Genomic DNA, 56,858 nt, shown 5'->3' on the forward strand with positions numbered 1-56,858 from the left:
CGCCCAGCCCTGGAATGGTGCGATGTTCGCCCAGTTGAAGCGCGACGCCAGCGCCGATCCTTCATCGACTACGGCTACCGGCACCGCGACTTACCTGGGCGCCGCCCTGTGGACAAGTTCCGAGCCGTACAAGAAAGTGTCCATGAAGGACATGGACAAGGCGCCGCTGAAAGAAACCGTCACAGGCGGTTGGGTTGCCTGGTTGCAGCACTACTTCGTGACCGCATGGATTCCGGCCAAGGGCGAAAACAACGTCGTCCAGACCCGTAAAGACAGCAAAGGCAACTACATCATCGGCTACACCGGCCCATCGATGAGTGTTGCGCCGGGTGCCAAGGCCGAGACCAGCGCTGTTCTGTACGCCGGTCCGAAAAGCCAGGCTGTGTTGAAAGAGTTGTCCCCAGGTCTGGAACTGACGGTCGACTATGGCATTCTGTGGTTCATCGCCCAACCGATTTTCTGGTTGCTGCAACACATCCACGCCATTGTGGGTAACTGGGGCTGGTCGATCATCTTCCTGACCATGCTGATCAAAGGGATCTTCTTCCCGCTGTCGGCTGCCAGCTACAAATCCATGGCGCGCATGCGGGCAGTGGCACCGAAACTGGCCGCGCTGAAAGAGCAACATGGCGATGACCGGCAGAAAATGTCGCAAGCCATGATGGAACTGTACAAGAAAGAGAAGATCAATCCGCTGGGTGGTTGCTTGCCAATCCTCGTGCAGATGCCGGTTTTCCTCTCGCTGTACTGGGTTCTGCTGGAAAGCGTTGAAATGCGTCAGGCGCCGTTCATGCTGTGGATTACTGACCTGTCGATCAAGGATCCGTTCTTCATTCTGCCGATCATCATGGGCGCAACCATGTTCATCCAGCAGCAGTTGAACCCGACTCCTCCGGATCCGATGCAGGCCAAGGTGATGAAGCTGATGCCAATCATCTTCACCTTCTTCTTCCTGTGGTTCCCGGCCGGTCTGGTGCTGTACTGGGTTGTAAACAACGTGCTGTCCATCGCACAACAGTGGTACATCACACGTAAAATCGAAGCGGCCGCTAAAGCAGCTGCCTGATTTACACTGTGGATAACCACTCAAAACGCCCCCTAGTGGGGCGTTTTGCTATCTGTCACTTTTGTCTGGATACCGGTTTATGAGCGTTCCTCGCGAAACCATCGCAGCCGTCGCCACCGCTCAAGGTCGCGGCGGTGTAGGCATCGTGCGTATTTCCGGGCCGTTGGCCAGCGTTGCGGCCAAGGCCTTCAGCGGTCGCGAGCTCAAGCCGCGATTTGCCCACTACGGTCCGTTTTTCAGTGAAAACGACGAGGTGCTGGACCAGGGCATTGCCTTGTATTTCCCCGGCCCGAACTCGTTCACAGGCGAAGATGTGCTGGAGCTGCAAGGCCATGGCGGTCCGATTGTTCTGGATATGTTGCTCAAGCGCTGCCTGGAACTGGGTTGCCGTCTCGCCCGGCCGGGGGAATTCAGTGAGCGCGCCTTCCTCAACGACAAACTGGACCTCGCCCAGGCCGAAGCCATTGCCGACCTGATTGAAGCCAGTTCTGCCCAGGCTGCGCGAAACGCGTTGCGCTCCCTGCAAGGTGCTTTCTCGTCACGTGTGCATAACCTCACCGAGCAATTGATCGGCTTGCGCATCTATGTCGAAGCGGCCATCGATTTTCCGGAAGAGGAAATCGACTTCCTCGCCGATGGCCACGTCCTGAGCATGCTCGACAAGGTGCGCGACGAGTTATCCACCGTCATGCGCGAAGCCGGGCAGGGCGCCTTGCTGCGTGACGGTATGACCGTGGTCATTGCCGGTCGTCCGAATGCCGGTAAATCCAGCCTGCTCAATGCCCTGGCCGGGCGTGAAGCGGCGATCGTGACCGAAATTGCCGGCACCACCCGTGACGTGCTTCGCGAACATATCCACATCGATGGCATGCCGCTGCACGTCGTGGATACCGCCGGTCTGCGCGATACCGATGATCATGTGGAAAAAATCGGCGTCGAGCGTGCCTTGAAAGCTATCGGCGAAGCCGATCGGGTACTGTTGGTGGTTGATGCCACTGCACCGGAAGCCCTCGATCCTTTCGCACTCTGGCCGGAGTTTCTCGAAATCCGACCCGATCCCGCGAAAGTCACCCTGATCCGCAACAAAGCCGATCTTACGGGCGAAGCCATTGCGCTGGAGGTCAGCCAGGACGGCCATGTCACCATCAGCCTGAGCGCCAAGTCGGGTGGTGTCGGGCTGGAGCTGCTGCGTGATCACCTCAAGGCCTGCATGGGCTATGAACAAACGTCCGAAAGCAGCTTCAGCGCTCGCCGGCGACACCTTGAGGCGCTACGTCATGCCAGTGCGGCCCTCGAGCATGGCCGTGCCCAATTGACCCTGGCCGGTGCTGGCGAGTTGTTGGCCGAGGATTTGCGCCAGGCTCAGCAGTCGCTGGGTGAAATCACCGGTGCTTTCAGTTCCGATGACCTGCTGGGGCGGATTTTTTCCAGTTTCTGTATCGGTAAGTAGCCCTCCTGTTATTCACAGACAGGCCATTCGTGCCTGTCTGTTCTCTCCTTTTCTGAAAAAAACTTCCAGTGCCGAGCGGACTTCGTCTGCTTGAGCGGAATTCCTGCACCCGAATTTCGAGCGAACGGCACTTTTCTGTGGATTAAGCCCTGTGAATAACCGCGGCTAAGGTCAGTTGATAACAGGGCTCGAAAACTGGACATAACCGCCTCTGTGGATAACCACCCCTTTCATCCACAGGCTTAAACCGGTTATCCAAGGGCCTCATTGGCACATGAACACAGGGTTTTGAATCTCTGTACACATTGAAAATAAAGGGCTGTATCAATCTATCCACAGAAAGGTAGGTGCATAGAAATAAACATAAAAACAAAGATTTAATAAATTTCTTTCTTTTTAATTTCTATAACTCCGACTTTTCCACAGCTGGTTAAATTTTGTGCAAAGGGTTCTTTAGGAAGGGCGAAGTCCCTATACTTGTCGACCAGGTCCAAAAACCTGAGCTCAAACTATTCCTGAATTACCTACTTAAGCAGGCACGAGGTGCGTGGTGGATTTCCCTTCCCGTTTTGAAGTGATCGTCATCGGCGGCGGTCATGCCGGTACCGAGGCAGCACTGGCCTCAGCACGTATGGGGGTTAAAACCCTATTGCTGACGCATAACGTGGAAACCCTCGGTGCCATGAGTTGCAATCCGGCCATTGGCGGGATCGGCAAAAGCCACCTGGTCAAGGAAATCGACGCCCTCGGCGGCGCGATGGCCATGGCTACCGATAAAGGCGGTATCCAGTTTCGCGTGTTGAACAGCCGCAAAGGCCCGGCCGTGCGAGCAACCCGCGCGCAGGCAGACCGGGTTCTGTACAAGGCAGCTGTCCGCGAAATCCTGGAGAACCAGCCGAACCTGTGGATATTTCAACAGGCCGCTGACGATCTGATCGTCGAGCAGGAACAAGTCCGTGGTGTTGTCACCCAAATGGGCCTGCGTTTCTTCGCTGATTCCGTGGTGTTGACCACTGGTACGTTCCTCGGTGGACTTATCCACATCGGTTTGCAGAATTTTTCCGGCGGTCGCGCCGGTGATCCGCCATCGATCGCGCTGGCTCACCGTCTGCGTGAACTGCCATTGCGCGTGGGTCGTTTGAAAACCGGTACTCCGCCACGTATCGACGGTCGGTCTGTGGATTTCTCGGTGATGTCCGAGCAACCGGGTGATACGCCTATCCCGGTGATGTCGTTCATGGGGTCAAAAGAGCAGCATCCGAAGCAAGTCAGCTGCTGGATTACCCACACGAATGCGCGCACCCACGAAATCATTGCCGCGAACCTCGACCGTTCGCCGATGTATTCCGCTGCCGGTGAGATCGAAGGGATCGGCCCGCGTTATTGCCCGTCGATCGAAGACAAGATCCATCGCTTCGCCGACAAGGAAAGCCATCAGGTGTTTATCGAACCGGAAGGTTTGACCACCCATGAGCTGTATCCGAACGGGATATCCACAAGCTTGCCGTTCGACGTGCAATTGCAGATCGTGCAATCGATCCGCGGCATGGAAAACGCGCACATCGTGCGTCCGGGCTACGCGATCGAGTACGACTACTTCGATCCACGCGATTTGAAATACAGCCTGGAGACCAAAGTCATCGGCGGCTTGTTCTTCGCCGGGCAAATCAACGGCACAACCGGTTACGAAGAAGCCGGTGCCCAGGGTTTGCTCGCCGGGACCAACGCTGCACTGCGTGCGCAAGGCAAAGAGGCCTGGTGCCCGCGTCGCGACGAGGCCTATATCGGCGTGTTGGTCGACGACCTGATCACCCTCGGTACCCAAGAGCCGTACCGCATGTTCACTTCCCGTGCCGAGTACCGCCTGATTCTGCGCGAGGACAACGCCGACCTGCGTTTGACCGAAAAAGGTCGCGAACTGGGTCTGGTGGATGACGTGCGCTGGGCGGCTTTCTGCAAGAAACGCGAAAGCATCGAACTGGAAGAGCAGCGCCTGAAAAGTACCTGGGTACGCCCGGGTACCGAACAGGGCGATGCGATTGCCGAAAAATTCGGCACACCGCTGACTCACGAATACAACCTGCTCAATCTCTTGAGCCGTCCGGAAATCGACTACGCTGGTCTGATCGAAGTGACCGGTGGCGGGGCAGACGATCCACAGGTCGCCGAACAGGTCGAAATCAAGACCAAATACGCCGGTTACATCGATCGTCAACAGGATGAAATCGCCCGCTTGCGCGCCAGCGAAGACACCAAACTGCCTGTGGATATCGATTACACGAATATTTCCGGTCTCTCCAAGGAGATCCAGAGCAAGCTCGGCGCGACCCGTCCAGAAACCTTGGGCCAGGCCTCGCGTATACCGGGCGTTACGCCGGCAGCCATTTCGCTGTTGATGATTCATTTGAAAAAACGCGGCGCGGGCCGTCAGTTGGAGCAAAGCGCTTGAGTTCGTTGGTCACTCCGCAACACGCAGAAGAGTTATCCACAGGTGCTCGCCAGCTCGGTGTCACGCTGACAGAAACCCAGCACGCGCAGCTGCTGGGTTATCTGTCCCTGTTGATAAAATGGAACAAGGCTTACAACCTGACCGCGGTACGCGATCCGGACGAGATGGTCTCCCGCCACTTGCTCGATAGTTTGAGCGTGATGTCGTTCGTCGAAAACGGCCGGTGGCTGGACGTTGGCAGCGGCGGTGGTATGCCGGGCATTCCGTTGGCCATCCTGTTTCCAGAGTCGCAAGTGACTTGCCTGGACAGCAACGGCAAGAAAACCCGCTTCCTGACCCAGGTCAAACTCGAACTCAAACTGGATAACCTGCAAGTTATCCACAGTCGCGTCGAAGCCTTCCAGCCTGCACAGCCCTTCAACGGAATCATTTCCCGGGCGTTCAGCAGCATGGAGAACTTCAGTAACTGGACGCGCCACCTCGGCGATAGCGAAACACGCTGGCTGGCAATGAAGGGCGTTCATCCGGCCGATGAGCTGGTAGCATTGCCGGCAGACTTCCACCTCGATAGCGAACACGCCCTGGCCGTACCTGGTTGCCAAGGCCAACGCCATCTGCTGATACTGCGCCGCACGGCATGATTGGGAACACAAGCAAGAATGGCTAAGGTATTCGCGATTGCGAACCAAAAGGGTGGCGTGGGCAAAACCACCACCTGCATCAACCTCGCAGCATCCCTGGTCGCGACCAAGCGCCGGGTGCTGTTGATCGATCTTGATCCACAGGGCAACGCCACCATGGGTAGCGGTGTGGATAAACATGGCCTGGAAAACTCGGTCTACGACCTGCTGATCGGAGAATGTGATCTGGCCCAGGCCATGCACTTCTCCGAACACGGTGGTTACCAGCTGTTGCCGGCCAACCGCGATCTCACCGCGGCCGAAGTGGTGCTGCTGGAAATGCAGATGAAGGAAAGCCGTCTGCGCAGCGCGCTGGCGCCGATCCGGGAAAACTACGATTACATCCTGATCGACTGCCCGCCGTCGCTGTCGATGCTGACCTTGAACGCACTGGTTGCCGCTGACGGGGTCATTATCCCCATGCAGTGCGAGTACTTCGCACTCGAAGGCTTGAGCGACCTTGTGGATAACATCAAGCGTATCTCTGAACTGCTGAACCCGAATCTCAAGGTCGAAGGCCTGCTGCGTACGATGTACGACCCACGCCTGAGCCTGATGAACGATGTCTCGGCGCAGCTCAAGGAACACTTCGGCGAGCAGCTCTACGACACCGTCATTCCGCGCAATATCCGTCTGGCCGAAGCGCCAAGCTACGGCATGCCGGCGCTGGCGTACGACAAAGCTTCGCGAGGCGCCGTTGCCTACCTGGCATTGGCGGGCGAAATGGTTCGTCGTCAACGCAAAAACTCACGCATCGCCGCTGCTCAGGCAACTTAAGGAATCCCCATGGCCGTCAAGAAACGAGGTCTCGGACGTGGACTGGATGCTCTGTTGAGTGGTCCGACTGTCAGCTCGCTGGAAGAACAAGCGGCGCAAGCCGATCAGCGTGAGCTGCAACATCTCCCCCTGGATCTGCTCCAGCGCGGCAAGTACCAGCCGCGTCGTGACATGGATCCGCAGGCGCTCGAAGAGCTGGCGCAATCGATCAAGGCCCAGGGCGTCATGCAGCCCATCGTGGTTCGCCCGATCGGCAGCGGCCGCTTTGAAATCATTGCCGGCGAACGCCGCTGGCGCGCCAGCCAGCAGGCCGGGCAGGAAACCATCCCGGCGATGGTTCGCGATGTACCCGATGAAACCGCGATCGCCATCGCGCTGATCGAGAACATTCAGCGCGAAGACCTGAACCCGATTGAAGAAGCGGTGGCCCTGCAGCGGTTGCAGCAGGAGTTCCAGCTGACCCAGCAACAGGTGGCCGAGGCTGTGGGCAAGTCCCGGGTGACCGTGGCCAACCTGTTGCGCCTGATTTCCTTGCCGGAAGTCATCAAGACCATGTTGTCCCACGGCGACCTGGAAATGGGTCATGCCCGTGCTTTGCTCGGTTTGCCGGAAATTCAACAGGTTGAAGGGGCGCGACATGTTGTCGCACGCGGTCTGACCGTGCGCCAAACCGAGGCACTGGTTCGCCAGTGGTTGAGTGGTAAACCGGAGCCTGTGGAAGCGGCAAAACCGGACCCGGATATCGCCCGTCTCGAACAGCGCCTGGCCGAGCGCCTAGGCTCTGCGGTGCAGATCCGCCACGGTAAGAAGGGTAAAGGGCAGTTGGTGATTGGCTACAACTCACTGGATGAGCTTCAAGGCGTACTTGCACATATCCGCTGAAACATTTCCTCATGTAGCGCGCAGTCGGAAATCACTACCTGGCAGTTGAATAGGGGCAGAACCGCCCCTATACTCTGCGCGCATTTTGTCGGCACAAATTATGCCAAGTTATTGAATTTCGGCAGCCGACCATTGGGGAGTAAAAGTGATGGAAACCCGCACGCCAAACCGCCTGCCCTTCCATCGCCTGGCAGTTTTTCCGGTGTTAATGGCTCAATTTGTCGTGTTGCTGATCGCCGCTTTGGCGCTCTGGTACCGATATGGAGTCGTTGCCGGGTACTCGGGACTCTGCGGAGGCCTGATAGCCTTGCTACCCAATATTTATTTCGCTCACAGGGCATTTCGGTTTTCCGGCGCCCGAGCAGCCCAGTCCATCGTCCGGTCTTTTTATGCCGGCGAGGCAGGCAAACTGATTTTGACGGCAGTGCTGTTTGCACTGGTGTTTGCAGGTGTGAAGCCACTGGCGCCGATTGCAGTATTCGGTGCCTTCGTGCTGACTCAGTCGGTCAGCTGGTTCGCTCCCCTGCTGATGAGAACAAGACTTTCGAGACCTTAGGGCGTTTGAGGCAACCATGGCAGAAACAACCGCTTCGGGCTATATCCAGCACCACTTGCAGAACCTGACCTTCGGTCAGCACCCTACCGGCGGCTGGGGCTTTGCCCACACCGCAGCAGAAGCCAAAGAAATGGGTTTCTGGGCTTTCCACGTCGATACTCTCGGCTGGTCGGTCGCATTGGGTCTGATCTTCGTTCTTCTTTTCCGCATGGCGGCCAAGAAAGCGACTTCCGGTCAGCCTGGTGCTTTGCAGAACTTCGTTGAAGTATTGGTCGAATTCGTCGATGGCAGCGTGAAAGACAGCTTCCATGGCCGTAGCCCGGTGATTGCACCGCTGGCACTGACCATCTTCGTCTGGGTGTTCCTGATGAACGCCGTCGACCTGGTACCGGTCGACTGGATTCCTCAGCTGGCCATCCTGATCTCCGGCGATGCACACATCCCGTTCCGCGCCGTGTCGACCACCGACCCGAACGCGACTCTGGCCATGGCCTTCACGGTGTTCGCGCTGATCATTTTCTACAGCATCAAGATCAAGGGCCTCGGCGGCTTCATCGGCGAGCTGACCCTGCACCCGTTCGGCAGCAAGAACATCTTCGTTCAGGCGCTGCTGATCCCGGTGAACTTCCTGCTGGAATTCGTGACCCTGATCGCCAAGCCGATCTCCCTGGCTCTGCGTCTGTTCGGCAACATGTACGCCGGCGAGCTGGTCTTCATTCTGATTGCTGTGATGTTCGGCAGCGGTCTGCTCTGGCTTAGTGGCCTGGGCGTTGTTCTGCAGTGGGCGTGGGCTGTGTTCCACATCCTGATCATCACCCTGCAGGCGTTCATCTTCATGATGTTGACCATCGTCTACCTGTCGATGGCGCACGAAGAAAACCATTAAGGCCAGTCTCGACTAGTCTGATGTCCTTCCCGGTAAAACGGGAAGGTGCTCCTTACGGGGCATCTGAAACGATTTGTTTTACCGCTTTAATCTAAAAAACCTAAACCATACGACGTAAAAGTCGGGAGGAAAGATGGAAACTGTAGTTGGTCTAACCGCTATCGCTGTTGCACTGTTGATCGGCCTGGGCGCACTGGGTACCGCAATTGGTTTCGGCCTGCTGGGCGGCAAGTTCCTGGAAGGCGCAGCGCGTCAGCCAGAAATGGTTCCAATGCTGCAAGTTAAAATGTTCATCGTTGCCGGTCTGCTCGACGCCGTAACCATGATCGGTGTTGGTATCGCTCTGTTCTTCACCTTTGCGAACCCGTTCGTTGGTCAAATCGCTGGCTAATTACTCGGATCTTCCGGGTAATTTGGTGTGATGGACAACGTAACTGCGAGGTGTTGGCGTGAACATTAATGCGACCCTGATTGGCCAGTCCGTTGCGTTCCTGATTTTTGTACTGTTCTGCATGAAGTTCGTATGGCCTCCGGTCATTGCGGCACTGCACGAACGTCAAAAGAAGATCGCTGATGGTCTGGACGCTGCCAGCCGTGCAGCTCGCGACCTGGAGTTGGCCCAAGAAAAAGCGGGTCACCAACTGCGCGAAGCGAAAGCTCAGGCAGCTGAAATCATCGAGCAAGCCAAGAAACGCGGTAACCAGATTGTCGAAGAGGCTGTTGAAAAGGCCCGTGTCGACGCTGACCGTGTGAAGGTTCAGGCTCAGGCCGAGATCGAACAGGAACTGAACAGTGTCAAAGACGCGCTGCGTGCCCAAGTGGGCTTGCTGGCAGTCGGCGGCGCCGAGAAGATCCTGGGTGCCACAATCGATCAAAACGCGCACGCAGAGCTGGTTAACCAACTGGCTGCTGAAATCTAAGCGAGGGCGATCATGGCAGAACTGACCACGTTGGCCCGACCTTACGCTAAGGCGGCCTTCGAGCACGCTCAGGCCCACCAGCAACTGGCCAATTGGTCAGCCATGCTCGGCCTGGCTGCAGCGGTGTCGGAAGACGACACCATGCAGCGCGTGCTCAAGGCCCCGCGACTGACGAGCGCAGAAAAGGCCGCCACGTTTATTGACGTGTGCGGCGACAAGTTTGATGCCAAGGCACAGAACTTCATCCACGTCGTTGCCGAAAACGACCGTCTCCCGCTGTTGCCGGAGATCGCCGCTCTGTTCGACCTGTACAAGGCCGAACAAGAGAAATCGGTAGACGTTGAAGTCACCAGTGCTTTCGCATTGAACCAAGAACAGCAAGACAAACTCGCCAAGGTTCTCAGTGCACGACTCAACCGGGAAGTGCGCCTGCAAGTTGCGGAGGACGCTGCCCTTATTGGTGGTGTCGTCATCCGCGCCGGCGACCTGGTTATCGATGGCTCGATTCGCGGCAAAATCGCGAAACTTGCCGAAGCATTGAAATCTTGAGTTTGAAGGGGCAGCAGAGCAATGCAGCAACTCAATCCTTCCGAAATAAGTGAAATTATCAAGGGCCGCATCGACAAGCTCGATGTGACCTCCCAAGCCCGTAACGAAGGCACTGTCGTCAGCGTATCTGACGGTATCGTGCGGATTCACGGTCTGGCCGACGTAATGTACGGCGAGATGATCGAGTTTCCGGGCGGCGTCTTCGGTATGGCCCTCAACCTGGAGCAAGACTCCGTAGGTGCCGTTGTATTGGGCGCATACCAGTCTCTGGCTGAAGGCATGAGCGCCAAGTGCACTGGCCGCATCCTGGAAGTTCCGGTTGGTAAGGAACTGCTGGGTCGCGTAGTCGACGCACTGGGTAACCCTGTTGACGGCAAAGGTCCACTGGGCAACACCGAGACCGACGCGGTCGAGAAAGTTGCTCCAGGCGTGATCTGGCGTAAGTCGGTAGACCAGCCTGTACAGACTGGCTACAAGGCTGTCGATGCCATGATCCCTGTCGGCCGTGGCCAGCGTGAGCTGATCATCGGTGACCGTCAGATCGGTAAAACCGCTCTGGCGATCGACGCGATCATCAACCAGAAGAACAGCGGCATTTTCTGCGTCTACGTAGCAATCGGTCAGAAACAATCGACCATCGCCAACGTGGTTCGCAAGCTGGAAGAAAACGGCGCCCTGGCCAACACGATCATCGTGGCTGCCAGTGCTTCGGAATCTCCTGCGCTGCAATTCCTGGCACCGTACTCCGGTTGCACCATGGGTGAATTCTTCCGCGACCGCGGTGAAGACGCGCTGATCGTTTATGACGATCTGTCCAAGCAAGCAGTGGCTTACCGCCAGATTTCCCTGCTGCTGCGCCGTCCACCAGGCCGTGAAGCTTACCCAGGCGACGTGTTCTATCTCCACTCCCGTCTGCTGGAGCGCGCATCCCGCGTTTCGGAAGAATACGTAGAGAAGTTCACCAACGGCGCAGTGACCGGCAAAACCGGTTCCCTGACCGCACTGCCGATCATCGAAACCCAGGCTGGCGACGTTTCCGCGTTCGTTCCGACCAACGTGATTTCCATCACCGACGGTCAGATCTTCCTGGAATCGGCCATGTTCAACTCGGGCATCCGTCCTGCAGTGAACGCCGGTGTTTCGGTATCCCGTGTGGGTGGTGCCGCTCAGACCAAGATCATCAAGAAGCTGTCCGGTGGTATCCGTACCGCTCTGGCTCAGTACCGTGAACTGGCGGCATTCGCCCAGTTCGCTTCTGACCTGGACGAAGCGACCCGTAAGCAACTTGAGCATGGTCAGCGCGTTACCGAGCTGATGAAGCAGAAGCAATACGCACCAATGTCGATCGCTGACATGGCGCTGTCGCTGTATGCCGCTGAGCGTGGGTTCCTGACTGACGTTGAAATCGCCAAGATCGGCAGCTTCGAGCAAGCGCTGATTGCTTTCTTCAACCGCGATCACGCCGATTTGATGGCGAAGATCAACGTGAAAGGTGACTTCAATGACGAAATCGACGCTGGCATGAAAGCCGGTATCGAGAAGTTCAAGGCCACCCAAACCTGGTAAGCCGCAGCGGGAGCCGCAAGGCTCCCGCTTGCTAACCTGATAGGTGTTACATGGCAGGCGCAAAAGAGATTCGCAGTAAGATTGCGAGCATCAAAAGCACGCAAAAGATTACCAGCGCCATGGAAAAAGTGGCGGTCAGCAAAATGCGCAAGGCACAAATGCGCATGGCTGCTAGCCGTCCTTATGCGGAGCGTATCCGCCAGGTAATTGGGCATCTGGCCAACGCCAACCCGGAATACCGCCACCCGTTCATGATCGACCGCGAAATCAAGCGTGTTGGTTATGTCGTAGTGAGCAGTGACCGTGGTCTGTGCGGCGGCTTGAACACCAACCTGTTCAAGGCCCTGGTCAAGGACATGGCGGTAAACCGCGAAAACGGCGTCGAGATCGATCTGTGTGTCGTTGGTAGCAAGGGTGCGGCCTTTTTCCGCAACTTCGGCGGTAACGTCGTTGCAGCTATCAGCCACCTGGGTGAAGAGCCGTCGATCAATGATCTGATCGGCAGCGTCAAGGTGATGCTGGATGCCTACCTGGACGGCCGTATTGACCGCCTGTCCGTGGTGTCCAACAAGTTCATCAACACCATGACGCAACAGCCTACCGTGGAGCAGTTGATTCCACTGGTGGCAACCCCGGATCAAGACCTCAAGCACCACTGGGACTATCTCTACGAACCGGATGCCAAGGAGCTGCTCGACGGCTTGATGGTCCGTTACGTGGAGTCGCAGGTCTACCAGGCGGTGGTCGAGAACAACGCGGCTGAACAAGCTGCGCGGATGATCGCGATGAAGAACGCTACCGACAACGCCGGTGATTTGATCAGCGATTTGCAGCTGGTCTACAACAAGGCGCGTCAGGCTGCGATCACCCAAGAGATCTCGGAAATCGTCGGCGGCGCTGCCGCGGTTTAACGGTTCAAATATTCAGAGGATCCAGCTATGAGTAGCGGACGTATCGTTCAAATCATCGGCGCCGTTATCGACGTGGAATTTCCACGCGACAGCGTACCGAGCATCTACAACGCGCTGACAGTACAAAGCGCGGCCGGGACCACTCTGGAAGTTCAGCAGCAGCTGGGCGACGGCGTGGTTCGTACCATTGCGATGGGTTCCACCGAAGGCCTGAAGCGCGGTCTGGAAGTTACCGACTCTGGCGCAGCCATCTCCGTACCGGTCGGTAAAGCGACTCTGGGCCGGATCATGGACGTTCTGGGCAACCCGATCGACGAAGCTGGCCCTATCGCCACTGAAGAGCGTTGGGGCATTCACCGTCCAGCGCCTTCGTTCGCTGAACAAGCAGGCGGCAACGACCTGCTGGAAACCGGCATCAAGGTTATCGACCTAGTTTGCCCGTTCGCCAAAGGCGGTAAAGTCGGTCTGTTCGGTGGTGCCGGTGTAGGCAAAACCGTAAACATGATGGAACTGATCCGTAACATCGCCATCGAGCACAGCGGTTATTCCGTGTTCGCCGGTGTGGGTGAGCGTACTCGTGAGGGTAACGACTTCTACCACGAGATGAAGGACTCCAACGTTCTGGACAAAGTGGCACTGGTTTACGGTCAGATGAACGAGCCGCCGGGTAACCGTCTGCGCGTAGCACTGACCGGCCTGACCATGGCCGAGAAGTTCCGTGACGAAGGTAACGACGTTCTGCTGTTCGTCGACAACATCTATCGTTACACCCTGGCCGGTACTGAAGTATCCGCACTGCTGGGCCGTATGCCTTCGGCAGTAGGTTACCAGCCGACCCTGGCTGAAGAGATGGGCGTTCTGCAAGAACGTATCACTTCGACCAAGGAAGGTTCGATCACTTCGATCCAAGCGGTATACGTACCTGCGGATGACTTGACCGACCCATCGCCAGCGACCACCTTCGCCCACTTGGACGCTACCGTCGTTCTGTCCCGTGACATCGCTTCCCTGGGTATCTACCCAGCGGTCGATCCACTCGACTCGACTTCGCGCCAGCTGGACCCGAACGTAATCGGCCAGGACCACTACGACACCGCTCGCGGCGTTCAGTACGTTCTGCAGCGTTACAAAGAACTGAAGGACATCATTGCGATCCTGGGTATGGACGAGCTGTCGGAAGCCGACAAGCAGTTGGTAAACCGTGCTCGTAAGATCCAGCGCTTCTTGTCGCAGCCGTTCTTCGTGGCTGAAGTCTTCACCGGTGCATCGGGTAAATACGTTTCCCTGAAAGACACCATTGCTGGCTTCAAAGGCATCCTCAACGGTGACTACGACCACCTGCCAGAACAAGCGTTCTACATGGTTGGCGGCATCGAAGAAGCGATCGAGAAAGCCAAGAAACTGTAATCCCGGCGCCCGGCAACGGGCGCTAATTTAGGTTGAGGCAATCAGATGGCTATGACAGTCCATTGCGATATCGTCAGCGCGGAAGGAGAAATCTTTTCCGGTCTGGTCGAGATGGTGATTGCGCACGGTGCACTGGGTGATCTTGGTATCGCTCTGGGTCACGCGCCGCTGATCACTAATCTGAAGCCAGGTCCGATCCGCCTGGTCAAGCAGGGCGGGGAAGAGGAGGTGTATTACATCTCCGGTGGTTTCCTCGAGGTTCAGCCGAACATGGTCAAGGTTCTTGCCGACACCGTGCAACGTGCTGCCGACCTGGATGAAGCCTCCGCTCAGGAAGCCGTTAAGGCAGCCGAGAAGGCCTTGCATGAACGTGGCGCAGAATTCGATTACGGTTCTGCTGCCGCACGTCTGGCCGAGGCTGCAGCTCAGCTGCGCACCGTCCAGCAGATCCGCAAGAAGTTCGGCCACTAAGGCTGCACTTGTTGTGTGATTGATTAAAAAGGGTAGCCTCGGCTACCCTTTTTTCTTTTCCGATTTTTACAACCCGGTCGCAGCCGCTGACCACCCAGGATTGGTAGCCAGTCATGTCTCTTGAAATCGTTATTCTCGCTGCTGGCCAAGGCACGCGTATGCGTTCTGCTTTGCCGAAAGTTTTGCACCCGATTGCCGGCAACTCCATGCTCGGCCATGTTATCCACAGCGCCCGGCAACTTGATCCACAGCGCATTCACGTCGTGATCGGTCATGGTGCCGATGCGGTGCGCGAACGCCTGGCGGCGGATGACCTGAACTTCGTCCTGCAGGACAAACAATTGGGTACCGGCCACGCCGTTGCTCAAGCCGTGCCGTTCATTCAGTCCGACACCGTGCTGGTGCTCTACGGTGATGTGCCGTTGATTGAGGTCGAAACACTGCAGCGCCTGCTCAAGCAGGTGGGTCCAGAGCAATTGGGACTGCTGACCGTCGAACTGGACGATCCGACCGGTTACGGCCGCATCGTTCGTGATGGCGCTGGCAAGGTTGCCGCCATTGTCGAGCAGAAAGATGCCGATGAAGCCCAACGCCAGATCACCGAAGGCAATACCGGCATTCTGGCGCTGCCTTTTGCCCGGCTCGGCGACTGGATGAGCCGTCTCTCCAACAACAACGCCCAGGGCGAGTACTACCTGACCGACATCATTGCCATGGCAGTGAGCGATGGTCTGGTTGTGGCCACCGAGCAACCGCACGACGCCATGGAAGTGCAGGGCGCGAATGACCGCAAGCAGCTTTCCGAACTTGAACGGCATTATCAATTGCGCGCCGGTCGTCGTTTGATGGCTCAAGGTGTGACGCTGCGCGACCCGGCTCGTTTTGATGTTCGTGGCGAAGTGACGGTCGGGCGTGACGTGCTGATCGACATCAACGTGATCCTTGAAGGCAAGGTGGTCATTGAAGATGACGTGGTGATCGGCCCGAACTGCGTGATCAAGGACAGCACCCTGCGCAAAGGCGTGGTCATCAAGGCCAACAGTCATATCGAAGGTGCCATTCTGGGTGAAGGCAGCGATGCCGGCCCGTTTGCGCGTCTGCGTCCAGGTACCGTGCTGGAAGCCCGGGCGCATGTGGGTAACTTCGTCGAGTTGAAAAATGCTCACCTGGGCGAAGGTGCCAAGGCCGGTCATCTGACTTACCTGGGCGATGCCGAAGTCGGGGCGCGCACCAACATTGGTGCCGGCACCATCACTTGCAACTACGACGGCGCCAACAAGTGGAAAACCGTGTTGGGCGAAGATGTGTTCATTGGTTCCAACAACTCGTTGGTAGCGCCTGTGGATATCCTGGCCGGTGCGACCACGGCGGCTGGCTCGACCATTACTTCGACTGTGGATAAATCCCAGTTGGCCATCGGGCGTGCTCGTCAGAAGAACATCGACGGCTGGAAGCGGCCGGAGAAGATCAAGAAGGGCTGAGTTATCCACAACTCCCTTGTAGGAGCGAGCTTGCTCGCGATGGACGTCAATGATGACGAGGTCAGTCTGAATAAAAGCAGCGCCCTTAAGTCCATCGCGAGCGAGCTCGCTCCTACACAGGGTTATCCACAGCTCTTTTTATCGCATGGTGCTTGACGAAGTTTCGCTGATAGGTTTTGATTGCTTCCGCTATCTTTCGAAACGAAACTTACCAGCTCATGTCAAAGCGCAACACACCTCAGCGTCGTCACAACATCCTCGCCTTGCTCAATCAGCAGGGCGAAGTCAGTGTGGATGAGTTGGCCAAGCGCTTCGAAACGTCGGAAGTTACGATTCGCAAGGATCTGGCGGCACTTGAAAGCAATGGCCTGTTGCTGCGTCGTTACGGCGGGGCGATCACCCTGCCTCAGGAACTGGTGGCCGACATTGGTCAGCCGGTTTCCAAATACAAACAAGCCATCGCCCGCGCCGCCGTCGCGCGAATTCGCGAGCATGCGCGCATCATTATCGACAGTGGCAGTACCACCGCTTCCATGATCCCGGAACTCGGACAGCAACCCGGTCTGGTGGTGATGACCAACTCGCTGCATGTCGCCAATGCCCTGAGCGAACTTGAGCACGAACCGGTGCTGTTGATGACCGGTGGCACCTGGGACCCGCATTCCGAGTCCTTTCAGGGGCAGGTTGCCGAGCAGGTACTGCGCTCCTACGACTTCGACCAGCTGTTTATCGGCGCTGATGGCATCGATCTGGTTCGCGGTACAACCACCTTCAACGAACTGCTCGGGCTGAGCCGGGTCATGGCTGAAGTCGCCCGCGAAGTAGTCGTGATGGTGGAGGCCGACAAGATCGGCCGCAAGATTCCAAACCTGGAGCTGCCATGGAGCAGTGTCCATACCATTATTACCGATGAACGCCTGCCCCTTGAGGCTCGCGATCAGATTCAGGCCCGCGGCATCACTTTGATTTGCGCGGCTGTCAGTCAGGAGAAATAGCATGTGTGGAATTGTCGGCGCAGTCGCAGAACGTAACATCACCGCCATCCTCGTCGAAGGCCTGAAACGCCTCGAATACCGTGGGTATGACAGCGCTGGCGTGGCGGTCTACACCAACGATGAAAAACTCGAGCGCGTGCGTCGTCCGGGCAAGGTCAGTGAGCTGGAGCAGGCGTTGACCACCGAGCCGCTGGTCGGTCGCCTGGGCATTGCCCACACGCGCTGGGCCACCCACGGTGCGCCGTGCGAGCGTAATGCCCACCCGCATTTCTCCGGCGACCTGGCGGTGGTGCACAACGGCATCATCGAAAACCACGAAGCCCTGCGTGAACAACTCAAAGCCTTGGGCTATGTGTTCACCTCGGACACCGACACTGAAGTCATCTCCCACCTGCTGAACCACAAACTCAAGGATCTGCGCGATCTGACCGTCGCCCTCAAGGCGACCGTCAAAGAGTTGCACGGTGCTTACGGCCTGGCAGTGATCAGCGCGCAGCAACCGGATCGCCTGGTCGCAGCCCGCAGCGGCAGCCCGCTGGTGATCGGCCTGGGCCTGGGGGAAAACTTCCTGGCATCCGACCAGTTGGCCCTGCGTCAGGTTACTGACCGTTTCATGTATCTGGAAGAAGGCGATATCGCTGAAATCCGCCGCGACAGCGTGCAGATCTGGGACGTTGACGGCAAGGTCGTCGAGCGCGAAGCCGTGCAATATCGCGATGGCGCCGAAGCCGCTGAAAAGGGCGAGTTCCGCCACTTCATGCTCAAGGAAATCCACGAGCAACCGTCCGTGGTGCAGCGCACCCTGGAAGGTCGCCTGAGCCAGAACCAGGTACTGGTACAGGCATTCGGCCCACAGGCTGCCGAACTGTTCGCCAAAGTGCGTAACGTACAGATCGTCGCGTGTGGCACCAGTTACCACGCCGGCATGGTCGCGCGTTACTGGCTCGAAGAGTTGGCCGGCATTCCTTGCCAGGTCGAAGTCGCCAGCGAATTCCGCTACCGCAAGGTGGTGGTGCAGCCGGACACCTTGTTCGTGACCATTTCTCAGTCCGGCGAAACCGCCGACACCCTGGCCGCGCTGCGCAACGCCAAGGAACTGGGCTTCCTGGCCAGCCTTGCGATCTGCAACGTCGGCATCAGCTCGCTGGTGCGCGAATCCGATCTGACCCTGTTGACCCAGGCCGGTCGCGAAATCGGTGTGGCTTCGACCAAAGCCTTCACCACGCAATTGGTTGGCCTGCTGTTGCTGACACTTTCCCTGGGCCAGGTTCGTGGCACCTTGGCCAAAGGTGTCGAAGCGACGTTGGTCGAAGAGTTGCGTCGTTTGCCGACCCGTCTGGGCGAGGCGCTGGCCATGGACGGCACCGTGGAAAAAATCTCCGAGCTGTTCGCCGAGAAACACCACACGCTGTTTCTCGGCCGTGGCGCGCAGTTCCCGGTGGCGATGGAAGGGGCACTCAAGCTCAAGGAAATCTCCTACATCCACGCTGAAGCCTATCCGGCTGGCGAGCTGAAACATGGCCCGTTGGCGCTTGTGGATAACGACATGCCAGTGGTGACCGTGGCGCCGAACAACGAACTGCTGGAGAAGCTGAAGTCCAACCTTCAGGAAGTCCGCGCCCGCGGTGGCCAGTTGATCGTCTTCGCTGACGAGAAGGCCGGCATGACCAACGGTGAAGGCACTCACGTTGTGCACATGCCGCACATCCACGACATCCTGTCGCCGATTCTCTACACCATCCCGCTGCAACTGCTGTCGTACTACGTTGCCGTACTCAAGGGCACCGACGTTGACCAGCCGCGCAACCTGGCGAAGTCGGTCACTGTGGAATAAGTTATCCACAGGTGAAAAACCCCCTTCTCAGGGGGTTTTTCTGTTTCTAGGCGGTCGTAATTCGACGCTCCCGCCGCATGTCCAGCAGATGGACCATGACACAGGCGTACAAGGTCACCAGTATGAACAGGCCCATGCGAATGGCGAAGGCGGTGTAGACGTCCTTGCCCGCCGCACTGTCCTGTACCGATTGGCCGAGCAGAATGATCAGGGTCGCCAGGCTGTTGAGCCAGAAACTCGGTGGCTGTCGGGTCAGGGCCAGGCCGTAGAGTTTTCTGGCCACCAGCAAACTGAACAGCAGCATCCACAGAAAGAACATCCACAGGTTGACGAACAGGCTGAGTGCGCACCAGAAAAGAATCGCCATCAGGCCACCGAGCAGGGTCGAGCCGAGCAACTCCTGGCCGGCGGTGCGGGCGCTGGTCGCGCAGCTTTGTTGACCGAGGCTGACGGCTTTCATGATGATCGGCAGGTAACTGGCCGGGTCGATCATGGCCAGCAGGAAAGTCGGCAGTACCACCAGCGTGGCACGTAGCGCCAGCCAACTGCTTTCGGTTGGAGTAAGGCTCGGGCCGGGTTTGGCCGCAGGGGCGCTGGCGGGGTCGGGAAACAGCCAATGGCTGATGGTCAGCGTGGTGACGGCCAGGAACAGCCCCTTGACCAGGGCCACGATCACCTCAAGCGCCAGGGCGAATTCAGCGGTTCCGGCCGAACTGATCAAGGTCAGGCCCACCACCAGAAACGTCGCCACCAGCGGGTTGCCGCCGCGCAGGCCATAACCGAAGGCCAGGAACAGGCATAGCCCTACCAGCAGTACACCGCTGAACGGGTAGTAACGCAGCAGGGGAATGAGCAGCAGGCCGGTCCCGGTGGTCAGCATAAGGATCAGGATCAGGCCCAGGCTGGCCTTGAACGGCAATGGTCGGTTCATCGCTGCCAGCATCATCAGCGCCAGCATCGGAGAGAGGAACGGGATGGGCAGGGCCAGACCAAAGCTCGCCGCCAGGCACAGCGCCGTGCCGAAGCTCAGGCGCAGGGCGCGCTGAACCCGGGGCGGGCGCTCAATACGCATAGGACATCCAGCTCATCAGGCGCAGAAACAGTCGACCCAGGAAATTCAGCGGGTTACTTTCACTCGGAAATGCCATGACTTCGGCCTGCCCGCCGGACCGGATACCTTGCGGGCCGGTCAACTCACCGGGTTCGAACTCGATGATCACCGGAAAGCGCTGGGCAGGGCGCAACCAATCGCGGCTGTTCTCCACTTTCGGCAGGCTGCCCGGCTGGGTGGTCTGGCCGATATCGACGCCATAGCCGACGCTACGCACATGGCCTTTGAAAATTCTCCCCGGCAGGGAGTCGAGGACGATGGACACCGGCGTCCCGGGCTGGACACTTCCCAGATTGTTTTCGGTCATGTCGGCGCTGATCCACACATCGTGGATGGCGATCAGGGTCATCACCGGCGCACCGGCGGAAGCAAACTGGCCGACGTCGGTGCGCAAATCGGTAATCAGGCCGGCCGAGCGCGCGTGGACCTTCGTATTGCTCAAGTCCAGCTCGGCTTTTTCAAGGTTGCTGGCGGCGCTGAGCAACTGGGCGTTTTCGTCTTCGTTACCGCCCTGTTGTTCGCGCGCACGTTGCACTTCGGCCTTGGCCGCGGCGACCTGGCTGATGGATTCTTCCAGGGTGGCGCGGGATATCTCCAGGCGTCGCAGCGAGATGGTGCCCGGGTCTTCTCTGTACAGGCGTTCAAGCCGCTGGATGTCCTGGCGTGCCTTGAGCTCGTTGGCCTGGGATGCACGCAGTGATGCTTGCTTGGAGTCGACACCGGCGGTGTTGGCGCCCACCTGGCGACGGGTCGACTCAAGGTCGGCGCGAGCGCGATCGACGGCAATCTGGTACTGCTCCGGGTTGACTTCAAACAGCAATTCGCCAGCCTTTACGTCCTGGTTGTTGCGTACATGCACCTTGGTCACCCGGCCGGATACCTCGGCGGCCACCGGTACAATGAAGGCCTGCACCCGTGCCTGTTGCGTGTAGGGGGTGTAACGGTCGGCCATCAGGTACCAGACCAGACTCAGGATGATCAGCAGCACCACCCAGTTGATCGCTTTTTTCGCAGGGTCGGCGGCAGGTGTCGGGGCTTTCTCGGCGGCCGGTTGTTGGCTGTCAGTCATTGGCACTTTCCTTCGGTTCGTCGAGCAGATCGCCCCAATCGGTCCGTTCTTGCATTTGTTTGCGGGTGGCCGGGTCGATCATCGGCTGGTCGCTGTACCAGCCTCCGCCCAGAGCCTTGTATAGGGCGATCAGGCTGTTGACCGCGGTGCCACGGTTGACCAGGTAGATATCCTGTTGGGCAAACAGGGCCCGCTGGGCATCCAGCACGCGCTGGAAATCGGAATAGCCTTCGCGGTATTGGGTATTGGCCAGGGTCACCGAACGTTCGGCGGCCACCGATGCATCGCTGAGGATCCGGTCGCGCTCCAGTGCCTTGATCAAGCCGGTCGCGGCGTCGTCCGCCTCGCGTGCCGCCTGGCGCACGCTGTCCTGGTAGATAACGATCAGTTGCTGCAAGCGCGCATCCTGCACGCGGACGTTGTTGGTGATCCGGCCGTGGTCGAAGATGTCCCAGCGCAAACTGGGGCCGGCCACCATGTCCAGGGTGTTGGATGCACCGCTGAGCGAGCTGGCAGACCAGACGATGCTGCCCAGCAGGCTGATGGAGGGGTACAGGTCAGTCTCGGCCACACCGATCAACGCCGACTGCGCCGCCACTTGCAGCTCGGCAGCACGAACATCGGGGCGCCGCACCAGCAGGTTGGCCGGCACATCCTGCAAGATCGCAGTATCGAGCAGCGGCACTAAGCCGGTGTTGCGATTGAGGTCAGGGATCGAGCCGGGTGGCTGGCCGATCAGGGTGGACAACGCATTGCGCAAGCTCGCCACCTGGCTCTCGAAATCCGGGATGGTACTGAGTGTGCCCAGGTATTGGGTCTTGGCTTGTTGCAGATCAAGTTCGGCTTCGGCCCCGCTGTTGAACAGGCGCTCGGTGATCTCGTAGCTGCGTTTTTGCAATTTGGCGTTACTGCGGGCGATGGCCAGGCGTGCCTCGGCGGTGCGCAAGGCGTAGTAGTTTTGCGCCAGTTGCGCGTGCAACAGCACCAAGGCATTTTCATAGTTGGCCTGGGCGGCAAACCAGGATGCGTCCGCCGACTCGATGGCACGGCTGAAACGCCCCCAGAAATCCAGCTCCCAGCCGATATCGAAACCGGCGCTGTATTGCCAGAAATGCGTGTCCTGAGGGTTGGCGCCGCCCGATTGTCGACGGTTCAAGTACAGGCTGTCGGCGCTGGCCTGCTGCAATTGCGGGTAGCGTCCACTCAGGGCGATACCCAATTGCGCCCGGGACTCCATGACCCGCAGGCCAGCGAGGTGCAGGTCGGCGTTGTGGGCATCGGCTTCGGCCATCAAATGGTCCAGCACCGGGTCGTTGAACACGCGCCACCATTGGCGGCTGTCAGGTTGCGCGTGTTGTTGGCCGGCGACCTCCAGGGCCGGGCTGTTCCAGTGGTCGACCCAGGGCTGGGCCGGCGACTGGAAATCCGGGCCCAGTTGTACACAGCCCCCCAGGACGACGGTGCCACAGAGCAGAAGCCGGCTGATGCGAGCAGGGCGTGGCATCAAGCGCAAACTCCTCAGACAGGACGCTGATCGTTCAACGCCTCGATCTCGGGTGTCTCGTTCATTAGCTCGGCAGACGGTTGGTCCTGGACCCATTGCCAGAACAATTGGTAGCCCACCGCCAGCGCCACCGGCCCGATGAACAAACCGATGAAGCCGCCGCTTACCATGCCGCCCAGGGCGCCAATCAGAATCACCGGCATCGGGACATCGACGCCACGACCCAGCATCAACGGTTTGAGGACGTTGTCGGCCATCCCGGCAATCAGGCTGTAGATGCCAAACACGACGGTGGCCAGGCTGGTCCCTTCGGTGGCGAAGACAAAAGCGATCACCGGAAGGGTAACCAGCAGTACCGGCAATTGCATGATCCCCATCAACAGCGCCACCATGGCCAGTAGCCCGGCACCGGGGACACCCATGAGCACGAAGCCCACGCCGACCAGCAACATCTGAATGAACGCGATGCCCACTACGCCCTGGGCGACCGCGCGGATGGTTGCAGTGCAGAGCACGGTAATGCGTGGCCCACGCTCTGGTCCGGAAAGGCGCGAGGTGATGGCCAGGGCGCTTCTTTCGCCGTTTTCGCCATAGGCCATGAACACGCCGGCAATGATCAGGGCGCCGATGAACAACAGAAAGCCCACGCCAACATCGGCCATTTTGCCCAACAAGGTCAGGCCGACGGACTTGATGTAAGGCATCAGCTTCATGAGCACGCTGCTCATGTCGGTGGCGGCCTGCATCCAGTAGCCATAGAGCGGCTCGCCTATGAGCGGCAGGGAAGCGATTTTTTCGCTGGGGAGCGGAATCTGCAACGTATCGGACTTGAGGACCGCCAGGGTGCCCTGGACCGATTCACTGATCGAGGTGCCCAGCAGGTAGATCGGTACCATCAGCAAAGCCAGGGCGACCACCACGATCAGGGTGGCGGCACGACCGTCCTTGTTGACCAGCTTGCGCTTGATGAGCGCATGCAGTGGATACAGGGTGATGGCCAGAATCATTGCCCAGAGCATCAGGTTGAGGAAGGGGTGGAAGATCTGGAAGCAGAACAGTACCAGCACCGTAATCAACCCGGCGCGAATCAGTACATCGAGCAAACCACCGGACAGTGCTCTAGCGGAAATGTTAGTGCGCAACATTGTCGAACTCCTTGCTGTGTCACACAGGTTAGCCAGGCCGTTGAAGTTCAACTCTTCTCTACTAAGTGAATCCATAAAGCAGGATCGACGGACAGCCGTCAAAGCGTTAAAAACCGATAACGCCTTACTTTAAGTAGAGAAAACTTCAATGAGGTACCTACCAAAAACCCAATAGGTAACAGGTGGTTTGTAGTATAGGAGCAGTCGTATATTCCGCCTGTTTATACAGGCTGGAATCCTGCTGCAGTTGATGGAGTCCGCTGCGAGCCCTTGACTGAAGCGGTTTGGAAGCTGAGCCAATGGCTCCTTTTTCTCTACCGGGCATTTGCCGTTGCAGCGGGTTGATCAGAATAATTGCCAACAGTCGCACCCGTCGCAAGAAAATAATCGTCATTAATTATCAATAATCCCCGGTCCGCTTTTTGAGGTTTGTGACACGCTTGGTTTTTGCGGTGCAGGCGCTACAGTGCAGTAGCCCATTGATTTACCTGATGGTCTGGCGCCCAACTATGTTGTTGAACATTTGCGCTTAACATTCCGGCCTTCGGTTGCGGTTTATCTATCTGAAATGAGGACAGTCCCATGGACCGCTTCCAGGAAATGCAGGTCTTCGCTGCTGTCGCCAAGGAGCAGGGTTTTTCGGCGGCGGCGCGGGGTTTGGGTCTGTCGGCGGCCAGCGTCACCCGAGCGGTCGCGGCGCTGGAGAAGCGAATAGGCACACAACTGCTCACGCGTACGACGCGCAGCGTTTATTTGAGCGAGGCCGGTCAGCGATATCTGGAGGATTGTCGGAGAATTCTCGCCGAGGTGCAGGAAGCCGAGGACTCGGCAGCGGGCAGCCATATCCATCCCCGTGGGCAACTGACCATCACCGCACCGGTCTTGTTTGGCGAGCTGTTTGTCACGCCGTTGATGGTGAATTATCTGACGCAATTCCCCGAGGTGTGCATCAACGCGCTGCTGGTGGACCGGATCGTGAGCGTGGTCGAGGAGGGCGTCGATGTGGCCATCCGCATTGGCGAACTCCCTGACAGCAATCAGCATGCGATCCGTGTGGGGGACGTGCGGCGGGTGATCTGCGCCTCGCCACAGTTTCTCGCCAGCCATGGTCGGCCCCGACATCCCCGGGAACTGGCCCAGGCGCCGATTATTGCGACTTCTGCTATTGGCCAACTCAGGAGTTGGCCATTCATCGAAGACGGCGAAACCTTGAGCGTGCGGGCTGAACCGCGACTGGTGGTGACGGCGAATCAGGCAGCCATCACGGCGGCCAGTTTGGGGTTAGGCTTCACGCGGGTGCTGTCTTATCAAGTCGCGAGCAAGGTGGCTGCCGGAGAGCTGGAAATCATTCTGGCGGACTTCGAACTGCCGCCGTTGCCCATCCATGTGGTCTATCAGGGCGGACGTAAAGCACCGGCCCGGGTGCGCAGTTTTGTTGATTTCGCGGTGAACACGCTGCGCGAGCATCCGGCGCTCAGGCGTTGAGTTATTTCATCCGGTGAAATAATGGATTGCGTTTGCTGGTGATTCTGTTGTTTTGGTCGAGGGTAGAAGATACGACCCATCTCTCCCCTGAACAGCACCACTCACCCGAGGTGTCGACCATGCAAGCGATCAAACTCTACAACTTCCCACGTTCCGGCCACGCTCATCGTGTCGAGTTGATGCTGTCCCTGCTGAAACTGCCGACCGAATTGATCTTCGTTGACCTCGCCCAAGGCGAACACAAGCAACCGGCGTTCCTCGCGCTCAATGCTTTCGGTCAGGTGCCGGTGATTGATGATCAGGGCGTGGTGTTGGCCGATTCCAACGCGATTCTGGTTTACCTGGCGCAAAAGTACGGCAACGGTCGCTGGCTACCGGCTGATCCGGTAGGGGCCGCCAAGGTCCAACGCTGGTTGTCGGTGGCTGCCGGTCCGATTGCCTTCGGCCCTGCCCGGGCAAGATTGATTACTGTGTTCGGCGCGCCTTACAACGCTGCAGAAGTGGTTGCCTATGCCCATACCGTGCTCAAGGTAATCGATCACGAATTGGCCGATACGCCGTATCTGGCTGGCACTGATCCGACGATTGCCGACGTCGCCGCCTACAGCTACATCGCCCATGCGCCTGAGGGTAATGTGTCGCTGGACGAGTACACCAACATTCGTGCCTGGCTGGCCCGCATCGAAGCCTTGCCGGGTTTTGTCGGCATGCCGCGCACCGTCGCCGGCCTGCAAAAAACCGCCTGATGCTGGTGGCCCGGTGTTGCCGGGCCGCCCCGTTCTGCGCCACAGGCGCAAGGGAGCAGCCGTATGGACCGTTCACCCTGGCATGCCGGCGAGAAACAATTGCAGGCGCATGTGGGCGTTGCCGAACGAATGGAGGCGTTCGGTCGTAAGGTGATTCGCAGCGAGATGCCGGACCAGCACCGCACCTTCTATCAACAATTGCCGTTCATGCTGTACGCAGCGGTGGATGCCGACGGTCATCCCTGGGCCAGTGTCCTTGAAGGCCAGCCCGGTTTCGCACATTCGCCAGAACCTGGCTTGCTGCAATTTCGCAGTCTGCCGGCCTTTGATGATCCCGCGCAGTTGAGCGAAGGCTCGGCCATCGGACTGCTGGGCATCGAGTTGCACACCCGCCGCCGCAACCGCATCAATGGGCATGTCAGTGCCATGACCATGGATGGTTTCGCGGTGACGGTGGACCAGTCCTTCGGCAATTGCCCGCAGTACATTCAGTTGCGCCAGTTTCGCTCGGTGCCGCTGACCGATCCTGCGACCCGTGCCGCCCAGCATTTCGGCGAACTGGATGACACGACCAAAGCCATGATCGCCGAGGCGGACACCTTTTTCGTTGCCAGTTATGTGGACGTCGACGGTGAACGCTCGGTGGATGTTTCTCACCGCGGCGGTCAGGCCGGTTTCGTACAGGTGGAAGGCAATCGCCTGACCATTCCGGATTTCGCCGGCAACCTGCATTTCAACACCTTGGGCAACCTGCTGCTCAATCCCCGGGCCGGGTTATTGTTCATCGATTTCAATACCGGTGATTTGCTGCAGCTCAGTGGGCGCACCGAAATCATCCTGGACGGTCCTCAGGTCGAGGCGTTCCAGGGGGCCGAGCGCCTGTGGACAATCGATGTCGAGCAAGTGGTACGTCGTCCGGCTGCCCTGTCGTTGCGCTGGCGCTTCGACGGCGTTTCACCCACCAGTTTGCTCACCGGTACCTGGGAGCAGGCCAAGGCGCGTTTGCAGGCCAAGGCCCTGGGCGATCAGTGGCGGCCGTTGCGGGTGACGCGGATTGAAGCGCAAAGCCACAGCATTCGCTCGCTTTACCTGGAGCCCGCCGACGGAGCGGGGTTGCCACTGTTCCAGGCCGGGCAGCATTTGCCTTTGCGCTTGAACATTGACGGCGATGTGCATATCCGCACGTACAGTTTATCGAGCGCACCGTCCGATGATTTTTTCCGCATCAGCGTGAAGCGTGACGGACGGGTGTCTACGCATTTGCATGAGCAGATTCGTGTCGGCGACCTGTTGGAGGCGCGGGCGCCGCAAGGGCATTTCACCGTGGCGCCCCATGAGCGTCGACCCTTGGTGTTGTTGGCGGCCGGGGTCGGCATCACGCCGCTGTTATCGATGCTGCGGGAAGTGGTTTACCAAGGGTTACGCACCCGCCGTATCCGGCCGACATGGTTCATCCAGAGTTCGCGCACGCTGGCCGACCAGCCATTTCGCCGCGAACTGGATCGCTTGCTCGAGGATGCCGGTGACGCGGTGCGGGTAGTGCGTTTGCTCAGTCAACCGGAAGCCGAGGCGATACAAGGAGAGGACTTCGACCTCAGTGGACGGATCGACGTCGCGCTGCTCAAGGATCTGCTGACAGTCGCGGACTACGATCAGCCGGATTTTGTGGTCTGCGGTCCCGGGAGTTTTACCCAGGCGTTGTACGACGGCTTGCGCGAGTTGGACATTCGCGATTCGCGGATTCACGCCGAAACCTTCGGCCCGTCCACCTTGCGCCGGCGACCGGACCCCGATGCGGTGGTCATCGAACAACCGCCAGCCGCCACCACGTCCGTGCCCGTGGTGTTCCAGCGTTCGGCCAAGGAGGCGCGCTGGCAGCCAGACGGCGGCAGCTTGCTGGAGTTGGCGGAAAGCCGTGGCCTGCGCCCGGAATTCAGTTGTCGCGGCGGCTCCTGCGGCACCTGCAAAACACGCTTGATCAGCGGTCAGGTGCATTACCCACTGCCGCCAGCGGAGGTGCCGGATGATGGACAGGTGCTGATTTGCTGTGCGATTCCGGCGCAGGGCGCGCAACCGCTGGTACTCGATATCTGAATATCATTGCAGGCGAACATTGCCCGCCGGTCGATGGCTGAGTAGGGTAGGGGCAGAACGAACAAGGGCCGCAGAGGGTAGTGCCTGTCAGTTAAGCCCCGGACATTGTGGGAGCGAGCTTGCTCGCGATAGCGGACCGTCAGGCACCCCTTGTGTGACTGTCCAACCGTCATCGCGAGCAAGCTCGCTCCCACAAGGTTTGCGGTGTTTAAACGCTTAACTGACTGGCATTCACCGCACAGGCCCTTTCTGCATTTCAGGAACAGGCGTTTCAATGGTTTTTTTCACTCGCTCGATGGTCTTGCTGATGGCGCTGGCGCTCACCACCGGTTGCGAAAGACAGGATGCACCGCCGCTGGATCAACAGCTTTACGTCTGGCAGCGGCAGTGGACGCCGGCCCACGACGCTGCCCTCAGGGATAGCCGCGCCGACTTTTCGACGTTGCGGGTGCTGGCCTTGCAGGCCTTTCCCAACGCGGGCTGGAGTCGAGCCCGGATTGACCCGGCACTGCTCAAGCGCGATGGCCGGCCGGTGATTGCGGTGATTCGCCTGGATGGGCAGCTCAAGGCGCTGGATCAGGATGAGATCACAGCGCAAATCCGCCAGGTGATCGGCGACTGGCAGGGACAGGGGCTGAACCTCGCCGGCGTGGAAATCGACCACGATGCCGGTAACGCTCGGCTACCGGAGTACCGCCAATTTCTCGCGCAGTTGCGCGGAGCATTGCCGACTTCGCTGGTACTGAGCATCACCGCGTTGCCATCCTGGCTCGACAGTCGCGAACTGCCGGCGCTGTTATCCACAGTCGACAGCAGTGTGTTGCAGGTGCACGCGGTGAGCGATCCGCGTCGTGGCTTGTTCGATGCTGATCAGGCCCGGCAATGGGCGAAGGCCTGGAGCCGTATCACGACGAAACCGTTCTATCTGGCGCTGCCGGCCTATGGCGTGGCGTTGCTGCCCTCGGCGGGTGGCGCGCCCGTTGTGGAAAGCGAAGTGACGGTGGAGCGTGAAGGGCTGCGTCGGGAATTGCTTGCCGACCCTCAGTCATTGCGCACCCTCGGCACCGAGTTGCGTGCCGATCCACCGAAACATCTGGCGGGCCTGATCTGGTTTCGCCTGCCATTGGCCAACGACCGTCGGGCCTGGAGCTTGACCACTTTGCTCGCCGTGGCGCGTGGTGATGTCCTCGACAGTCAATTGAAACTGAAACTCTCGGTCGACAATGGCCTCTATGACATCGGCATCAGCAACCAGGGCAATCTCGACAGCGCCTGGCCCGAACGCCTGACACTGGCGGTCAGCGGTTGTGAGGGGGCCGATGCCTTGGCCGGTTACGCGTTGCAACAGCGTCCGGATCTGCTTACCTTCACCCGCCTGCGCGATGGCCGAATACCAGCCGGCGGACAGCGTGCCGTTGGTTGGGCTCGCTGCGCACACATTGATCAAGGAGGTTCGAATGTTCATCCGTAACTGGCCGCGTCATTTGCTTTGCCTGAGCCTCAGCCTGCCGCTGGGTTCGGCATTGGCCTGCGGCCCGGACTTCCCCATGCGCCTGCTGGATAACCGAGGCCAGTCGCTGGCGGAACTGCCGGAAGGCAACTTCAGCTTCGAAATCAGCCGCCTCGGCCACGCCATCAACGGGTTGAAGAACGTCACCGCTGGCGTTGACTACACGGATGTACCTGACGCTGTAGCGCTGCGCGATCAAGCCGAGCAGGCGGGACTTTCCGCCGAGCAACAGGTGCTGGTGAAACACTTGCGCAGCCTGACCGATGCCCGCCAGGTCGAAAGCGAGGGCGCGCAACTGCCGCCTGAGCTCAGGTTGTACCTGGCCGGCGCTGTGGCATTTGCCGCGGGTGATCCTGCCTTGGCCGCCGGGTATTTCAAGAAAGTGCTGGCCCTGCCCGCAGAGCAACGGGCCTCGCGCAGTACCTGGGCGGCTTACTCGTTGGGTCGAGCGTTGTTCGCCATGAGCGCCGAAGCCAATGCGGCTCCGGATCTGCTCGAACAATCCTGCGACGCCTTCGAGCAAACCCGGCAACTGAGCATCGACGGCTTCAGTGATCCACTGGAACTGGGTGTCGCCAGCCTCGGTGAAGAAGCCCGGGTGGTGCGCACCGCTGGCGACTGGAACCGCGCCATCGAGTTGTACGCCACGCAGAATCTGCACGGCTCCGCGGTGGGCTACACCTCGTTGAAGCTGTTGATGGCGGACCTGATGACGCTGCCGGATGATCAAGTGGCCGAGTTGCTCAAGGGCCAGCCAGTGCAGCAATTGGTGACAGCATCCCTGATCAGTCGGTTGGGGTGGTCGTTCGGTGATCAACCGCCCAACGAACAGAAAATGATCAAGCTGCTGCAAAACAGTACCCGTGGCAGTCTCGAAAACGCCGACCGCCTGGCGGCGATGAATTATCAACAGGGTGATTACGCCAGCGCCAAGGCTTTCCTCGAACAGGCTGGCGATGGTGGGTTGGCCTGGTGGCTGCGGGCAAAACTGGCGGTGCGCGAGGGCGATAAGAGCGCGGCCGCCGCAGCCTATGCCAAAGCGGCGCAGGCCTTCCCGCAGAATGAGTCCTGGGGCGAGCGCCGCACACCGGACTTCGATTACGAAACACTCCAGCCCAAATGCCGGGTCGAGGGTGAAAGTGCGATCCTGGCCTTGCAACGCGGGGATTACCTGCAAGCCTTCGATCAGTTGTATCGCAGCCAAAGCATTTACTGGTTCGACGCCGCCACCGTCGCCGAGCGCGTGTTGACCCTCGACGAACTCAAGCACTACGTAGACACTCAAGTGCCGGCCCCGCCGCCGCTCAGCCAACAGGACCGCGACAACTACGTGCCCTTGCCGGTGGCGGCGAGCCTGCGCAATCTGCTGGGCCGTCGGCTGTTGCGCGAGGGGCATTACGAGCAGGCGCCAGCGTACTTCGACAATGACGGCTTGCGGCACAAGGCAAAGCTGTATGGCGAGCAACGTCTGGCAGCTGATTCAGCCTGGTGGCCGACCCGTCGTGCCGCTGCTCTGTTCAATGCGGCCTGGACGGCACGCGAGTGGGGCATGGACATTCTGGGCTATGAAATGGCGCCGGATTACGCCACGTTCGGCGGTAACTACATTCTCGAAAACACCGAACTCAAGGTCGGTCCTTTGGTGGCCGAGGACGAAGTGAAGCGCCAGCAGGCCAGCGCTGCCCAGCCTGATCAGCGTTATCACTATCGCTTCGTGGCCACCGCGCTGGCGAGCAGGGCGGCGGATAACTTGCCTCACACCAGTCAGGCGTTTGCGGCCGTGCTGTGCGAGGCGTCGGGGTGGAACAGCAGCCTCGAAGAGCAAAGTGCGATATATCAGCGTTATGTCAAAGAAGGGCCTTACGTGGAATGGGCCGCCGATTTCGGCCACCAGTGCCCGTACCCCGACTTCGAAAACGCCGACAAACGCTACGTGACCCAAGTGACAGACGCTGCGCGTTCGGCCTTGCGGCCGTACAAGATGCCGTTACAGGTTGGTAGCGTAGTGGCGTTCGCGGCAGCCGCGCTGTTGATGTTCAAACGCCGCCGCCGCAAGGCGCAGTGAGGTTCAAGCCTGTTGCACAAAGGTCAGCCGCACGGCGAAACCGATCAACAGGCTGCCGAACAACCATTGTTGCAGGCGCTGGGCTGAGGGGCTGCTTTGCAGCCAACGGCCGAGTGCGGCGCCGACCAGGGCGTATGCGCTGTCGAACAGCAACCCGACACTAACCAGCACCACGCCCAAGGTCGCAAATTGCCCGAGCACCGGCCCAGACTGTGGGTCGATGAATTGCGGCAGCAGCACCGAACAGAACAGCAGTGCCTTGGGATTGAGCAGGTTGGTCAGCAGTCCGCGTCGGATGGCTGCGCCCCAGCGCGGTTTTTCGCCGGTTGTGTCGGCGCTGGTGAGGCTCGGCAGCATCGTGGTTCGCAGGCACTGAATGCCGATCCACAGCAGGTACGCGGCACCGGCCAGGCGTACCACGTCGAACGTCCAGGGCGCTGCCTTGAACAGTGCCGCCAGCCCCAGCGCCGCCAATGCCACATGGCAACCCCGGGCAATGCCCAGGCCCACGGCCGTGGCCAGCGCAGCGCCTTTGCCTTGGCGGGCACCGGTCTGCAACAGCAGGATCATGTCGGGCCCCGGCAACAGGTAGACCACCGCCAGTGCCATGAAAAACAGCCAGAGACCTTGCATGTTGCACCCCATTCGTTGTCGATTTGGTCGTGCCAGTCTAGGGCTGAAGGGCGGGGCAGGTGCTTGCGTTGTCAGCTTCTATCGGGTCATGTATTGGCATAATCTGCCACTTAATCAAGATTGAACCATCAGGATCTGCCAAACCATGAAACTCGACGCCTACGACCGCAAGATTCTCGCCGCACTGCAACGGGATGGCCGCTTGAGCAATGTGCAACTGGCAGACGAGATCGGTCTGTCGGCATCGCCTTGCTTGCGCCGGGTTCGGATGCTTGAAGAGGCGGGGGTGATTCGCGGCTACCAGGCCAATCTGGACCGCGACGAAGTGGGGTTGGGGCTGACGGTGTTTGTCGGGGTCAAGGTCGAGCGTCATAACGATGAGCAAGCCGAAGCCTTCCGCCTGGCGGTGACGGCATTGCCGGAGGTGATTTCGGCGTTTCTGGTATCAGGAGAGTCGGATTTTCTGCTGCAAGTAGTGGTGCCGGACTTGCGTGCCTATGACCGGTTTCTCACCGGGCGTTTGTTGAAGTTGCCGGGGGTGAGCGACATCCGCAGCAACTTTGCGATTCATACTGTGAAGGCCCCGGGGGTGTTGCCGCTGGAGCATTTGCCGCTGTAGACCGAGTTGCCTGCCATCGCGAGCAAGCTCGCTCCCACAGGTACAGCGCAAACCATGTGGGAGCGAGCCTGCTCGCGAAGGCGATAAATCAGTCACTGCAACTCTTCAAGTCTTACATCTGCGTCGCCATCCCCTCCACATTCATCGCCGCCTGGCGCAAGGCCTCGGAGCGAGTCGGGTGTGGATGGCAGGTCAGGGCGATGTCCTCGGCCGAGGCGCTGAACTCCATGGCCACGCAATACTCGCCAATCATTTCACTGACGCTCGGACCAACCAGATGCACGCCGAGGACTTCGTCCGTGCGTTCATCGGCCAGCACTTTGGCGAAGCCTTCGGTCTCGTGGTTGATCTTCGCCCGGCTGTTGGCGGTAAAGGGAAACTTGCCGACCTTGTACGCCCGACCTTCAGCCTTGAGCTGCTCTTCGGTTTTGCCGACGCTGGCCAGCTCCGGTTTGGTGTAGACCACACTGGGGATCAGGTTGTAATTGACCTCGCCAGCCTTGCCGACCATCTGCTCGACGCAGGCCATGGCTTCGTCCTCGGCCTTGTGGGCGAGCATGGGGCCGGAGGTCACGTCACCAATCACCCAGATCCCGGCGGCTTCGGTGCGATGCCCCTTGTTGGCGAGCATGCCGCGCTTGTCCGTGGCGAGGCCGACGTTCTCCAGGCCCAGGCCCTGTGTATAAGGTCGGCGCCCGATGGCCACCAATACGTAATCCGCTTCCAGTAGCTCGGCGGCACCGCCTGCGGCAGGCTCGATGCTGAGCTGCACGCCGGTGGCGGAGGAGGTGGCGCTGGTCACTTTTGAACTCAATTTGAAACTCAAGCCTTGTTTGCTCAGGGAGCGCTGCAGGGTTTTGCCGGCTTCGATGTCCACACCGGGGCAGATCCGGTCGAGAAACTCGACCACCGTTACCTGTGCCCCAAGGCGTCGCCAGACCGAACCCAGCTCCAGGCCGATCACGCCGGCGCCGATCACTACCAGATGCTTGGGCACCTCGGTCAGCGCCAGGGCACCGGTGGAGTCGAGGATGCGTTTGTTATCGATATCCACGCCGGGCAGGGGCGTAGGCTCGGAACCGGTGGCGATGATGATGTCCCTGGCACTCAGTTCGGTCTTGCCGCCGGCGCTATCGGTCACCGTGACTTTGCCCGGCCCGTCGATGTGGCCCCAGCCTCTGATCCAGTCGACCTTGTTCTTGCGGAAAAGAAACTCGATGCCCTTGGTCAGCCCGGTAACGCTTTCATCCTTTTGCTTCATCATCTGGTTGAGGTTGAGCACGGGTTTGACTTCGATCCCCAGATTGGCGAATTCCGCGCCCTTGGCCGCGTCGTACAGTTCGGAGGCATGCAGCAACGCCTTGGATGGCATGCAACCGACGTTCAGGCAGGTGCCGCCGAGTGTGGCGCGTCCTTCCACGCAGGCAGCTTTCAGACCCAGTTGTCCGGCGCGGATCGCCGCGTTGTAACCGCCGGGGCCACCGCCGAGTATCACGACGTCATAAGTGCTCATGGATGTACTCCTGGATCGAATGGGGAAGGGATGGGTAAAAGTAGTTCCTGAGTAAAATTACGAACGTAATATGTGCGTTCTGTCGCATTTCGGTCAAGGCTTCAGCCAAGTGACAGGTTGGGCATCTTTAGATAGCGCGCTCGAGTACGAAAATTTCACCATTTTCGTTATATCGTAACGAATTGCCATGCAAGCGAAGACATTCTGGGGTGGTATGCAAGTCGATCTCGATGTTGATGAAACGCCGTTAGCCGGGTTGCCGCGCTTTCAGCAGGCGTTCATTCAAGGGCGGCGTTTGCGCCAGTTCGCCATCGGTGCGGGCGTGCTCGCGACGGTAGGTGTGCTGCTGGCGTTTTTTGCCGGGCTGTTTGCATCGCAAACACTGTGGCCGGCGTTGCTGCTGAACCTGAGCGCGGCGTCTGTGGTGTTGATGGCCGGTTTGCAATCGGCCTGGTGGATAACCCAGTGGCGTGCCCGCGCCATGAATCCCGCAGTGCCATTGGTTGTTGTCGACGAGTCTGTCGCGCCTTCGGGGTGGTATGAGCGTTTGCTGGACCGGATCAGCCTGCAATCGCAGCACCTGCTCGGGCAAATCGGCGCGCCAACGCTGTGGCTTGGTAGCTGGGCATTGTTGGCGGTATTGGGCGTCGAACAGGCCTGGAACCTCACATTGCCCCCGGCAGCACTGGGGCTGACAGCCAATGTCGGGGCAGCGTGCTTCTTGCTGTTGGCGTTCGGCCTGTTGGTGATGGAGCGTCATCTGGCGCAGGAAAACACCGCGCAATGGCCTGAAGCCGCCACGTTGGCGCAATTGATCCGTGTGGCGATCATCAGCCTGGCGCTCGGTGCTTTTTGTCTGTTGTTTGCCGATGAAACCTCGGTATGGCCCGTACGCCTGGCGGTGTTGATTGGACTGCTGCCGGGGCTGGTGGCGGCAGAACTGTTGCTGCGCGCGGTGTTGTCATTGTTCAGCCCGCGCCGTGAACGTCTTGAGCCAGAGCTACTGGCGCGCAGTTTTATCGCTGACATGTTGCGCTGGCCACCACAGCCATTGCTGGCGTTGCAGCACGAATTGCATAACCGCTTCGGCATCGATCTGCGGCAGATCTGGGCCTTCAGTTACATGCGTCGGGCCTTCCTGCCGGTGTTGGCGGTGGTTGCACTTGTTGGCTGGTCGCTGACCGGCATTCACGAAATTGCCCTGCAAGAGCGTGGCATCTACGAACGATTCGGTAAGCCAGTGGAGGTGTTTGGCCCAGGTTTGCATATGGGGTTGCCTTGGCCATTGGGCCGGGTGTTGAGCGTCGAGAATGGCGTGGTACACGAGTTGGCCACCAGTGTTGGCGAAACCACGGCCACTGCTCAGGCGGACCCCGCTGAAGGCCCGGCCCCGGCAGTTGCCAATCGTCTGTGGGACGCCAGCCACGTGAACGACAAATCCCAGGTGATCGCCAGCAGCCGAGCCGACAAGCAGAGCTTTCAGATCGTCAACATGGACGTACGCTTCGTCTATCGCATTGGTCTGAGCGATGAGGCGGCGTTGGCTGCGACCTATAACAGTGCCGATGTACCGATGTTGATTCGCAGCACCGCCAGCCGAATCCTGGTTCACGACTTCGCCTCGCGCACTCTCGACGGATTGCTTGGCGAGGACAGGGTAGGGCTGGCTGAAGAGATCGGCCGCGCGGTTCAGGTGGACCTGCAAAAACTCGACAGCGGCGTGGAAATTCTCGCCACGGTGGTCGAGGCGATTCACCCCCCGGCCGGTGCAGCCAACGCCTATCACGGCGTGCAAGCGGCGCAGATTGGCGCGCAAGCCTTGATCGCCCGTGAACGTGGTGCCGCTGCCGAAGCTACCAATCAGGCGCAGTTGCAAGCCAGCATCGCCCGCGATCAGGCGACGGCCAGCGCCCGCGAAATCAATGCTGGCGCCCAGGCAGCGGACCTGAAATTCAACGCCGAACAAAAAGCCTATGCCAGCGCCGGTCAGGCCTTTGTGCTGGAGCAGTATTTCAGCCAACTATCCCAGGGTTTGGCCAATGCCAAGTTGCTGGTTCTTGATCATCGTCTGGGCGGCAGCAGCAATGCGCCGACCATCGACCTCCGTACGTTCGCGCTGCCGGTTGACCCTGCGCCGTCGCGTAAAACCGCTCAGCCAGGAGCTGCCAATTGAGCCAGTCCCATACTCACGATCACGATGACCACGGCGGCCACGATCACGGCCATGGCGGGCACCATCACCACGGCCATCATCATCACGGCGATCCGCAGGAGGCCGGTCCATTCCCATGGCGTCGGATGGGGTGGGCGGCATTGCTGGTGGCGTTTGCGGTCGCTGCCGCGAGCCTGGTGCAGGTGCGCTCGGGTGAGGCCACGGTGATCACGCGCTTCGGCAACCCCTCACGGGTCTTGCTGGAGCCGGGACTGGGCTGGCGCTGGCCGGCACCGTTCGAAGCGGCGATCCCTGTGGATCTGCGGCTGCGTACCACGTCCAGCGGTTTGCAGGATGTCGGCACACGAGACGGTCTGCGCATCATCGTTCAGGCCTATGTGGCGTGGCAGGTGCAGGGCGATCCGGACAATGTGCAACGTTTCATGCGGGCGGTGCAGAACCAGCCCGATGAAGCCGCGCGGCAGATTCGCACCTTTGTCGGCTCCGCGCTGGAAACCACCGCCAGCAGTTTTGATCTGGCGAATCTCGTCAATACAGATGCCAGCCAGGTACGCATCGCCGATTTCGAAACACAACTGCGCAAGCAAATAGATCAGCAGTTGCTCACCACTTATGGTGTGCGCGTGTTGCAGGTCGGTATCGAGCGATTGACGCTGCCTTCGGTGACGCTCACCGCGACAGTCGACCGGATGCGTGCCGAGCGCGAAACCATCGCTACTGAGCGCACGGCCATCGGCAAGCGTGAAGCCGCGCAAATTCGTTCCGCCGCCGAGCGTGATGCGCGAATTGTGCAGGCCGATGCCACGGTGAAAGCAGCAGATATCGAAGCGCAATCGCGCGTCGAAGCGGCGCAGATTTATGGCCGCGCCTACGCGCAATCGCCGCAGCTCTACAACTTGCTGCGCTCGCTCGACACCTTGGGCACAGTGGTGACGCCAGGAACCAAGCTGATTCTGCGTACCGACACCGCACCGTTCCGGGTCCTGGTTGACGGTCCGCCGAGCCTCGACAACAAGTCCGGATCGCAGCCATGAGTTTGGTTCCACGTGGAACAAATGAGTTGAGCAGCCCCTGGATTCAGGCTGGGCGCTTGGCGTTTCTCGCCCTCTACGCGGTGACGGTGTTGGCGGCATTGGCGTGGGCGTTTTCCAATGTGCGGCAGATTGATCCGCAGAATCGCGCAGTGGTTTTGCATTTCGGCGCGCTGGATCGCATTCAGAATGCCGGGCTGTTATTGGCCTGGCCACAACCGTTCGAGCAGGTGATTTTGTTGCCGGCGGCGGATCGGGTGATCGAGCGCCGAGTGGAAGGCTTGTTGCGCAGTGGTGCCGCGATGCAGGCAGATCGCGTGGCCAGTTTTGCCACGCCCATCAGCGATGCCCTCGCAGGCTCCGGCTATCTGTTAACGGGTGATGCCGGTGTGGTGCAACTCGATGTGCGGGTTTTCTACAAAGTCACCGAGCCCTATACGTTCGTGCTTCAGGGCGAACACGTGTTGCCGGCACTGGATCGTCTGGTGACCCGCAGTGCGGTCGCGCTCACGGCCGCACGGGATCTGGACACTATCCTGGTCGCTCGCCCGGAATTGATCGGCGCTGATAGCCAGGCGGCGGAACGGCGCGAGCGCTTGCGTGGCGATCTGGTGCAGGGCATCAATCAACGGCTGGCCGAACTCACCGCAACGGGGCAGGGCTTGGGGATCGAAGTGGCGCGGGTCGATGTGCAATCGAGTCTGCCAAGCCCGGCGGTCAATGCCTTCAATGCGGTCCTGACAGCCAGTCAGCAAGCCGACAAAGCCGTGGCCAATGCGCGTACCGAAGCCGAAAAGCTGACGCAAACTGCCAACGAGCAAGCCGACAGAACATTACAAGTTGCCCATGCCAAGGCCAGTGAGCGACTGGCCAAAGCGTCTACCGACACGGCCACTGTGTTGAGCCTGGCCAAGGCGCAACAACAGGGCATTGATCCGCAAATGCTGCTACGCATTTATCGCGAGCGGTTGCCGAAAATTCTCGGTCAGGCCGGTTCGGTCACCACGGTCGATCCCAAAGACGATTCCCGCCTGATCATTCAGGGAGCTGCACAATGACCGCTCAAACCGCCGCCGTACCGAGCCTGTTGTCATCGGCCGAACAGCGCCGCGCCGCGCGCCAGTTGACCCTGGCCATGCTTGCGTTGGGCCTGCTTGCGCTGGGCTTGATCTGGCGTTGGCTGGCGCCGGAGCAGACTGGTGTCAGTCAGCTGCTGCTGGGTTTTGCCTCGCTGCTGGTCGCCGTTCCGGTCATGCGTTCAGCCTGGTACAGCCTGCGTTATCCAAGCCTGCACGGCATCACCGATCAATTGATCGCCCTGGCCATGCTGGGTGCCTGGGCCACCGGCGATCTGCTGACGGCGGCGCTGTTGCCGATCATCATGATTTTTGGCCACGTGCTGGAAGAGCGCAGCGTGATTGGTTCCCAGGAGGCGATTCATGCCCTCGGCAAATTGACCCGCAGCCACGCGCGCAAGGTTCAGGCGGACGGCTCCATCATCGAAGTCGACAACGGTACGCTCAAGGCGGGCGACCTGGTCGAGGTACGCGCCGGGGACAGGGTGCCCGCGGATGGCCGGGTGTTGTCCGGCCAGGCCAGCCTGGACACCGCCTCCATTACCGGCGAATCGGTACCGATGGAGGCGGGCGTCGGCATGTCGGTGTTCGGCGGCGCGATCAACCTCGACGGTCTGCTACGGATCGAAGTGACCCGCACCGGCCAGGAATCGACCCTCGGCAAAGTCATCGCCCTGATGCAAAACGCCGAGCGCTCGAAACCGCCGATCACTCGTCTGCTGGAGCGTTACGCGGGCAGCTATATGGTGCTGGTGTTGCTGCTGGCGGCGGTGACCTGGTTCATCACCAACAACGCTCAAGCGATGCTCGCGGTGTTGGTGGCGGCCTGTCCTTGTGCGCTGGTGTTGTCGGCGCCGGCCACGGCGATTGCCGGGGTGGCGGTAGCGGCACGCCACGGGATTCTGATTCGCAGTTCTGCGTTCCTTGAAGAGTTGGCGGACCTGACTTCGCTGGTGGTCGACAAGACCGGGACGCTGACCTTCGGCACCTTGCGCCTGCAATCCATCGACAGTCCGCTGGAGGATCGCAGTCATCTCCTGAAGCTCGCCGCCAGCCTTGGCTCGGCCAGCAGTCACCCGGTCAGCCGTGCGCTGGCGGGGTTGGTGACCCAGGAGCATTTCCTGCTGCTTACTGACATCCATGAGCGCCAGGGCCTGGGCGTGGTGGCGATGACCGGGCAGGGCGAAGCAGCGCTCGGCCGACCGGAACTGTTCGCGCAACTGGGCATCAGTACAACGGAGGTTCCCGATCACGACGGTCCGATTGCCGGGCTGGCGCTCAACGGTGAATTTCTCGCCTGGTTGTTGTTGGCCGACAGCGTCAAACCCGAGGCGCAATTTGCCTTGGGTGAGTTGCGCGACCTCGGGTTGGGTCGCCAGTTGTTGCTCACCGGTGACCGGCACAGCGTCGCACAAACGCTCGCCCGGGATGTCGGGATCAGTGATGTCGAAGCGCAGGCCCTGCCCGAAGACAAACTGAAGCGTGTGCTCAAGGAAATCGACAGCGGTTTCCGGCCGATGGTGGTCGGCGATGGGATCAACGATTCCCTGGCCCTCAAGGCTGGCGTGGTGGGTGTCGCCATGGGCGCGGGCGGTGCGGACATCGCCCTGGCATCGGCGGATATCGTGCTGATCGGCAGTGACCTGCGCCGCCTCGGTACTTGCGTGCGCCTGAGTCGTCAGTGCCGCCAAACGTTACAGGTGAATGTGATCATCGGGCTAGGTTGGACCCTGGCGATCGTGGCCTTCGCCGCGTTCGGCTGGCTTGGCGCTGCCGGGGCGATGATTGCGGCGTTGCTGCACAACCTCAGCACCTTGCTGGTGTTGGGCAATGCCGGTCGTTTGCTGCGGTTCCAGGAGCCACTGCTCAAGCTCAAGGATGAAGCCTGAAGGCGAATGCTCTAAACCGGGTAATCACGGGGCTTCAACTTTTTAGAACTGTGCGCCCGGTTCGTAGTCTTTGAAGATGAGGGCACATCATTTTGTGCGTTCGCGGCGGCCGGTTCTGGCGTCGCGAATCATTGAAAACGGCTATTAATTCGATAGCCAGCTATTTTTCAAAGATGGTCTACCCTCTGTTTAGACGTCTGAAACAAGGGGGCTTCTCCATGCTCGCGCATCTTCCACCGGCCTTACAGAATCTGCAATTGCCGCTTCGCCTGAGACTCTGGGATGGCCATGAATTCAATCTGGGGCCGACGCCCAGTGTCACGATTGTGGTCAAGGACCCACAAATGGTCACCCAGTTTACCCATCCAAGCCTGGACGCCCTTGGTGCTGCATTTGTCGAAGGCAAACTTGAGCTTGAAGGCTCCATCAGCGATGTGATCCGCGTCTGCGATGAATGGAGCCAGGCGTTGCTGGATGAAGGCGACGACAATCAGCCGGTTCGTAACGCCCACGACAAAGAGATGGACGCCAAGGCCATTTCCTACCACTACGACCTTTCCAACGCGTTCTATCAGCTGTGGCTCGACAGCGACATGGCATATTCCTGCGCCTATTTCGAGACCGGCAGCGAATCCCTGGAACAGGCCCAGCAAGCCAAGTTCCGTCATTTGTGCCGCAAGCTGCGCCTGCAGCCCGGCGAGTATCTGCTGGATGTGGGTTGTGGTTGGGGCGGATTGGCGCGTTTTGCTGCGCGAGAATTTGGCGCGAAAGTGTTCGGTATCACCCTCAGCAAGGAGCAGTTGGCCCTGGCCCGGGAGCGCGTAAAAGCGGAGGGCCTGGAGGACCTGGTCGAACTGCAACTGCTCGACTATCGCGATCTGCCGCAGGATGGCCGTTTCGACAAGGTTGTCAGCGTCGGCATGTTCGAACACGTCGGTCACGCCAATCTTGCCGAGTACTGCAAGACCCTGTTCGGCGCGGTGAAAGACGGTGGCCTGGTGATGAACCACGGGATCACCGCCAAATACACCGATGGCCGTCCGGTGGGACGCGGTGCCGGTGAATTCATTGGAAAATATGTGTTCCCCAACGGCGAGCTGCCGCACCTGTCGATGATCTCTGCCGAGATCAGTGAGGCCGGGCTGGAAATCGTCGACGTCGAGAGCTTGCGTCTGCACTACGCACGTACGCTCGATCACTGGAGCGAACGCCTGGAGGACAACCTCGAAGCGGCCTCCAGACTCGTACCGGAACAAGCCCTGCGTATCTGGCGGCTGTACCTGGCCGGTTGCGCTTACGCCTTTGCCCGGGGCTGGATCAACCTGCACCAGATTCTCGCGGTGAAGGCCCACGCCGATGGCAGTCATGAACTGCCATGGACCCGTGACGATATCTACCTCTAGAGAACCGGCGAAATAAGCCGGGCGACCCGCATGCCGACCTGCTGCAGGCGGTGAGTCTCCCGGCCTTCTCCTTTGGCGATTTCGTGGGCGTTGGCGAAATCATCGTTGAGCATCTGTTCCACCTCTGCGGCAAAGGCGCTGTCGACGGTCAGCAACATCACTTCGAAATTCAGCCGGAACGAACGGTTGTCCAGATTGGCGCTGCCGATGGCGCTGATTTCGTAGTCGATCAACACCACTTTCTGGTGCAGGAAACCTGGCTCGTAACGGAACACCCGAACACCGGCGCGCACGGCTTCGAAGGCGTAGAGGCTGGAGGCGGCGTAGACGATTCGATGGTCGGGTCGAGACGGTAACAGCAGCCGCACATCCACACCCCGCAGGACCGCCAGACGCAACGCTGCGAATACGGCTTCATCGGGGATGAAGTACGGGCTGGTGATCCAGATCCGTTCCGTCGCTGCATGGATCGCTTCGACAAAGAACAGAGAACAGGTTTCGTAGGCGTCTGCCGGCCCGCTGGCGAGCAACTGGCACAGCACGCCGTCTTCCGGATAAACCTCGGGCAGGATCAGTGGCGGCAGGGCATGAGCCACCCAGAACCAGTCTTCAGCGAAAGACTCCTGCATGCACGCCACCACTGGCCCGCGCACTTGCACGTGGGTATCGCGCCAAGGGGCCAGGGGCGGTTTCTCGCCCATGTATTCATCACCGACGTTGTGCCCGCCAACGAAGCCGAGAATGCCGTCCACCACCACAATTTTGCGATGGTTACGGAAGTTCACCTGAAAGCGATTGAACCAGCCATTACGGGGGCCAAAAGCCTTGACCTCGACCCCGCCATCACGCAAGGCCTGCACGTAGCCGTTGGATAGGGAATGGCTGCCGATTCGGTCATACAACAGATAGATCGCTACGCCTTCGGCGGCTTTCTTCAACAGCAAAGTCTGCAGGCGTTGACCGAGACGGTCGTCGTGGACGATGAAAAACTGGATCAGCACGGCCTCTTTCGCCTGGCCGATGGCATCGAAAATGGCCTCGAACGTCGACTGGCCGTTGATCAGCAACCGCATCTGGTTATTGGCCAGGCAGGGCATGTGTCCGAGCTTGGGCATCGCTCTGAGTGAGGCGTAGGCAGACGAAGCGCGGGCGGTGAGGGCTTCTTCTACCCAGGGTCGCCAGTTGAGTTCGGAAACAGCCTTGCGCATCTCGTCGTTGGCCTGCCGCCGGGCCTTGATGTAGCCATCAAAGGTGCTGCGGCCGAACATCAGGTAAGGGATCAGCGTCAGGTAAGGGATGAAAAACAGCGACAGGGCCCAGGCGATCGAGCCTTGGGCGGTACGGACGGTCAACACGGCGTGTATGGCCGCAATCATGCCCAGCGAGTGCAACAGGGCGATGGTATAACCGAAAATATGTGGTCCGAAGTAATCCATGGGGGCTGCCTTGCTCCTGAAGATTCAGTGCTTAACAGACCATGTTCCGTGCAGAATGTCGCTAATTAATTCGACCATGAACCGAAGCCCGCGGCTGACGTCTAACGGCCACTACTGATCAGGAGTTACTCGATGAACGTTCGTCTGCTGGGTTTGGCCATGGCATTGGGTTTGGCACTTCCTGTGGCCGCTCACGCGCAAATGCTGCAACCAGGATTGTGGGAGCTGACCACGAGCAACATGAAGGTCGACGAGCAGAATATGCCGGACCTGCAATTGATCCTCGGCCAGATCCAGAACCAGATGACTCCCGAGCAGCGTGCGCAGCTGGAAAAGCAGGGTATCACCATGGGCGGCAAAGGGATCCGGGCGTGCCTGACCCCTGAACAGGTCAAGACCGACAACATTCCGCTGACCGATCCGCAGTCGGGCTGCAAACAGGAAATCACCGACCGCTCCGGCAATCAGTGGAAATTCCGTTTCAGCTGCCCGAAAGCCCAGGGAGCCGGCGTGGCGACGTTCCTCAGTGATCGCGAATTCACCACCAAGGTCAACGGGACGTTCAACGCCACCGGCATTCAGCAGAAGGGCAGCCTCGAATCCCGCGCCGTCTGGTTGGGGCAGGATTGTGGCACGGTGAAGCCAAGAGCTTAAAAAGCTTCGCGAGCAGGCTCGCTCCCACATTGGTTATGTGTCGAACACAAATCCCCTCTGGGAGCGAGCCTGCTCGCGAAAGCGTCCGTTCAGCCGCCCTGAATACCCGGCCGACTTAACCACTCACACGCCGCCTCGACAGCCATCCGGCCAAAATCCTCCCCCGTGCGACTGCGCACACTGACGAACCCCCCAGCCTGTTCCATTTCGCCAACCACGACCAGGAACGGCACGGTCTGGCTGTGCTGGCGAATCTTGTAGCGGACCTTTTCGTTTCGCAGGTCGGCCTTTGCATGCACGCCTTTTTGGCGCAAGGACTCGGTCACCGCTTGTGCATAAGTCGCCTGGCGTTCATCCATGCTCACGACGACCACATGGGGGGGAACGCGCCAGTGTTGCAGCTCCTGATGGCTGGACCAGCAGGTGCCGTAGATCCGTTGTTGCAACGTGCCGCTGATGTGATCGAGGGCAAACGCCTGCAAGACTTTGGTGGTTGGGACGTGCGGTCCATGGCTCTGGTACTCGGCGTCCCCCAGACGGTACAGCGACACTGCTTCGCGCGCCGGCCGACGACGGATCGAGTGATTGGTTGCTGCCAATGACTGCATGCGCGCTTCGATTAGAGGCAGGTCTGCGGGGGTCAGCGGTTGCTCGACTGCAAACTCGTAATAGAAACCGTCACCCAGTTCCTTTCCCGCACGCAATTGCGCATGAGGGTGGAGTTGCTTGACCGCCATGGCCAGCATCAATGCACAGGAGCGACGCAGGATCTCCAGGCCGTCCGGCTCCCGGGGGGTGACAATGCTGACCCGGGCATCCGCCTCGATCAGGTATTCGCAGTCCACCAGTACACCATTGACCCTTCCCGCGACGGCCGCGATGGCCAGTTCGGGGCCGATGCTGGCGGCCACCTCGTGCACGGACAGCGGCTGATCGTACTCACGCAATGAACCATCGGGCAGGGTGATCTGGATCATGGTCGGCGTACTCTGGTGCTTCTAACGAGCGTTATCGCATAAACCGTAGGGGTGCTTCATTAAGACGTTTGTCGTGCCAGGCAATTTGTCCTGACACGATGGCTGGTTCTGGCCCAGTGTGCTGATCGGAAAAATCTGTTCCGCGACCGGTTCCAGCAACGCGGGCATTGCGAATCAGCACGCTACTCATGCTCAGAACTCGTTTTGCAGGGCTTTGTAGCCGCGTACCAGGTCGACGTTGGTGCGCGCCACATCTTCGGAAAATTCCGAAGCACTGACGCTCACCGGCGGGTATTGCGAGAGGTCGGTGTTTGGGCCGATCCGCGTGGTGGAAGGTACGTAGAAAGCTTCAGGCAGGTCACGACCATCGACCACCGAGTTGTGCCGCACCACGCAACCGTCACCGACTACGCAGTTGAACAGCACGCTGTTGAAGCCGATGAACACTCGATTGCCGACGGTGCAGGGCCCATGAACGATCGAGCGGTGGGCGATGGAACTGAATTCGCCGATGGTCACCGCCGCACCGGATTTGGAGTGGATCACCACGCCGTCCTGGATGTTCGAGTTGGCGCCGATGGTGATCGGCTGCATGTCGCCCGAGTCATCGACTTCGTCAGCACGTATCACCGCGTAGGGGCCGACGAACACGTTCTCCCCGATCACCACTTTGCCGCAGATGATTGCCGTTTTGTCGACGTAGGCAGACTCGGCAATCAGCGGTAAATCGCCGGAAGGATTCTTGCGGATCATGGCTTGCTCAATGCGTTGTACAGGGTGTTGAGGTTGTAATCGAACAACCCGGTGAAGGTGCTGGCCGGTCCGCTCGCCGCCAGGGCATCGGAGTACAGCGTGCCGCCGATCTGAGCGCCGCTTTCATCCGCGATCTGCTTGAGCAGGCGGGCGTCCTTGATGTTTTCCATGAACACCGCCTTGACCTTGGACTGACGAATCTGGGTAATCAGTGCGGCCACTTCGGCGGCTGAAGGCTCGCGCTCGGTTGAGAGTCCTTGAGGCGCCATGAACTCGATGCCGTAGGCTTGGCCGAGATAACCGAAGGCATCATGGGACGTCACGACCTTGCGGTTGCCCGGTGGCAGTGAGCCGAGTTTGGCCTTGGCTTCGGCGAGCAGGGCGTAGACCTGTTTCAGGTACAGCTGGCTGTTGCGCTCATAGTCGGCGGTGTTCGCCGGGTCAGCGGCGATCAGCGCTTTGGTGATGTTGGTGATGTACAGCTCGGTGTTCGCCAGGTTATGCCAGGCGTGCGGGTCGGGAACGGTTTCGCCGTCTTCATCCAGGCTACGGGGTATGACACCGTGGCTTGCGCTGATGACCGGCGCCCGAGTCTCCGTGCTCGTCACTAGGCGATCCAGCCAGGGCTCGAAACCCAGGCCGTTCTTGATGATGAGCCTGGCCTTGAGCAGCGCTTTGGCGTCGTCCGGTGTCGGCTCGTAGGTGTGGGCATCCGCGTCCGGGCCGACCATGTTGGTGATCTGGATATGATCCTTGCCAACCTGCCGGGTCATGTCGGCAAGGATGCTGAAGCTGGTGACCACCTGAAGTTTTTCGGCGGCAGACAGTGACATCGACACCATCAAGCTGAACAGCACAAGTAAAGCGCGCATCGGTTAACACCTCATTGGGATGTGAGCAAAGGCGGGCGGCGCAGCAAGCCGTGCACCGGCCCAAACACCACGGACAACAGATATCCACCGCCGGCCACCAGCACGATTGCCGGGCCACTGGGCAGCGAGTAATAGAATGAGATCAATAAACCGAGCCATACCGAGAGGCTGCCGAGCACGGCGGCGACGACGATCAGTATTGGAAGGCGGCGACTCCAGAAACGTGCCGCGGCGGCAGGCAACATCATCAGGCCGACTACCATCAACGCGCCGATCGCCTGGAAGCCGATGACCAGATTCAACACCACCAGCGTCAGGAATACGCCGTGGGCCAGTGGGCCGAGTCGGCTGACGGTTTGCAGAAAAAGCGGGTCGAGGGTGTCGAGCAGCAGTGGTTTGTAGATCAGTGCCATGACCATCAGGCTCAGGCCCGAGACCCAAAGCATGCCGGTCAAGGTCGGGCCGTCGACTGCCAGCGCGGAACCAAACAGCAGGTGCAACAGGTCCAGGCGTTTGCCGGCGATGCCGAGAATCAGCACGCCACCGGCCAGGGAAATCGGGTAGATCGCCGCAAGGCTGGCGTCCTCTCGCAGGCCGGTGCGTCGCGTAATCCAGGCTGCGAGGCCTGCCATGCTCAGGCCCGCGCCGAGGCCACCGATGGTCAGCGCAGGGAGGCTCAACCCGGCAAACCAGAAACCTAACGCCGCACCGGGGAGGATGCCGTGGGCGACGGCATCACCGATCAGGCTCATGCGTCTGAGGATCAGAAATACCCCCAGGGGCGCCGTGCTGCATGCCAGGACCAATCCACCGAGAAGCGCTCGGCGCATGAACACGAATTCGTGGAACGGTTGCCAGAGATGCGCGGCAGCGATCATCAGGCCACCTGCGATTGAGGTTGTTGGCGGATCAGTTCGGCGCTCGGGCCGAATACACAACCGCTGCTTTTGATCAGCAATGTATGTGGGATGTGCTCGCGAACAGCGGCGAGGTCATGGCACACGACCACCAGTGTCCGGCCGTCGAGGCGCCAATCGTGTATGTGTTTCCAGAGCAATGCCTGACCGAGCTCATCGAGGGCCGCGTGGGGTTCATCGAGCAACAGCACGGGTGCGTCTGTCAGGCTCAATCGGGCGAGCAGGGCGCGTTGCAATTCGCCGCCGGAAAGGGCCATCAAGGGTCGATCTTCCAGGCCATTCAGGCACCAGTTTTCGAGGACGGTTGCCAGTCGTTGGCTACGGATTACCGGTGATTGTTTGTTGCCCCAGAAACCGGCGGCGACCAATGCCTGAAGGCTGATCGGAAATTGCCTGTCCAAGTGTTGTTGCTGGGGCAGGAACGACACACCGCCCTTGAGTGGAACATCCAGTCGAACCTTTCCGGCCAACGGTTTTTGCAAGCCGGCGATGACCTTCAGCAGGCTGCTTTTCCCGGAGCCGTTCGCACCGATGATGGCGGTCAGGCTGCCCTTCGACAGTTCGAAGTCCAGCGCTGGCGTCAGTGGCTGCCCCGGTGCGCCCCAGCGCAAGGCGTGGCAACCGATCATGCGACCTCCCAGTTGAAACGGCTTTCGGCTACGGCGTCGTGGGCGTGCAGGCTTTCGGCGTGGATCACACGAATGTGGAAGGCGTTAATGCCCGTGGAGCGCTTCAGGGCCAGATTCAAGCGGCGTGCGGCGTCCTCGCAGAACATCAGGTTCTGACCATTGGCGAGGGCGAAGGCCTGTTCGTCGGCGCGTTTTACCGCTGTTTGAACGGCTGTGCCGAGTGCGGCTTCGGCGTCATTGATGACGGCGATCAGAGGCAACTCGTCTAAAAAATCAGCCAGCCGTACGCGCAACTTTGCGCTGCTGCGTTGGCTGTGAGGTGTGGCGACGATGCCATTCGTGGAGCCGAGCCACGCTAAAACGTCGGCGTGTTGCAGTGGCTTGTTGGCGAAATCATCGACGAACCGCTGCTGAATCAACTGTCGAGAAAGAGCAGCAGAACACGGGCAGGTTGAGGAATAAGGCACCTCGATTTTTAGTTCCACGTGGAACATTGCGTTTTTCAAACGTGCTTCGATGCTGACCGGATAGCTTTTCCAGCCAGCCAATGGACTGATTAGTGCGGGCCTTTTCAGCAACAAATCGGCGTGAAGGGTCAAGTGGGCGCTGCTGGACAGCCCTTCATGGCTCTCAAGAAAACGCTGCAAAACCCGCCGCAATAAAGCCGCTGAAAGGCTTTCCTGTTCCAACAATTCAAGTGCCAGATAGAGCCGTGACATGTGAATGCCACGCGCGTTGCCATCGTCGAGGCTCACGCCGGCATCGGCCTTTGCATTCAGTCGTTGGCCCTCAAACAAAACGGGAAGAGCAATGCCGCACATGCCCACCCACTCCAGTGGCAGGGCTTGGCGTGAGGCCTGCGCGGCGATATCCGGCAGAGTCAGCGCATTCATGAGCAGGTCCATCGTGGGAGTTGATTTATAATGTTATATCATAACAAAAAAATCGACGATGCCTTTTTCATGAACAGGTTTTCATCATGCACAGACGTCATTTTCCTGGCAGCAAGAGCAGAAAAACAAGCCGGCCTAACAGCCAGCGATCCGGCTGCAGGTGAACCTGGCGCTGCTGCCGCCGGAGCTGGAAAACCGGTTGATCGTGGTCCAGCCGACGCGCCGGTTGTAGCCAACCCAGGTCTCGCCGTCGGAAGCGATACCGGTGAAAAACGTAAGCTGGCCGTAGCGGCTGTTGGTCTGTGCCCAATAGCGTTTTCCGGCCACTTCAAAACCCCGCAAATAGATCGTGCTTCCGGCGGTATTGACGCTGTAGGCGTTGCCATCCGCATCCACGCAGGCCAGCAGGTTGGCGCTGCGAGTGCACTTGGCCAGGCTCGGGACCTGTGCCATCGCGTCGGCAGCCACCAGCAGGGAGAGCATGATCAATGCGGGTTTAAGGGTGTTGCGCATGGGTTTTCTCACGAGGGTCGCGGCGTTCAGCATCCTGTCGTTCGCCCTGCTGAGCAAGAGGGGATGGTTTATTTGTGTTGTTACAGTATAACATTATGTAAGCCCGACACAGCGACCGGGCATCCCTGTGAGGAATATGCAGATGTCCAATCGACTCCCCGTGACCGTTCTCTCCGGCTTTCTTGGTGCCGGAAAAAGTACACTTCTTAATTACATACTACGTAATCGCGATGGCTTGCGGGTTGCAGTCATCGTCAACGATATGAGCGAAATCAACGTCGATGGCACCGAAGTCCAGCGCGATGTCAGCCTTAATCGCGCTGAAGAACGGTTAGTGGAAATGAGTAACGGGTGTATTTGCTGTACGTTACGTGAAGATTTGCTGGAGGAAGTGAGCCAACTCGCCAGGGAGGGTCGCTTCGACTACCTGCTGATCGAGTCCACCGGTATTTCCGAACCGCTGCCGGTGGCGGAAACCTTCACCTTCCGCGATGAAAACGGCCAGAGCCTCAACGACATCGCACGTCTGGACACCATGGTCACGGTGGTCGATGGCATGAACTTCCTGCTCGATTACCAGGCTGCCGATAGCCTGGCTTCCCGAGGAGAAACACTAGGGGAGGAAGACGAACGTTCGATTACCGATCTGTTGATTGAGCAGGTCGAGTTCGCCGATGTGATTTTGCTCAGCAAGATCGACTTGATCAGCAGCCACCAGCGTGAGGAGTTGATCGCCATACTTGAACGGCTCAACGCCAGGGCGGAAATCATTGCGATGTCGATGGGTGAAATCCCCTTGAACAAGATTCTCAACACCGGTCGTTTTGACTTCGAAAAGGCTGCCCAGGCACCGGGATGGTTGCAGGAGCTGCGCGGCGAACATGTGCCGGAAACCGAAGAATACGGCATTGCTTCCAGTGCTTACCGGGCTCGCCGACCGTTCCATCCACAGCGTTTCTTCAACTTCATCGACGGTCCTTGGGACAACGGCAAACTGCTGCGCTCCAAGGGCTTTTTCTGGCTGGCGAGCAAGCACATGGATGCCGGCAGCTGGTCTCAGGCCGGTGGTTTGATGCGCTACGGCTTCGCCGGACGCTGGTGGCGTTTCGTACCGAAAAACCAATGGCCGCAAGACGAAGAAAGTACCGCCGGGATCATGAAAAACTGGACCGCTGACAGCGGGGACTGTCGTCAGGAACTGGTTTTCATCGGCCAGAACATCGACTTCACGCAGCTTGCGGCCGAGCTGGACGCATGCCTGCTGACCGATGAGGAAATGGCGCTGGGCGTAGAGGGCTGGCATTTGCTGCCTGATCCATTCGGCCCTTGGTACGAAGAGGCTGCCTGATCCTCTGCTGGCGCTTCAGGGCCTGATCCAGGCGCCTTGGTTCTGGGCCTCGCAGTACGGCTGCAAATACGCCGCGTCGGTGGCAACGCCGTAATAGTGAATATCCTGTCGGTAGGGCATATTGGCGACTTGGGCGTTGCTGCAGATACCAAATGCGCCACCGGGACATTGATCGACATACTGCACATCGACGTTCTGCCCAGCCAGGTTCGGTTGGCAGAAACCATCGGCGAAGAGTTTTGGCGGGATGTTGCGGTTCTGCTGGCAAACCTGGACATCAAGCCGCTCGCCTTGGCTATGAACCACACAAGCCTGGGCCAGCGCTTCGCCTGAAACGAGTGCCAGGAGCAATGCCAAGCCAATCAACCGCATCCATCACCTCCTCAGAAATCATCAACCATGCTGCAGAATATCCCCACTCATGTCATTGCCGGCCCCTTGGGTGCCGGCAAGACCAGCCTGATCAAGCACCTGCTGGCCCAGCGCCCGGCTGGCGAGCGGTGGGCGGTGTTGATCAACGAGTTTGGCCAGATCGGTCTCGACGCTGCGCTACTGACCCAGGACGCCGATGGTATCGCACTGGGGGAAGTGGCCGGGGGCTGCTTGTGTTGCGTCAACGGTGCGCCGTTTCAGATTGGTCTTGGGCGCTTGTTGCGCAAGGCACAACCGGATCGGCTGTTCATCGAACCCTCGGGGCTGGGGCATCCGGCGCAGTTGCTCAGGCAATTGAGCGAAGCGCCGTGGCAAGGCGTGTTGGCTGTCCAGCCTTGTGTGCTGGTGTTGGATGCCCAGTCGCTCGCCGCGGGCAAACCGCTGCCGGATGTTCAACAGCAAGCGCTGGGCCATGCGGGATTATTACTGTTGAACAAGTCTGAAGGGCTCGAAGAAGAAAGCCGCCAGCGAATCACCGGGCAATTGCCGCCGCTCCCCCTGCACTGGACGCAGCAGGCGGCTTTACCCTTGAGCGAGTTGCCGGGGCTGAATGCCAAAGCGCTGGCAGGTGTGGATAACTTCGTCTTGCCCAAGGGATTGGCGCAGCTGCCGGCGGTCTGGAGTGATCCCGCGTTGCCCATTTGCTTGAGTCAGGAACAGGACGGAGGCTGGAGCATCGGATGGCGTTGGCACCCAAGCCAGGTGTTTGATGCCGCTCTGGTTGGCCGGTGGCTTGACTGCCTTGGCTGGAAGCGGGCGAAGCTGGTTATCCACAGCGCCCACGGGTGGGTCTCGGCGAACGCTGTGGATAACTCGGTGCTGGACTGGCAGCCCAGTGAATGGCGGCAGGATTCGCGTATCGAGCTGATTTTCAGTGAAACGCAGAATGCAGAACGACTGCAGCGTGAGCTGGCAGCATGTCGATCCGGATCGGGTTAATGACTCAAGGTCGCCACTTGGTGTGTTCCTGACGCCACTGGCTCAGCTCGATCACTTCAGCGCGAGGTTTCGCCACTTCGACCACCGGTTCGGTTTCGTCGAACGGGACCGGGTAGGGCGCCAGCTCAATCTGTGCGCTGTGAGCGCCGAACTGGGTGATGGTACCGTTGTGGCGGGTTTCGCCCGTCACGGTGAACTCGAAGTTATACACACGGGCCAGGCGTCGCCGACCACTGGCATCCCTGATGAATGCGATTCTTTTCAAGGCCACGTTGCCGTCGAGCAATTCGATCCCGAGTTTGCCGCAATGCTGCTTGACCCGCTCCAGCGCGCGCTCGCGCAAGCCGTGGTTGTGCCATAGCCATGCGCCGGCAGTGGCGAACAGCATCAGCACGAATATATTTCCAAGGGTCAGCATCAACAGGGTGCTCCAACAAGATAGTGTCAGCTTAACTGTGTCGCTGGTCTGTCGTACAGGCTGCGTTTAGTCGCATACTGCGCGGCTAGAATTTCAATCGTTTTACGGAAATCCACCGCATGAAACGTACACCGCATTTGCTCGCTATCCAGTCCCACGTGGTATTCGGTCACGCCGGCAACAGTGCCGCGGTTTTCCCGATGCAACGGGTCGGGGTGAATGTCTGGCCGCTCAACACCGTGCAGTTCTCCAATCACACCCAGTACGGTCAGTGGGCCGGTGAAGTGTTGGCGCCGCACCAGATACCTGACCTGGTCGAGGGCATCGCGGCGATTGGCGAGCTGGGCAACTGCGATGCGGTGCTCTCCGGTTACCTCGGCAGTGCGGCCCAGGGCCGGGCGATCCTGACGGGGGTGGAGCGGATCAAGTCGATGAACCCCAAGGCGCTGTACCTGTGTGACCCGGTCATGGGGCATCCGGAGAAGGGCTGCAGTGTTCCGGCGGAGGTCAGTGATTTTCTGCTGGAGGAGGCCGCCGCCGTGGCGGACTTCATGTGCCCGAACCAGCTGGAGCTGGACAGCTTCTCCGGACGCAAGCCGCAATCGCTGTTCGATTGCCTGGCAATGGCGCGTGCATTGCTGGTGCGCGGTCCGAAAGCGGTGCTGGTCAAGCATCTGGACTACCCAGGCAAGTCTGCTGAGGTCTTCGAGATGCTGCTGGTGACGGCCGAAGGCAGCTGGCATTTGCAGCGCCCGTTGCTGGCGTTCCCGCGTCAGCCGGTGGGCGTGGGCGATCTGACGTCCGGCCTGTTCCTGGCGCGTGTGCTGCTGGGCGACAGCCTGGTGGCCGCGTTCGAGTTCACGGCATCGGCGGTGCATGAAGTGCTGCTGGAAACCCAGGCTTGTGCCAGCTACGAGTTGGAACTGGTTCGGGCTCAGGACCGGATTGCCCATCCGCGGGTGCGGTTCGAGGCGACCTCGATCAGCCTTTGATTCTGCGTTGCCCCCATTCGCGAGCAGGCTCCCACATTTGATCTTCGGTATTGCATAGATCCAGTGTGGGAGCGGGCTTGCTCGCGAATGGCTATCTAACGAACACCATCAGCCTGACAGACCAGCTCAGGCGTCGCCCTTGATTTCCTGATAGCGCTTTTCCAGCTCCTGACGAATCTGCCGACGCTGCTGGGCCTGCATATAGCGGCGCTTGTCTTCGCTGTTCTGCGGTTGCAGCGGTGGTACCGATGCAGGTTTACGCTGCTCATCCACCGCGACCATGGTGAAGAAGCAACTGTTGGTATGGCGCACCGAGCGTTCGCGGATGTTCTCGGTCACCACTTTGATGCCCACCTCCATGGAGGTGTTGCCGGTGTAGTTGACCGAGGCCAGGAAGGTCACCAGTTCGCCGACATGGATCGGCTCACGGAAAATGACCTGATCCACCGACAAGGTCACCACATAGCGGCCGGCATAACGGCTGGCGCAGGCGTAGGCCACTTCGTCGAGGTATTTGAGCAGGGTGCCGCCGTGAACATTGCCAGAGAAATTGGCCATGTCGGGGGTCATCAATACCGTCATCGACAGCTGGGCGTTTCCGGGTTCCATAGCATTCTCACGGGTCAAGGCCAGGTTTGAGGGATGCACCTCTGCGGGTGCCTCGGCGGTTTTTTTTCAAACCAACAGTTATCGGGACGCCGGGTGCCGGGTCGCCGTCACGCCGGATCGATCTGTTTCCATATATTGCACCGCCTTTCTGCCAGAAGTCGCGGTGTTACCCTGCAAAAAAGCCCCGCCTCAAGGGCATTTCCTACGTGCAATTCCGATTTTTGTTCTGCTCGATCAGACTTTTCCTGCGTCCGGGGATCGAGCAATACCACCCAGGGAGTCTCACGCCATGCATGCCATCAGTTTCATTCAGGATCTGGCAGTGATCATGTTGATCGCAGGCGTGGTCACCGTGGTCTTCCATCGCCTGAAACAACCGGTGGTACTGGGATACATCGTCGCCGGTTTCATCATTGGCCCGCACACCCCGCCATTCGGCCTGATCCACGACGAAGAAACCATCAAGACCCTGGCCGAGCTCGGTGTGATATTCCTGATGTTCTGCCTGGGCCTGGAGTTCAGTCTGCGCAAGTTGTTCAAGGTCGGTGCCACGGCATTCATCGCGGCATTCCTGGAAATCGTGCTGATGATCTGGATCGGCTACGAGATCGGTCGCTGGTTCGACTGGAACACCATGGATTCACTGTTCCTCGGCGCGATCCTGGCGATTTCCTCAACCACCATCATCGTCAAGGCGCTCAATGATCTGAAGCTGAAGAACGAGCGGTTTGCCCAGTTGATATTCGGAGTGCTGATCGTCGAAGACATTCTGGGCATCGGCATCATCGCGCTGCTGTCCAGCATCGCGGTCAGCGGTACGGTCAGCTCCGGCGAAGTGTTTTCCACGGTCGGCAAGCTGTCGCTGTTCATGATCGTCGCCTTGGTCATTGGCATCCTGATGGTGCCGCGGTTGCTGGCCTACGTCGCCAGATTCGAAAGCAACGAAATGCTGCTGATCACGGTGCTGGGCCTGTGTTTTGGTTTCTGCCTGCTGGTGGTCAAGCTTGAATACAGCATGGTCCTCGGTGCATTCCTGATCGGCGCGATCATGGCGGAATCCCGGCAACTGCTGAAAATCGAGCGCTTGATTGAACCGGTTCGCGATCTTTTCAGTGCGATTTTCTTTGTGGCCATCGGGCTGATGCTCGATCCGGCGATCCTGCTTCAGTACGCCTGGCCAATCGCGGTAATCACCGTAGCCGTGGTGCTCGGCAAGATGTTGTCCTGCGGCCTTGGTGCATTTATCGCCGGCAATGACGGACGTACCTCGCTGCGAGTCGGGATGGGTCTTTCACAGATTGGCGAATTCTCTTTCATCATCGCGGCACTGGGCATGACGTTGCAGGTCACCAGTAACTTTTTATACCCCGTGGCTGTGGCGGTTTCGGTGATCACGACCCTGCTGACGCCTTATCTGATCCGTGCAGCCGATCCATTGTCGATCAAGCTCGCCAGCGCGATGCCAGAACGCTTGGGGCGGGTGCTGGGGATGTATGGCGAATGGCTGCGCAGCATCCAGCCGCAGGGTGAGGGTGCGTTACTGGCATCCATGATTCGCAGGATCTTGCTGCAGGTGGGCGTCAATCTGGCGCTGGTGATCGCGATCTTTTTTTCGGGCGCTTACTTCGCCGAACGCATGTCGGCTTACCTGCAAGGCTGGATCAGTGATCCGAGCTGGCAAAAGGCGTTGATCTGGGGCGGGGCGCTGTTGTTATCGCTGCCTTTTTTGATTGCGGCGTACCGCAAGCTAAAGGCGCTGTCGATGTTGCTCGCGGAAATGGGCGTGAAACCGGAGATGGCCGGGCGCCACACGCAGCGAGTGCGCCGGGTGATCGCCGAAGTGATCCCGATCCTGTCGCTGCTGGTGATCTTTTTTCTGCTGGCAGCCTTGTCGGCCAGTATTCTGCCGACCAACAAGTTGCTGGTACTGATCGCCGTGGTCGCGGCCGCCGTGGCGGCGCTGTTGTGGCGCTGGTTCATTCGTGTGCATACGCGGATGCAGGTGGCGTTGCTGGAAACCCTCGACAATCACAAGGAGTCGTCCGGGCATTGACCACCCCGCGGCGTTGACTGGATCAGCTTTCCAGCCAGACGTCCCGTGCCCAGTGCCAAACCGACTCCCAGGTCTCTTCGGCGATCAGTTCTTCTTCGGCCTGCCAAAGCACCACGGTGCCGTCTTCTTCGACACAATAGTAGTCATCACCGTCCTGGCAGATCGGGATCAGGCTGCGATCGACGCCGGCGTCCCAGGCGTTGGCGGCAACGTCGGGCAGGTAGGTGTGGGATTGCGGGTCGGTCACGGTGACCGGTTCCAGGCTGCCGTAGACCACATCGCTGACGGTCAGCAGAAACTCTCTGAAGACGAACGGAATGTCGATGAACAGTTGTTCTTCGATTTCGACCAGCAGGTCTTCGTCGGGCAACTCCAAGGGGACCGGTACCGGTTCGTTGGCTTCACGCAGTTGTTCGATGATTTCTTCCACGTCCGGGATCCTCTTGCTTGTATGGCGCGGTTTATATGGGGCGGTTT

General features: G+C 59.5%; 52 protein-coding genes (1 of these 52 running past the window's edge). 34 read left to right on the forward strand and 18 right to left on the reverse strand.

All coding sequences use genetic code 11. The annotated features are described in order from the left end of the window. The 18 genes from yidC to glmS form a co-directional block, all read left to right on the forward strand. A protein-coding gene (yidC, locus tag AC1RP7_RS03735) for a membrane protein insertase YidC (RefSeq protein ID WP_057712656.1) crosses the window boundary here: on the forward strand, nt 1-1,066 show its 3' portion. 614 nt of this gene lie to the left of the window's left edge; the window shows 1,066 of its 1,680 coding nt (coding positions 615-1,680); its start codon lies off the left edge, out of view; the stop codon is at nt 1,064-1,066. Nucleotides 1,067-1,145: 79 nt separating this feature from the next. Further along, nucleotides 1,146-2,516, forward strand: coding sequence for a tRNA uridine-5-carboxymethylaminomethyl(34) synthesis GTPase MnmE (mnmE, locus tag AC1RP7_RS03740; protein ID WP_090452271.1), 1,371 nt, complete (start codon nt 1,146-1,148; stop codon nt 2,514-2,516). A gap of 550 nt (nt 2,517-3,066) precedes the next feature. After that, a complete protein-coding gene (mnmG, locus tag AC1RP7_RS03745) occupies nt 3,067-4,965 on the forward strand; it encodes a tRNA uridine-5-carboxymethylaminomethyl(34) synthesis enzyme MnmG (protein WP_090452269.1) in 1,899 nt (632 codons plus the stop codon). After that, entirely contained in the window at nt 4,962-5,606 is a 645-nt protein-coding gene (rsmG, locus tag AC1RP7_RS03750) for a 16S rRNA (guanine(527)-N(7))-methyltransferase RsmG (RefSeq protein ID WP_057712659.1), read from the forward strand. The genes mnmG and rsmG overlap by 4 nt, the downstream gene beginning before the upstream one ends. An 18-nt stretch (nt 5,607-5,624) precedes the next feature. Continuing rightward, nucleotides 5,625-6,422: a ParA family protein gene (locus AC1RP7_RS03755; protein WP_046038783.1), complete on the forward strand. Its 798-nt coding sequence runs from the start codon at nt 5,625-5,627 to the stop codon at nt 6,420-6,422. A 9-nt stretch (nt 6,423-6,431) separates the two neighbouring features. Next, the gene (locus AC1RP7_RS03760; protein WP_057712660.1) at nt 6,432-7,304 is read left to right on the forward strand and encodes a ParB/RepB/Spo0J family partition protein; all 873 of its coding nucleotides are present in this window, start codon (nt 6,432-6,434) and stop codon (nt 7,302-7,304) included. Nucleotides 7,305-7,452: 148 nt separating this feature from the next. Continuing rightward, nucleotides 7,453-7,860 carry a F0F1 ATP synthase subunit I gene (locus AC1RP7_RS03765; protein ID WP_057712661.1) on the forward strand — a complete coding sequence of 136 codons (408 nt, stop codon included), beginning with the start codon at nt 7,453-7,455 and terminating at the stop codon, nt 7,858-7,860. A gap of 16 nt (nt 7,861-7,876) precedes the next feature. Next, entirely contained in the window at nt 7,877-8,746 is an 870-nt protein-coding gene (atpB, locus tag AC1RP7_RS03770) for a F0F1 ATP synthase subunit A (protein WP_057712662.1), read from the forward strand. 133 nt (nt 8,747-8,879) lie between these two features. Further along, nucleotides 8,880-9,137: a F0F1 ATP synthase subunit C gene (atpE, locus tag AC1RP7_RS03775; protein ID WP_003097235.1), complete on the forward strand. Its 258-nt coding sequence runs from the start codon at nt 8,880-8,882 to the stop codon at nt 9,135-9,137. Nucleotides 9,138-9,195: 58 nt separating this feature from the next. Continuing rightward, nucleotides 9,196-9,666 carry a F0F1 ATP synthase subunit B gene (locus tag AC1RP7_RS03780; RefSeq protein ID WP_008045681.1) on the forward strand — a complete coding sequence of 157 codons (471 nt, stop codon included), beginning with the start codon at nt 9,196-9,198 and terminating at the stop codon, nt 9,664-9,666. Between the two features lie 12 nt (nt 9,667-9,678). Then, on the forward strand, nt 9,679-10,215 hold the full coding sequence (locus AC1RP7_RS03785) for a F0F1 ATP synthase subunit delta (protein ID WP_008045680.1): 537 nt from the start codon (nt 9,679-9,681) through the stop codon (nt 10,213-10,215). A 21-nt stretch (nt 10,216-10,236) separates the two neighbouring features. After that, entirely contained in the window at nt 10,237-11,781 is a 1,545-nt protein-coding gene (gene atpA / locus AC1RP7_RS03790; RefSeq protein ID WP_030132553.1) for a F0F1 ATP synthase subunit alpha, read from the forward strand. 50 nt (nt 11,782-11,831) lie between these two features. Continuing rightward, nucleotides 11,832-12,692, forward strand: coding sequence for a F0F1 ATP synthase subunit gamma (gene atpG, locus AC1RP7_RS03795; protein WP_008045673.1), 861 nt, complete (start codon nt 11,832-11,834; stop codon nt 12,690-12,692). A 27-nt stretch (nt 12,693-12,719) separates the two neighbouring features. Beyond that, nucleotides 12,720-14,099 (forward strand): F0F1 ATP synthase subunit beta, encoded by a 1,380-nt coding sequence (atpD, locus tag AC1RP7_RS03800; RefSeq protein ID WP_008002330.1) that lies wholly within the window; start codon nt 12,720-12,722, stop codon nt 14,097-14,099. A 45-nt stretch (nt 14,100-14,144) separates the two neighbouring features. Then, nucleotides 14,145-14,570 (forward strand): F0F1 ATP synthase subunit epsilon, encoded by a 426-nt coding sequence (locus AC1RP7_RS03805; protein ID WP_007969909.1) that lies wholly within the window; start codon nt 14,145-14,147, stop codon nt 14,568-14,570. Nucleotides 14,571-14,683: 113 nt separating this feature from the next. Beyond that, nucleotides 14,684-16,051 (forward strand): bifunctional UDP-N-acetylglucosamine diphosphorylase/glucosamine-1-phosphate N-acetyltransferase GlmU, encoded by a 1,368-nt coding sequence (gene glmU, locus AC1RP7_RS03810; protein ID WP_493181443.1) that lies wholly within the window; start codon nt 14,684-14,686, stop codon nt 16,049-16,051. A 218-nt stretch (nt 16,052-16,269) separates the two neighbouring features. Further along, nucleotides 16,270-17,046 (forward strand): DeoR family transcriptional regulator, encoded by a 777-nt coding sequence (locus AC1RP7_RS03815; RefSeq protein ID WP_057712664.1) that lies wholly within the window; start codon nt 16,270-16,272, stop codon nt 17,044-17,046. Between the two features lies 1 nt (nt 17,047). Next, nucleotides 17,048-18,880, forward strand: coding sequence for a glutamine--fructose-6-phosphate transaminase (isomerizing) (gene glmS / locus AC1RP7_RS03820; RefSeq protein ID WP_218494554.1), 1,833 nt, complete (start codon nt 17,048-17,050; stop codon nt 18,878-18,880). Between the two features lie 46 nt (nt 18,881-18,926). On the opposite strand, the gene AC1RP7_RS03825 is transcribed toward glmS, so the two are convergent. Genes AC1RP7_RS03825 through AC1RP7_RS03840 form a run of 4 tightly spaced genes read right to left on the reverse strand, consistent with a single transcriptional unit; the run spans nt 18,927 to nt 23,709 of the window. Then, a complete protein-coding gene (locus tag AC1RP7_RS03825) occupies nt 18,927-19,952 on the reverse strand; it encodes a DUF2955 domain-containing protein (RefSeq protein WP_493181442.1) in 1,026 nt (341 codons plus the stop codon). After that, entirely contained in the window at nt 19,942-21,060 is a 1,119-nt protein-coding gene (locus AC1RP7_RS03830) for an HlyD family secretion protein (RefSeq protein WP_340312766.1), read from the reverse strand. Before AC1RP7_RS03830 ends, AC1RP7_RS03825 begins: the two co-directional genes overlap by 11 nt. Continuing rightward, nucleotides 21,053-22,564: an efflux transporter outer membrane subunit gene (locus AC1RP7_RS03835; protein WP_493181441.1), complete on the reverse strand. Its 1,512-nt coding sequence runs from the start codon at nt 22,562-22,564 to the stop codon at nt 21,053-21,055. Before AC1RP7_RS03835 ends, AC1RP7_RS03830 begins: the two co-directional genes overlap by 8 nt. Nucleotides 22,565-22,578: 14 nt before the next feature. Next, nucleotides 22,579-23,709, reverse strand: a complete 1,131-nt coding sequence (locus tag AC1RP7_RS03840; protein ID WP_057712669.1) for an AI-2E family transporter — start codon at nt 23,707-23,709, stop codon at nt 22,579-22,581. Between the two features lie 582 nt (nt 23,710-24,291). Here AC1RP7_RS03840 and AC1RP7_RS03845 point away from each other — a divergent pair. From AC1RP7_RS03845 to AC1RP7_RS03865, 5 genes are all read left to right on the forward strand, one after another. Beyond that, complete coding sequence (locus AC1RP7_RS03845; protein WP_407515813.1) at nt 24,292-25,194, forward strand: LysR family transcriptional regulator; 903 nt, start codon at nt 24,292-24,294, stop codon at nt 25,192-25,194. A 119-nt stretch (nt 25,195-25,313) separates the two neighbouring features. Next, nucleotides 25,314-25,940 (forward strand): glutathione S-transferase family protein, encoded by a 627-nt coding sequence (locus tag AC1RP7_RS03850; RefSeq protein WP_493181440.1) that lies wholly within the window; start codon nt 25,314-25,316, stop codon nt 25,938-25,940. Nucleotides 25,941-26,003: 63 nt separating this feature from the next. After that, nucleotides 26,004-28,034 carry a 2Fe-2S iron-sulfur cluster-binding protein gene (locus AC1RP7_RS03855; protein ID WP_493181439.1) on the forward strand — a complete coding sequence of 677 codons (2,031 nt, stop codon included), beginning with the start codon at nt 26,004-26,006 and terminating at the stop codon, nt 28,032-28,034. A gap of 274 nt (nt 28,035-28,308) precedes the next feature. Next, nucleotides 28,309-29,505, forward strand: coding sequence for a DUF3142 domain-containing protein (locus tag AC1RP7_RS03860; RefSeq protein WP_493181438.1), 1,197 nt, complete (start codon nt 28,309-28,311; stop codon nt 29,503-29,505). Further along, the gene (locus AC1RP7_RS03865) at nt 29,492-31,609 is read left to right on the forward strand and encodes a hypothetical protein (RefSeq protein WP_493181437.1); all 2,118 of its coding nucleotides are present in this window, start codon (nt 29,492-29,494) and stop codon (nt 31,607-31,609) included. Before AC1RP7_RS03860 ends, AC1RP7_RS03865 begins: the two co-directional genes overlap by 14 nt. A gap of 3 nt (nt 31,610-31,612) precedes the next feature. On the opposite strand, the gene AC1RP7_RS03870 is transcribed toward AC1RP7_RS03865, so the two are convergent. After that, nucleotides 31,613-32,242, reverse strand: coding sequence for a LysE family translocator (locus AC1RP7_RS03870; RefSeq protein WP_090452245.1), 630 nt, complete (start codon nt 32,240-32,242; stop codon nt 31,613-31,615). 145 nt (nt 32,243-32,387) lie between these two features. Between AC1RP7_RS03870 and AC1RP7_RS03875 the strand changes: the two genes are divergently transcribed. After that, nucleotides 32,388-32,861, forward strand: a complete 474-nt coding sequence (locus AC1RP7_RS03875) for an Lrp/AsnC family transcriptional regulator (protein WP_057712676.1) — start codon at nt 32,388-32,390, stop codon at nt 32,859-32,861. Between the two features lie 112 nt (nt 32,862-32,973). Here the strand turns inward: AC1RP7_RS03875 and lpdA are convergent, their stop codons facing one another. Then, a complete protein-coding gene (gene lpdA, locus AC1RP7_RS03880; RefSeq protein ID WP_218494586.1) occupies nt 32,974-34,374 on the reverse strand; it encodes a dihydrolipoyl dehydrogenase in 1,401 nt (466 codons plus the stop codon). Nucleotides 34,375-34,588: 214 nt separating this feature from the next. Here lpdA and hflK (AC1RP7_RS03885) point away from each other — a divergent pair, with 214 nt between their 5' ends. From hflK (AC1RP7_RS03885) to cfaB, 5 genes are all read left to right on the forward strand, one after another. Beyond that, nucleotides 34,589-36,547 (forward strand): protease modulator HflK, encoded by a 1,959-nt coding sequence (hflK, locus tag AC1RP7_RS03885; protein ID WP_493181458.1) that lies wholly within the window; start codon nt 34,589-34,591, stop codon nt 36,545-36,547. Continuing rightward, the gene (gene hflC / locus AC1RP7_RS03890) at nt 36,544-37,581 is read left to right on the forward strand and encodes a protease modulator HflC (RefSeq protein ID WP_493181436.1); all 1,038 of its coding nucleotides are present in this window, start codon (nt 36,544-36,546) and stop codon (nt 37,579-37,581) included. The genes hflK (AC1RP7_RS03885) and hflC overlap by 4 nt, the downstream gene beginning before the upstream one ends. Next, nucleotides 37,578-38,636, forward strand: a complete 1,059-nt coding sequence (gene hflK / locus AC1RP7_RS03895; protein WP_493181435.1) for a protease modulator HflK — start codon at nt 37,578-37,580, stop codon at nt 38,634-38,636. Before hflC ends, hflK (AC1RP7_RS03895) begins: the two co-directional genes overlap by 4 nt. After that, nucleotides 38,633-40,543 (forward strand): cation-translocating P-type ATPase, encoded by a 1,911-nt coding sequence (locus AC1RP7_RS03900; protein ID WP_492586518.1) that lies wholly within the window; start codon nt 38,633-38,635, stop codon nt 40,541-40,543. Before hflK (AC1RP7_RS03895) ends, AC1RP7_RS03900 begins: the two co-directional genes overlap by 4 nt. Nucleotides 40,544-40,761: 218 nt before the next feature. Continuing rightward, nucleotides 40,762-41,946 (forward strand): C17 cyclopropane fatty acid synthase CfaB, encoded by a 1,185-nt coding sequence (cfaB, locus tag AC1RP7_RS03905; RefSeq protein ID WP_057712681.1) that lies wholly within the window; start codon nt 40,762-40,764, stop codon nt 41,944-41,946. On the opposite strand, the gene cls is transcribed toward cfaB, so the two are convergent. Continuing rightward, nucleotides 41,943-43,382: a cardiolipin synthase gene (cls, locus tag AC1RP7_RS03910; RefSeq protein WP_057712682.1), complete on the reverse strand. Its 1,440-nt coding sequence runs from the start codon at nt 43,380-43,382 to the stop codon at nt 41,943-41,945. The genes cfaB and cls overlap by 4 nt on opposite strands. Nucleotides 43,383-43,514: 132 nt before the next feature. Between cls and AC1RP7_RS03915 the strand changes: the two genes are divergently transcribed. Continuing rightward, complete coding sequence (locus AC1RP7_RS03915) at nt 43,515-44,036, forward strand: DUF3617 domain-containing protein (RefSeq protein ID WP_057712683.1); 522 nt, start codon at nt 43,515-43,517, stop codon at nt 44,034-44,036. An 89-nt stretch (nt 44,037-44,125) separates the two neighbouring features. Here AC1RP7_RS03915 and AC1RP7_RS03920 read toward each other — a convergent pair whose 3' ends face one another. The 7 genes from AC1RP7_RS03920 to AC1RP7_RS03950 all read right to left on the reverse strand — a co-directional run bounded on the left by AC1RP7_RS03920 (nt 44,126) and on the right by AC1RP7_RS03950 (nt 49,590). After that, complete coding sequence (locus AC1RP7_RS03920; protein ID WP_057712684.1) at nt 44,126-45,013, reverse strand: His/Gly/Thr/Pro-type tRNA ligase C-terminal domain-containing protein; 888 nt, start codon at nt 45,011-45,013, stop codon at nt 44,126-44,128. 192 nt (nt 45,014-45,205) lie between these two features. After that, on the reverse strand, nt 45,206-45,766 hold the full coding sequence (locus AC1RP7_RS03925; protein WP_057712685.1) for a gamma carbonic anhydrase family protein: 561 nt from the start codon (nt 45,764-45,766) through the stop codon (nt 45,206-45,208). Further along, on the reverse strand, nt 45,763-46,638 hold the full coding sequence (locus AC1RP7_RS03930; RefSeq protein WP_493181434.1) for a metal ABC transporter substrate-binding protein: 876 nt from the start codon (nt 46,636-46,638) through the stop codon (nt 45,763-45,765). The genes AC1RP7_RS03925 and AC1RP7_RS03930 overlap by 4 nt, the downstream gene beginning before the upstream one ends. Before the next feature lie 11 nt (nt 46,639-46,649). Beyond that, a complete protein-coding gene (locus AC1RP7_RS03935) occupies nt 46,650-47,516 on the reverse strand; it encodes a metal ABC transporter permease (protein ID WP_493181433.1) in 867 nt (288 codons plus the stop codon). After that, nucleotides 47,516-48,184: a metal ABC transporter ATP-binding protein gene (locus tag AC1RP7_RS03940; protein WP_493181432.1), complete on the reverse strand. Its 669-nt coding sequence runs from the start codon at nt 48,182-48,184 to the stop codon at nt 47,516-47,518. The genes AC1RP7_RS03935 and AC1RP7_RS03940 overlap by 1 nt, the downstream gene beginning before the upstream one ends. Then, on the reverse strand, nt 48,181-49,077 hold the full coding sequence (gene folE2, locus AC1RP7_RS03945) for a GTP cyclohydrolase FolE2 (RefSeq protein WP_429521701.1): 897 nt from the start codon (nt 49,075-49,077) through the stop codon (nt 48,181-48,183). Before folE2 ends, AC1RP7_RS03940 begins: the two co-directional genes overlap by 4 nt. A gap of 135 nt (nt 49,078-49,212) precedes the next feature. Further along, nucleotides 49,213-49,590, reverse strand: a complete 378-nt coding sequence (locus AC1RP7_RS03950) for a glutamine synthetase (RefSeq protein WP_493181431.1) — start codon at nt 49,588-49,590, stop codon at nt 49,213-49,215. Nucleotides 49,591-49,732: 142 nt separating this feature from the next. Between AC1RP7_RS03950 and zigA the strand changes: the two genes are divergently transcribed. Further along, a complete protein-coding gene (gene zigA, locus AC1RP7_RS03955; RefSeq protein WP_090452228.1) occupies nt 49,733-50,938 on the forward strand; it encodes a zinc metallochaperone GTPase ZigA in 1,206 nt (401 codons plus the stop codon). Nucleotides 50,939-50,953: 15 nt separating this feature from the next. Here the strand turns inward: zigA and AC1RP7_RS03960 are convergent, their stop codons facing one another. Next, a complete protein-coding gene (locus AC1RP7_RS03960; protein ID WP_090452227.1) occupies nt 50,954-51,310 on the reverse strand; it encodes an NADH:ubiquinone oxidoreductase in 357 nt (118 codons plus the stop codon). 27 nt (nt 51,311-51,337) lie between these two features. On the opposite strand from AC1RP7_RS03960, the gene AC1RP7_RS03965 reads away from it, so the two are divergent. Then, nucleotides 51,338-52,309, forward strand: coding sequence for a CobW family GTP-binding protein (locus AC1RP7_RS03965; protein WP_090452225.1), 972 nt, complete (start codon nt 51,338-51,340; stop codon nt 52,307-52,309). Between the two features lie 4 nt (nt 52,310-52,313). Here the strand turns inward: AC1RP7_RS03965 and AC1RP7_RS03970 are convergent, their stop codons facing one another. Next, nucleotides 52,314-52,727 (reverse strand): DUF3301 domain-containing protein, encoded by a 414-nt coding sequence (locus AC1RP7_RS03970; RefSeq protein ID WP_057712694.1) that lies wholly within the window; start codon nt 52,725-52,727, stop codon nt 52,314-52,316. Between the two features lie 119 nt (nt 52,728-52,846). Here AC1RP7_RS03970 and pdxY point away from each other — a divergent pair, with 119 nt between their 5' ends. Further along, on the forward strand, nt 52,847-53,719 hold the full coding sequence (gene pdxY / locus AC1RP7_RS03975; protein ID WP_057712695.1) for a pyridoxal kinase PdxY: 873 nt from the start codon (nt 52,847-52,849) through the stop codon (nt 53,717-53,719). 126 nt (nt 53,720-53,845) lie between these two features. Here pdxY and AC1RP7_RS03980 read toward each other — a convergent pair whose 3' ends face one another. After that, complete coding sequence (locus AC1RP7_RS03980; RefSeq protein ID WP_057712696.1) at nt 53,846-54,328, reverse strand: acyl-CoA thioesterase; 483 nt, start codon at nt 54,326-54,328, stop codon at nt 53,846-53,848. Between the two features lie 289 nt (nt 54,329-54,617). Here AC1RP7_RS03980 and AC1RP7_RS03985 point away from each other — a divergent pair, with 289 nt between their 5' ends. Then, nucleotides 54,618-56,381 carry a cation:proton antiporter gene (locus AC1RP7_RS03985; protein WP_057712697.1) on the forward strand — a complete coding sequence of 588 codons (1,764 nt, stop codon included), beginning with the start codon at nt 54,618-54,620 and terminating at the stop codon, nt 56,379-56,381. A gap of 22 nt (nt 56,382-56,403) precedes the next feature. Here AC1RP7_RS03985 and AC1RP7_RS03990 read toward each other — a convergent pair whose 3' ends face one another. Next, nucleotides 56,404-56,811 carry an SMI1/KNR4 family protein gene (locus AC1RP7_RS03990; protein ID WP_003187120.1) on the reverse strand — a complete coding sequence of 136 codons (408 nt, stop codon included), beginning with the start codon at nt 56,809-56,811 and terminating at the stop codon, nt 56,404-56,406. Nucleotides 56,812-56,858: the final 47 nt, after the last annotated feature.

Source organism: Pseudomonas sp. GW822-FHT01E03 (assembly GCF_058802985.1).

What these genes read in the sequence shown, in the direction of transcription:
- mnmE (WP_090452271.1), top strand. Translation starts at nt 1,146, where the DNA reads ATGAGCGTTCCTCGCGAAACCATCGCAGCCGTCGCCACCGCTCAAGGT.
- AC1RP7_RS03755 (WP_046038783.1), top strand. Translation starts at nt 5,625, where the DNA reads ATGGCTAAGGTATTCGCGATTGCGAACCAAAAGGGTGGCGTGGGCAAA.
- AC1RP7_RS03760 (WP_057712660.1), top strand. Translation starts at nt 6,432, where the DNA reads ATGGCCGTCAAGAAACGAGGTCTCGGACGTGGACTGGATGCTCTGTTG.
- AC1RP7_RS03765 (WP_057712661.1), top strand. Translation starts at nt 7,453, where the DNA reads ATGGAAACCCGCACGCCAAACCGCCTGCCCTTCCATCGCCTGGCAGTT.
- atpB (WP_057712662.1), top strand. Translation starts at nt 7,877, where the DNA reads ATGGCAGAAACAACCGCTTCGGGCTATATCCAGCACCACTTGCAGAAC.
- atpE (WP_003097235.1), top strand. Translation starts at nt 8,880, where the DNA reads ATGGAAACTGTAGTTGGTCTAACCGCTATCGCTGTTGCACTGTTGATC.
- AC1RP7_RS03785 (WP_008045680.1), top strand. Translation starts at nt 9,679, where the DNA reads ATGGCAGAACTGACCACGTTGGCCCGACCTTACGCTAAGGCGGCCTTC.
- atpA (WP_030132553.1), top strand. Translation starts at nt 10,237, where the DNA reads ATGCAGCAACTCAATCCTTCCGAAATAAGTGAAATTATCAAGGGCCGC.
- atpG (WP_008045673.1), top strand. Translation starts at nt 11,832, where the DNA reads ATGGCAGGCGCAAAAGAGATTCGCAGTAAGATTGCGAGCATCAAAAGC.
- atpD (WP_008002330.1), top strand. Translation starts at nt 12,720, where the DNA reads ATGAGTAGCGGACGTATCGTTCAAATCATCGGCGCCGTTATCGACGTG.
- AC1RP7_RS03805 (WP_007969909.1), top strand. Translation starts at nt 14,145, where the DNA reads ATGGCTATGACAGTCCATTGCGATATCGTCAGCGCGGAAGGAGAAATC.
- glmU (WP_493181443.1), top strand. Translation starts at nt 14,684, where the DNA reads ATGTCTCTTGAAATCGTTATTCTCGCTGCTGGCCAAGGCACGCGTATG.
- AC1RP7_RS03815 (WP_057712664.1), top strand. Translation starts at nt 16,270, where the DNA reads ATGTCAAAGCGCAACACACCTCAGCGTCGTCACAACATCCTCGCCTTG.
- glmS (WP_218494554.1), top strand. Translation starts at nt 17,048, where the DNA reads ATGTGTGGAATTGTCGGCGCAGTCGCAGAACGTAACATCACCGCCATC.
- AC1RP7_RS03825 (WP_493181442.1), bottom strand. Translation starts at nt 19,952, where the DNA reads ATGCGTATTGAGCGCCCGCCCCGGGTTCAGCGCGCCCTGCGCCTGAGC.
- AC1RP7_RS03830 (WP_340312766.1), bottom strand. Translation starts at nt 21,060, where the DNA reads ATGACTGACAGCCAACAACCGGCCGCCGAGAAAGCCCCGACACCTGCC.
- AC1RP7_RS03835 (WP_493181441.1), bottom strand. Translation starts at nt 22,564, where the DNA reads ATGCCACGCCCTGCTCGCATCAGCCGGCTTCTGCTCTGTGGCACCGTC.
- AC1RP7_RS03840 (WP_057712669.1), bottom strand. Translation starts at nt 23,709, where the DNA reads ATGTTGCGCACTAACATTTCCGCTAGAGCACTGTCCGGTGGTTTGCTC.
- AC1RP7_RS03845 (WP_407515813.1), top strand. Translation starts at nt 24,292, where the DNA reads ATGGACCGCTTCCAGGAAATGCAGGTCTTCGCTGCTGTCGCCAAGGAG.
- AC1RP7_RS03850 (WP_493181440.1), top strand. Translation starts at nt 25,314, where the DNA reads ATGCAAGCGATCAAACTCTACAACTTCCCACGTTCCGGCCACGCTCAT.
- AC1RP7_RS03855 (WP_493181439.1), top strand. Translation starts at nt 26,004, where the DNA reads ATGGACCGTTCACCCTGGCATGCCGGCGAGAAACAATTGCAGGCGCAT.
- AC1RP7_RS03860 (WP_493181438.1), top strand. Translation starts at nt 28,309, where the DNA reads ATGGTTTTTTTCACTCGCTCGATGGTCTTGCTGATGGCGCTGGCGCTC.
- AC1RP7_RS03865 (WP_493181437.1), top strand. Translation starts at nt 29,492, where the DNA reads ATGTTCATCCGTAACTGGCCGCGTCATTTGCTTTGCCTGAGCCTCAGC.
- AC1RP7_RS03870 (WP_090452245.1), bottom strand. Translation starts at nt 32,242, where the DNA reads ATGCAAGGTCTCTGGCTGTTTTTCATGGCACTGGCGGTGGTCTACCTG.
- AC1RP7_RS03875 (WP_057712676.1), top strand. Translation starts at nt 32,388, where the DNA reads ATGAAACTCGACGCCTACGACCGCAAGATTCTCGCCGCACTGCAACGG.
- lpdA (WP_218494586.1), bottom strand. Translation starts at nt 34,374, where the DNA reads ATGAGCACTTATGACGTCGTGATACTCGGCGGTGGCCCCGGCGGTTAC.
- hflK (WP_493181458.1), top strand. Translation starts at nt 34,589, where the DNA reads ATGCAAGTCGATCTCGATGTTGATGAAACGCCGTTAGCCGGGTTGCCG.
- hflK (WP_493181435.1), top strand. Translation starts at nt 37,578, where the DNA reads ATGAGTTTGGTTCCACGTGGAACAAATGAGTTGAGCAGCCCCTGGATT.
- AC1RP7_RS03900 (WP_492586518.1), top strand. Translation starts at nt 38,633, where the DNA reads ATGACCGCTCAAACCGCCGCCGTACCGAGCCTGTTGTCATCGGCCGAA.
- cfaB (WP_057712681.1), top strand. Translation starts at nt 40,762, where the DNA reads ATGCTCGCGCATCTTCCACCGGCCTTACAGAATCTGCAATTGCCGCTT.
- cls (WP_057712682.1), bottom strand. Translation starts at nt 43,382, where the DNA reads ATGGATTACTTCGGACCACATATTTTCGGTTATACCATCGCCCTGTTG.
- AC1RP7_RS03915 (WP_057712683.1), top strand. Translation starts at nt 43,515, where the DNA reads ATGAACGTTCGTCTGCTGGGTTTGGCCATGGCATTGGGTTTGGCACTT.
- AC1RP7_RS03920 (WP_057712684.1), bottom strand. Translation starts at nt 45,013, where the DNA reads ATGATCCAGATCACCCTGCCCGATGGTTCATTGCGTGAGTACGATCAG.
- AC1RP7_RS03925 (WP_057712685.1), bottom strand. Translation starts at nt 45,766, where the DNA reads ATGATCCGCAAGAATCCTTCCGGCGATTTACCGCTGATTGCCGAGTCT.
- AC1RP7_RS03930 (WP_493181434.1), bottom strand. Translation starts at nt 46,638, where the DNA reads ATGCGCGCTTTACTTGTGCTGTTCAGCTTGATGGTGTCGATGTCACTG.
- AC1RP7_RS03935 (WP_493181433.1), bottom strand. Translation starts at nt 47,516, where the DNA reads ATGATCGCTGCCGCGCATCTCTGGCAACCGTTCCACGAATTCGTGTTC.
- AC1RP7_RS03940 (WP_493181432.1), bottom strand. Translation starts at nt 48,184, where the DNA reads ATGATCGGTTGCCACGCCTTGCGCTGGGGCGCACCGGGGCAGCCACTG.
- folE2 (WP_429521701.1), bottom strand. Translation starts at nt 49,077, where the DNA reads ATGAATGCGCTGACTCTGCCGGATATCGCCGCGCAGGCCTCACGCCAA.
- AC1RP7_RS03950 (WP_493181431.1), bottom strand. Translation starts at nt 49,590, where the DNA reads ATGCGCAACACCCTTAAACCCGCATTGATCATGCTCTCCCTGCTGGTG.
- zigA (WP_090452228.1), top strand. Translation starts at nt 49,733, where the DNA reads ATGTCCAATCGACTCCCCGTGACCGTTCTCTCCGGCTTTCTTGGTGCC.
- AC1RP7_RS03960 (WP_090452227.1), bottom strand. Translation starts at nt 51,310, where the DNA reads ATGCGGTTGATTGGCTTGGCATTGCTCCTGGCACTCGTTTCAGGCGAA.
- AC1RP7_RS03965 (WP_090452225.1), top strand. Translation starts at nt 51,338, where the DNA reads ATGCTGCAGAATATCCCCACTCATGTCATTGCCGGCCCCTTGGGTGCC.
- AC1RP7_RS03970 (WP_057712694.1), bottom strand. Translation starts at nt 52,727, where the DNA reads ATGCTGACCCTTGGAAATATATTCGTGCTGATGCTGTTCGCCACTGCC.
- pdxY (WP_057712695.1), top strand. Translation starts at nt 52,847, where the DNA reads ATGAAACGTACACCGCATTTGCTCGCTATCCAGTCCCACGTGGTATTC.
- AC1RP7_RS03980 (WP_057712696.1), bottom strand. Translation starts at nt 54,328, where the DNA reads ATGGAACCCGGAAACGCCCAGCTGTCGATGACGGTATTGATGACCCCC.
- AC1RP7_RS03985 (WP_057712697.1), top strand. Translation starts at nt 54,618, where the DNA reads ATGCATGCCATCAGTTTCATTCAGGATCTGGCAGTGATCATGTTGATC.